44 protein-coding genes (2 of these 44 cut by a window edge) are annotated in these 57,671 nt (G+C 38.5%); 10 read left to right on the top strand and 34 right to left on the bottom strand.

The annotated features are described in order from the left end of the window. Positions 1–676: the 3' portion of a phosphoglycerate kinase gene (locus WC614_09330; GenBank protein ID MFA5033210.1), read on the top strand. The gene continues 497 nt to the left of window position 1, outside the view; the window shows 676 of its 1,173 coding nt (coding positions 498–1,173); its start codon lies beyond the left edge, outside the window; it ends in the stop codon at positions 674–676. Positions 677–1,910: 1,234 nt separating this feature from the next. Further along, a complete protein-coding gene (locus WC614_09325; protein MFA5033209.1) occupies positions 1,911–3,320 on the top strand; it encodes a T9SS type A sorting domain-containing protein in 1,410 nt (469 codons plus the stop codon). A 280-nt stretch (positions 3,321–3,600) separates the two neighbouring features. Here the strand turns inward: WC614_09325 and WC614_09320 are convergent, their stop codons facing one another. The 24 genes from WC614_09320 to WC614_09205 form a co-directional block, all read right to left on the bottom strand. After that, the gene (locus WC614_09320) at positions 3,601–4,377 is read right to left on the bottom strand and encodes a hypothetical protein (GenBank protein ID MFA5033208.1); all 777 of its coding nucleotides are present in this window, start codon (positions 4,375–4,377) and stop codon (positions 3,601–3,603) included. A 198-nt stretch (positions 4,378–4,575) separates the two neighbouring features. Further along, positions 4,576–5,223: a hypothetical protein gene (locus WC614_09315; GenBank protein MFA5033207.1), complete on the bottom strand. Its 648-nt coding sequence runs from the start codon at positions 5,221–5,223 to the stop codon at positions 4,576–4,578. Positions 5,224–5,727: 504 nt separating this feature from the next. Next, complete coding sequence (locus tag WC614_09310) at positions 5,728–6,987, bottom strand: PIN domain-containing protein (GenBank protein ID MFA5033206.1); 1,260 nt, start codon at positions 6,985–6,987, stop codon at positions 5,728–5,730. A gap of 37 nt (positions 6,988–7,024) precedes the next feature. Next, the gene (locus WC614_09305) at positions 7,025–8,614 is read right to left on the bottom strand and encodes a DUF262 domain-containing protein (protein ID MFA5033205.1); all 1,590 of its coding nucleotides are present in this window, start codon (positions 8,612–8,614) and stop codon (positions 7,025–7,027) included. A 16-nt stretch (positions 8,615–8,630) separates the two neighbouring features. Next, positions 8,631–10,883, bottom strand: a complete 2,253-nt coding sequence (locus WC614_09300) for an AAA family ATPase (protein MFA5033204.1) — start codon at positions 10,881–10,883, stop codon at positions 8,631–8,633. A 54-nt stretch (positions 10,884–10,937) separates the two neighbouring features. Further along, positions 10,938–11,489, bottom strand: coding sequence for a DUF6232 family protein (locus WC614_09295; GenBank protein MFA5033203.1), 552 nt, complete (start codon positions 11,487–11,489; stop codon positions 10,938–10,940). Between the two features lie 293 nt (positions 11,490–11,782). Beyond that, positions 11,783–12,742, bottom strand: a complete 960-nt coding sequence (locus tag WC614_09290; protein MFA5033202.1) for a peptidoglycan-binding domain-containing protein — start codon at positions 12,740–12,742, stop codon at positions 11,783–11,785. 32 nt (positions 12,743–12,774) lie between these two features. Then, positions 12,775–12,918, bottom strand: a complete 144-nt coding sequence (locus tag WC614_09285) for a hypothetical protein (GenBank protein MFA5033201.1) — start codon at positions 12,916–12,918, stop codon at positions 12,775–12,777. A gap of 302 nt (positions 12,919–13,220) precedes the next feature. Then, complete coding sequence (locus WC614_09280; GenBank protein ID MFA5033200.1) at positions 13,221–13,529, bottom strand: DUF3892 domain-containing protein; 309 nt, start codon at positions 13,527–13,529, stop codon at positions 13,221–13,223. 99 nt (positions 13,530–13,628) lie between these two features. Further along, complete coding sequence (locus WC614_09275) at positions 13,629–14,438, bottom strand: DNA-binding response regulator (protein MFA5033199.1); 810 nt, start codon at positions 14,436–14,438, stop codon at positions 13,629–13,631. 4 nt (positions 14,439–14,442) lie between these two features. Continuing rightward, complete coding sequence (locus WC614_09270) at positions 14,443–14,841, bottom strand: response regulator (GenBank protein ID MFA5033198.1); 399 nt, start codon at positions 14,839–14,841, stop codon at positions 14,443–14,445. 12 nt (positions 14,842–14,853) lie between these two features. Beyond that, positions 14,854–15,213 (bottom strand): response regulator, encoded by a 360-nt coding sequence (locus tag WC614_09265; GenBank protein ID MFA5033197.1) that lies wholly within the window; start codon positions 15,211–15,213, stop codon positions 14,854–14,856. 53 nt (positions 15,214–15,266) lie between these two features. After that, on the bottom strand, positions 15,267–15,389 hold the full coding sequence (locus WC614_09260; protein ID MFA5033196.1) for a hypothetical protein: 123 nt from the start codon (positions 15,387–15,389) through the stop codon (positions 15,267–15,269). Positions 15,390–15,980: 591 nt separating this feature from the next. Then, positions 15,981–17,579, bottom strand: a complete 1,599-nt coding sequence (locus tag WC614_09255) for a hypothetical protein (protein MFA5033195.1) — start codon at positions 17,577–17,579, stop codon at positions 15,981–15,983. 20 nt (positions 17,580–17,599) lie between these two features. Next, a complete protein-coding gene (locus tag WC614_09250; GenBank protein MFA5033194.1) occupies positions 17,600–18,127 on the bottom strand; it encodes a FlgD immunoglobulin-like domain containing protein in 528 nt (175 codons plus the stop codon). A gap of 215 nt (positions 18,128–18,342) precedes the next feature. Continuing rightward, positions 18,343–18,735, bottom strand: coding sequence for an AraC family transcriptional regulator (locus WC614_09245; protein MFA5033193.1), 393 nt, complete (start codon positions 18,733–18,735; stop codon positions 18,343–18,345). 21 nt (positions 18,736–18,756) lie between these two features. Next, entirely contained in the window at positions 18,757–18,879 is a 123-nt protein-coding gene (locus tag WC614_09240; GenBank protein MFA5033192.1) for a hypothetical protein, read from the bottom strand. A gap of 147 nt (positions 18,880–19,026) precedes the next feature. Further along, positions 19,027–21,117 carry a carboxypeptidase regulatory-like domain-containing protein gene (locus WC614_09235; protein ID MFA5033191.1) on the bottom strand — a complete coding sequence of 697 codons (2,091 nt, stop codon included), beginning with the start codon at positions 21,115–21,117 and terminating at the stop codon, positions 19,027–19,029. Continuing rightward, positions 21,000–21,353 carry a hypothetical protein gene (locus tag WC614_09230; protein ID MFA5033190.1) on the bottom strand — a complete coding sequence of 118 codons (354 nt, stop codon included), beginning with the start codon at positions 21,351–21,353 and terminating at the stop codon, positions 21,000–21,002. The genes WC614_09235 and WC614_09230 overlap by 118 nt, the downstream gene beginning before the upstream one ends. Before the next feature lie 217 nt (positions 21,354–21,570). Then, on the bottom strand, positions 21,571–26,673 hold the full coding sequence (locus tag WC614_09225; GenBank protein MFA5033189.1) for a sigma 54-interacting transcriptional regulator: 5,103 nt from the start codon (positions 26,671–26,673) through the stop codon (positions 21,571–21,573). A 247-nt stretch (positions 26,674–26,920) separates the two neighbouring features. Beyond that, positions 26,921–27,679: a FlgD immunoglobulin-like domain containing protein gene (locus WC614_09220; GenBank protein ID MFA5033188.1), complete on the bottom strand. Its 759-nt coding sequence runs from the start codon at positions 27,677–27,679 to the stop codon at positions 26,921–26,923. 51 nt (positions 27,680–27,730) lie between these two features. After that, positions 27,731–28,204, bottom strand: a complete 474-nt coding sequence (locus WC614_09215; protein ID MFA5033187.1) for an STAS/SEC14 domain-containing protein — start codon at positions 28,202–28,204, stop codon at positions 27,731–27,733. Between the two features lie 637 nt (positions 28,205–28,841). Next, complete coding sequence (locus WC614_09210; GenBank protein ID MFA5033186.1) at positions 28,842–29,663, bottom strand: hypothetical protein; 822 nt, start codon at positions 29,661–29,663, stop codon at positions 28,842–28,844. A gap of 213 nt (positions 29,664–29,876) precedes the next feature. After that, entirely contained in the window at positions 29,877–32,216 is a 2,340-nt protein-coding gene (locus tag WC614_09205) for a FlgD immunoglobulin-like domain containing protein (protein MFA5033185.1), read from the bottom strand. 1,056 nt (positions 32,217–33,272) lie between these two features. Between WC614_09205 and WC614_09200 the strand changes: the two genes are divergently transcribed. From WC614_09200 to WC614_09170, 7 genes are all read left to right on the top strand, one after another. Continuing rightward, the gene (locus WC614_09200; protein ID MFA5033184.1) at positions 33,273–33,890 is read left to right on the top strand and encodes a hypothetical protein; all 618 of its coding nucleotides are present in this window, start codon (positions 33,273–33,275) and stop codon (positions 33,888–33,890) included. 20 nt (positions 33,891–33,910) lie between these two features. Next, positions 33,911–34,546: a hypothetical protein gene (locus WC614_09195; protein MFA5033183.1), complete on the top strand. Its 636-nt coding sequence runs from the start codon at positions 33,911–33,913 to the stop codon at positions 34,544–34,546. 19 nt (positions 34,547–34,565) lie between these two features. Further along, the gene (locus WC614_09190) at positions 34,566–35,189 is read left to right on the top strand and encodes a hypothetical protein (protein ID MFA5033182.1); all 624 of its coding nucleotides are present in this window, start codon (positions 34,566–34,568) and stop codon (positions 35,187–35,189) included. A 175-nt stretch (positions 35,190–35,364) separates the two neighbouring features. Next, positions 35,365–36,024 carry a hypothetical protein gene (locus WC614_09185; protein ID MFA5033181.1) on the top strand — a complete coding sequence of 220 codons (660 nt, stop codon included), beginning with the start codon at positions 35,365–35,367 and terminating at the stop codon, positions 36,022–36,024. Positions 36,025–36,040: 16 nt separating this feature from the next. Beyond that, positions 36,041–36,697 carry a hypothetical protein gene (locus tag WC614_09180; GenBank protein ID MFA5033180.1) on the top strand — a complete coding sequence of 219 codons (657 nt, stop codon included), beginning with the start codon at positions 36,041–36,043 and terminating at the stop codon, positions 36,695–36,697. Positions 36,698–36,723: 26 nt separating this feature from the next. After that, complete coding sequence (locus WC614_09175; GenBank protein ID MFA5033179.1) at positions 36,724–37,356, top strand: hypothetical protein; 633 nt, start codon at positions 36,724–36,726, stop codon at positions 37,354–37,356. Continuing rightward, complete coding sequence (locus WC614_09170; GenBank protein MFA5033178.1) at positions 37,349–37,675, top strand: transcriptional regulator; 327 nt, start codon at positions 37,349–37,351, stop codon at positions 37,673–37,675. Before WC614_09175 ends, WC614_09170 begins: the two co-directional genes overlap by 8 nt. 46 nt (positions 37,676–37,721) lie before the next feature. Here the strand turns inward: WC614_09170 and WC614_09165 are convergent, their stop codons facing one another. From WC614_09165 to WC614_09150, 4 genes are all read right to left on the bottom strand, one after another. After that, the gene (locus WC614_09165) at positions 37,722–38,315 is read right to left on the bottom strand and encodes a hypothetical protein (protein ID MFA5033177.1); all 594 of its coding nucleotides are present in this window, start codon (positions 38,313–38,315) and stop codon (positions 37,722–37,724) included. Positions 38,316–38,612: 297 nt separating this feature from the next. After that, on the bottom strand, positions 38,613–39,437 hold the full coding sequence (locus WC614_09160) for a hypothetical protein (protein ID MFA5033176.1): 825 nt from the start codon (positions 39,435–39,437) through the stop codon (positions 38,613–38,615). A 254-nt stretch (positions 39,438–39,691) separates the two neighbouring features. Then, a complete protein-coding gene (locus WC614_09155; protein MFA5033175.1) occupies positions 39,692–42,070 on the bottom strand; it encodes a S8 family serine peptidase in 2,379 nt (792 codons plus the stop codon). 611 nt (positions 42,071–42,681) lie between these two features. Further along, complete coding sequence (locus WC614_09150; GenBank protein ID MFA5033174.1) at positions 42,682–44,184, bottom strand: SPOR domain-containing protein; 1,503 nt, start codon at positions 44,182–44,184, stop codon at positions 42,682–42,684. Between the two features lie 962 nt (positions 44,185–45,146). Between WC614_09150 and WC614_09145 the strand changes: the two genes are divergently transcribed. Further along, a complete protein-coding gene (locus tag WC614_09145) occupies positions 45,147–46,289 on the top strand; it encodes a DUF5723 family protein (GenBank protein MFA5033173.1) in 1,143 nt (380 codons plus the stop codon). A 495-nt stretch (positions 46,290–46,784) separates the two neighbouring features. Here WC614_09145 and WC614_09140 read toward each other — a convergent pair whose 3' ends face one another. The 6 genes from WC614_09140 to WC614_09115 all read right to left on the bottom strand — a co-directional run. Beyond that, positions 46,785–47,585: a hypothetical protein gene (locus tag WC614_09140; protein ID MFA5033172.1), complete on the bottom strand. Its 801-nt coding sequence runs from the start codon at positions 47,583–47,585 to the stop codon at positions 46,785–46,787. A 126-nt stretch (positions 47,586–47,711) separates the two neighbouring features. Next, positions 47,712–49,601: an ABC-F family ATP-binding cassette domain-containing protein gene (locus tag WC614_09135; GenBank protein ID MFA5033171.1), complete on the bottom strand. Its 1,890-nt coding sequence runs from the start codon at positions 49,599–49,601 to the stop codon at positions 47,712–47,714. A gap of 23 nt (positions 49,602–49,624) precedes the next feature. Then, complete coding sequence (locus tag WC614_09130) at positions 49,625–51,364, bottom strand: ABC transporter ATP-binding protein (GenBank protein ID MFA5033170.1); 1,740 nt, start codon at positions 51,362–51,364, stop codon at positions 49,625–49,627. Then, entirely contained in the window at positions 51,357–53,174 is a 1,818-nt protein-coding gene (locus WC614_09125; GenBank protein MFA5033169.1) for an ABC transporter ATP-binding protein, read from the bottom strand. The genes WC614_09130 and WC614_09125 overlap by 8 nt, the downstream gene beginning before the upstream one ends. Before the next feature lie 500 nt (positions 53,175–53,674). After that, positions 53,675–56,449 (bottom strand): T9SS type A sorting domain-containing protein, encoded by a 2,775-nt coding sequence (locus tag WC614_09120; GenBank protein MFA5033168.1) that lies wholly within the window; start codon positions 56,447–56,449, stop codon positions 53,675–53,677. Between the two features lie 44 nt (positions 56,450–56,493). After that, positions 56,494–57,671, bottom strand: partial view of a T9SS type A sorting domain-containing protein gene (locus tag WC614_09115; protein MFA5033167.1) — the 3' portion only. Its footprint extends 967 nt past the window's final position; 1,178 of the gene's 2,145 nt are visible here — the last part of the coding sequence; its start codon lies beyond the right edge, outside the window; its stop codon occupies positions 56,494–56,496.

The following is a 57,671-nucleotide window of genomic DNA, read 5'->3' as shown; positions in this document are numbered from 1 at the left end:
GGGTTTCCTTATGGAAAACGAAGTGAACTATCTCAGCAAATTAATCGAAAATCCCGAGAAACCTTTCGTTGCAATTCTCGGCGGCGCTAAAGTTTCCACAAAAATGGATATCATCGTTAACCTCCTGCCAAAAGTTGATAACATTCTTATCGGTGGCGGGATGGTATTTACTTTCTTCAAAGCTCTCGGGTACAAAATCGGCACGTCAATCGTTGAAGAAGACAAAATCCCGGTCGTGAAAGAACTCCTCGAAAAAGGCAAAAACAAAATCGTTCTTCCCGTTGACATAATCGCCGCGGACAAATTCGAGAACAACGCCCAACGAAGAATCACGACCGCCAACTTCATTCCCGAGGGATTTATGGGATTGGATGTCGGTCCCAAAACTACGGAAAACTTTAACACGATATTAATGCAAGCCAAGACTATCTTCTGGAATGGCCCCACAGGCGTATTCGAACTTGACAATTTTTCGTCAAGCACACGAGCCATTGCAAAACAGCTGGCTATGCAGACGCATCACGGAGTAACCGCGATAATCGGCGGTGGAGATACGGTTGCCGCAGTAAACAAATTCGGTTTGGCAGATTCTATGACTCATATTTCGACAGGTGGCGGCGCATCTTTAGAGTTTCTTTCCGGGCTGAAACTCCCCGGCGTCGAAGCATTAAGATAGGTAGTATTTAACTGCAATTAAAAGAACGGGCGAGGCTCTGCCTCGCCCGTTTTCTTTTCCCCGTTTTTCCGAATAACTATTATCCAACGAATCTTTCCATTTGGGTAGGTAGGGACATAGCGCGATATGTCCTTTTTGTTTTTATTATCCTGTTAATCCTGTCTGTCATTCTGAGCGTAGCGAAGAATCTCTCTGTTTTCTTTTCTGATGTTCCGATATACTTTCTGTTTTTCCGATTAACTATTCACTATTCCCCTATTAACGAATCCCCTACCTACTACCAACTTGCTTGTCCGCCGTAGGAGGAATACTTTGATAACCTGATATGCTCTCTGTTTTTTCCCGTTTTTCCGAATAACTATTATCCTATTAGAAACTCTTAGGCTTTAGCCTTTAGAGATTCTTATCCAGCTCAGCTGGGCTATCCTATTAACGAATCTTTCCATTTGGGTAGGTAGGGACATAGCGTGCTATGTTCTTTCTGGTATTTGTCATTCTGAGCCCGATTTATCGGGAGAAGAATCTCTCTGTTGTTTTTATGTTATACTCACCTCACTCACCTAACTTAACTTATAGTCAAGCCCTTAGAACTTTAGTTCTTAGGGATAGCTATCCAGCATCGCTGGACTCAACTATTCTATCCAGCTCTGCTGGGCTTTAATGCCCTACTTTCTCCTTTCTTTTTTCCCTCTGCGTTCTCTTCTTTTTCCTTTATGTTTCAAACTATCTGTTTTTTATTTTTTTCTTCTCTGCGTCCTCAGCGTCTCTTCGTTCTGTGAATATTTCTGTTTTCTGTTATTTTTTAACGTTCAAACTTGCAAACTTTTTAGTTAGAGTTTCCGCCTCAGGCGGAGCGGGGTGGTTCTCCGTTTTCTGTCGTTTTTTAACTCTATCCCTTTCTGTTCTAATCCCGTTAATCCTGTCTGAATTTTCCGTTCTCTGTTTTCTTCTTTGCGTTCGGAGTTTACCCCGAAATGGGCGGGGTGGTTAGACTTTCTGTTTAGTGTAATTTCGTGTCTTAGTGTTTTAGTGGCAAGTATTTTGTTTTTCTCTGTTAATCTGTTCAATCCCAAATCCAAATTCCCTGCCTACCGGCAGGCAGGCGCAATCCAAAATCTGTTAATCTGTTAATCTCCACAATCCGCAATCCGCACTCTAAAATCCCCCCTCCCCCACTTTTTTCTTGACTTTCCCCTCAACCCCAAGTATTTAGTAATTGACACTGGGAGGCGTTATGACTTATCTTTTACTTGTAATTTTTGGATCTCTAAATTTTGAAAGAATAAACATAGACACACAAATCTATCCCCACGGGATATGGGCAGCGGATATCAACGGGGACGGGGCAAAAAAAGTTGACATCATAGGACTATGGAGCACAGGCGCAGCCTGGTACGAACACACCGCAAACATCAACACCTGGATAGCTCACCCGATTGCCACGACTTCATCCAATTTCGGCGAAATATCCGCCGCAGATTTTGACAAAGACGGCGACAACGATCTCATCTTTACCGTTAGACCTTCCAACCAGATATGGGTATGTATAAACAACGGCGCAGGCTCTTTTACGACTTCCGCCATAACGACAGGTTTTTCCTCCCCGCGATACTGTTACCCGGCAGACGTAAATAATGATGGGAATATGGATTTCGTAGCAGGACACCAGACTTCATCCGCTACCGCGTTCTGGTTTAAAAATAACGGCTCCGCATCCTTTACTCCAATGCCCGTCGGGACCGAAATATTCTCAAGCGCCTGGAAAGTCTACCCCTTTGACGCAAACGCAGATAACCATTTCGAAGTGCTGGTCTCAGGCTATGCTAACAACTCGGTATTCTGGATGCAAAACAACGGCTCGGAATCCTTTACAAAAATACTGGTTTCCGGCGCTATCACTTACCCTGCAGGCATTGCCGCCGCCGACCTTGATAATGACGGTGATAAAGATGTCGTAGTCTCGGAAGCCTATACAGGCACTCGATTGCTCTGGTATGAAAACAACGGCGGCACGTTCATTGAACACTTGCTTCAAACGGGACTTGACTGGGACGGCGTGGATATCGGTGATATTGATTTGGACGGCGACATAGATATCGTCGCTTGCAACAAAAATGATGCAAACACGGGAAGCGTCAGGTTATACGAAAATATGGGTGGAAAAAATTTTCTCGAACAAATTATTGACCCTCTTGTTCCCGAAGCGGATATCCCTTATATAGTGGAAATAGACGATGACAGCTGCCCGGACATTGTAGTGTCCGATGCAGTAGATACCAATGGATATTTCATACTTTATCACCAGAACTGTGGAGGCGCCGTCGAAGAAAAAGAAACCCCGAACTCTTTCGTCTGCAAGGTTTATCCATCACCGGTATTCAGCAGTGCGCAGTTTGAAATAACCGTTTCACAACAGAGCATTGCCGCGCTAAAAATTTATAACACAACGGGCTCGTTAGTTTATGAAACATCAAAAGAACTCACCAACGGCGTCAACAAAATACCGTGGAACACACGGGATATGAGGGGAAAACTATTAAACTCGGGAGCATATTTCTATAAATTAGAACTCAAATCTTACGGTAAAACCTGCAACTGCCATCGCACAACAAAAACGTCCGGCAAACTCATCGTATTTAGGTAGTTCTTGAGTCAAAAAATGTAGGCACAACTTACCTGACGACAGTTTTCTTCTTTTCTCTTCCGACCTATATGACTTATTCGTCCTATTTGTCATTCCCGCGGAAGCGGGAATCCATTTAACGAATATCCTATTCACTATTATCCTATTAACGAATCTTTTCCCGGCTGTAGGGACATAGCACATCTTTTTTCTCTGTCCTATATGACTTATATGTCCTCTATGTCCTATTCTCTTCTCCGTTTTCCGTTACCATCTACACCATCTAAACTGCCTATACTAACTACACTATCTGTCCCCCGTCTCCCCTAAACGAATACGTCATCTCATTCGAAAAAAACAAAAACACACTCAAAAACCTCGGCTCAAGCCCCTCATCTATAAAGATACTCGTCTCCCCGCGTCCACGCATACTCCTCCCGTAGAATATTTTCAACTCGTAATCCCCGTCCGACAGGATAGAATTCCGTTTCTTCGTGAAGAAGGCGTTTTCCCCGCCGTACTTATCAACCTCATTTGAATAAAAGAGATTATCAAAAACTTTCATATCCTTATCTGAAGGTTTGCAGTAAAAAACTAATATGTGTGCAACATCTTCGGGAGTACCGTTTTTATAAACACGTGAGTCCCACTTCAGGGAAAGCTGGTTCCCTTCGTATTTCAGGTTTTTCGGAACATTGTGGGGTTCGTATATTTTACCTTCGTAAATAGGATTCATCGCGGAAAGGTCTACCCAGTTATCTTCCGAGATGGGAAGTTTTTTATTCGGAATGGAATCGTATAAGAAACCTATGTTTTGTCTTATAAAAGAATTATGTTCCAGCATTTGGTAGTTGTGTTTTTTCCAGTATTTACGGAATTCCGGTTGTAGAAGATGGTATATCCGCATTGTGAGTGCCAACAACGTGCTCATATTTTTAAACCCGACACTTTGTTCTTTGGGAAACAGGGTATAATCTCGTTTGAGGTAAACGATTTGTTTCCCTCGTACATAAGAGAACGTAACATTCCCGACAGAACCTCTTATTGTGCCAAAAGCACCACCCAAACATCTCGCCATTTAACCTCACTTGGACTCTGCGTCCTTTATTTTAAACTCTTTTCTATCTGTTATCTTTTAACCCTAGTCTTTCCGTTCTTTGCGCTCTCTTGTTTTTTCTTTATGTTTCGAACTATCTGTTTTTTCTTTTTCCCTTCTCTGCGAACGGAGTTTACCCCGCTTAGGCGGGGCGCCTTTTCGTTTTGTGAAAATCTGTCGTTATCGTATCGCTACATTAACCGCTACCGAATACTCTTTCCCCCTCCTATGATACGCAAACACCACCCCCTCCCCCGACTTCACCTTCAACGAAACAGCCCGTTCCCCGTACTTCACAGGAGCAAAAGTTTCCACTTCAAGCGTTTTTCTATCTATAGAAATAAATCCTAAATCATATCCCGGCTGGGGATTTTCCTGTTGAAAACTCATTACCGAGTTTTTGAATTCCAGCAAGTTTAGTTGTGGCGGGGTCAACTCGCCCATAGTGAAGATTAAGTTTTCCAGTCCGTACTTCAGTTGTCTGCGGTTTATGCTAAAAAACAGATGATAAGCGGAGAAGTGTTTTTCCTTGTATTTATCAACGAGAGGTGTCCACGCGGGGTAAATGATTGTTTTACGTATCTGCGGGCATATTTTATTAAGCATAGAAAATATTTCGGTATTAGTTTTAAAAGCAGCGGACTTTTCCGAGTGGTTATTGTATTTTTCCGGGTAATAGGGAACGATGTAGGTTTTATTATTTTGAAATCTAAAAGTAACGCCTTGCGCGTCAGGAGGCATATTGTAGTTGAACATTCGTTTCGCCTGTTCCGGCGACATCCCGCGGATTGTGCCTGTAAAATTAAACGGACTATTCCTTACTCGCATATTTTTTATCTGTTATTCTGTCATTCTGAACGTAGTGATTACAGACTCTTGGGCGATAGCCCTTAGAGACTGTTATCCAGAAGCGTAGCGTAGGAAGAATCTCTCTGTTTTTGTTCCTGATTTTCTGGTAATCTGATATTCTGCCTATACGAAGCCCTTTCCACCTCTGGCGGATTATAGTCAAGCTCTTTCCAGCTATGCTGGATTAGAGATTGCTATCCATAGCTTGTCTATGGGGGGATCCGTATCCAGCTCAGCTGGACTGATGTTCTAATTCTCTGGTATACTTTCTCTTACTTACTTAACTCACTCACCTAACTTACCTTACTCAACTCAAAGGCGTTTGTATAGCCTTACACGATTAGATGCAAAAAAGTCTAAAAAAGATTCAAAAAAAATTATTTTTTGGATTTTGGGACCTTTTTAGTCCGGCCATTTGTCCACCCTGTTTATCCTATTCTTGTCTATTTTGTTAGTACTGTAGTAGGAGGTAAATTTTACGAGCTAAACGGCAAGATATCTTCTAAAATTTTGGGTTAAATGTTCTAATCTATTAATATATTCTCTAAATCTAATAGATAATTCAGAAGGGATTTTTTCTGAATGAATTATTTTATCAAGAGTAAATAATATTTCTTTTGTATACCTATAAGACTTCTCCAAAGTCATTCTGTCTATTTCTCCATGTATAGTTCTACTTTTTAATTCTCTTATTCTATAAAATAAATGGGCTAATTCTTCTTTTTCTCTTGGATAAAATTCTGATTCATATGTTTTCAAATCTTCTACTATTTTAAATAATAAGTGTATGTTCTCCTCTATTGAATATCTTTCGAGTATGGCAGGATTTAATTCTCTCGCATTTTCCATCATTGACATTCTTCTAAACATCATTCTTTTTTCTTCTAATTCTCTAATCTTCCTAACTTCTTTAATCGTACTATCATCAATATCTTTCTTTCTTGTCTTATTTAATTCTAGGAATCTATCTGCTGTATAAATATGAAAATCAACCCCTGCCTTGTCTGATATTTCTTTTTTTAATTGTGGCAATGGCATAAGCCTTTTCCCATCTTTTTCTAACCACCAATCTTCCTTAACATCGCCTGAAATTAAAATTATTGGTTTTTTACATTTTTGGGCTTTATCAATTATTTGGCACCATAAAATAAAATCTCCATATTTTTTATCTTCGGGCTTTTTATCATCCTTGAAACCAGGGGGAATTTTCTTTTCGTATCTTTCTTTACCTTCTTTTTTTATCCTATCTAAATCTTTTTCATTATAATTATTCCCTACTGTTCCTTCAAATAATTGATTTAACTTTTCTAATACTTCATCCTTTTCTAACCATTTAGGATGATCATTTTTTGCTTGTTTAATTTTTGTTTCTACACCAGATAGCCCACTGTTCATTTCTTCCTTGATTTTACACAAATCTAAAAAGGGGTGGTCTTTATATTTAACCTCCATATCACTTTTGGCTTTTCCTAGGATTGATAAAATATCATCATATGATTTCTCATATTCAGAAATGACATCAATCCTATTTTCATAAAATTCATATCCAACCTGATATGGGATCCAAATCTGTTTTTTCTTTTTTAATTCATTTAGAACATTAAAATATGCATCAACTGTTGTTCTGCTATATCTATACATATTCAAAAGGGTATTTGTATCAAACACAAATAAACAGGTTTTCCATAATTGTTTAAACTCTTGTTCAGTAAACTGATGATATTCTTTAAAAATCTTTTTCATAATTCTCCTCATTAAAAATACTTTTTCTTATTTTTATTTATAAATACCCCTCAACTCCTAAAGATTTAAAATACGCATTTACTTGTTCTACTATAATTTTACGACGTTGCTCCAAAAAAGATTCATAATTTTCAATTATCCATAATTTTTTATGCAAAGGGACAAATTGTTTTTCAAGTTTTGCCGGATCAATTTTCTCTAAGTATATTTCCGGAGGAGTATTAGAAATTGTACGGTTAGCTTTTTCAGTCAAAAAAGCAATATTAGATGTATCGTCAATTAAAGAATATTCATAATCAGCGTTTTTTAAGAGTGAGCGTGGAATTATGTGATGTTCTTCATAGTCAGAGGTAGTAATTTTATGCCCTTTCCACCAATCTTCAGCTCCTTTACTCCGGGCAACAACATAAAGTAACAATTTAGAGTTTTTGCTTTTACCAGCAAATCTTTCTTCGTCTATTAAAAGACGCCCAACTTGGCTTTTTAATAAGTGAAAAAGTTGACTTAGGTTTTTATTTTCAGTGATTGATTTAATATCTTCATCTAATTTTGTTTCTGGGGAACCAGCATAGCGTCCCCAATAAGAGGCAAGTAAAAACCACAAAATAAATTCTTTGGAGTCCTTTTCAGAAAAAGCATCTTTCTTTTGAGAAATATAAAATGCTAATGGAATTAAAACATATTGAGAGGGAAAAATATACGAATTGTTAATACCTAAATTTTCTTCAAGAATCTTAAAACATTCTTCTAAAGATTTTTTAGTTATATTCCAATTGTTACGTAAATCTTCGTCAGAAATGCTTCGCGCTATGTTTCTAAAATAGGCAAGTCGTCCTTGTTTTACTGAAATTGCTACCAAAGACCGTATAACTACTCCCGCATCAATATACCAATCAGTATCTTCTAATTTCTCAATATAATTTCGAAAATCTTTACGAAACTCACCAGGTATTTTTAAGGCTAGCAGCGCTAACAGAAGTTCGGTTATTCTTATTCGTGTTCCTTTTGAGTTAATTTTGACAAAAATATCAGCGACTTCTTCATAGTCCATATCAGATGAAATTGTAAAAACCGGAATACTGTTTCTTGCTCCCACAAAAATATTCCTAACTTCTGCCAATTTTTGCAAACATTTATAGATCTTCTCCTCATTCCAACCAATTAATTTAAGTTCTTCCCTATTAACTACCGAATATTCTCCATCCTTAATAACTCGTGTAATATCAAACCAGTCAGGTTTATTCTTTAACGGAGGTATTTCTATTTCAAATTTTTCTTCAAAAGGGTTAAACAATAACTTTATAGTTCTTTCTTTAGCGCCTTTAAATATAACGCCTTTTTTAGCTAATAATAGTGAAGTTAACCTCTGTTGCCCATCTATTACCAATTCGGTATAATTACTAATTTCTTTTGTAGTGTCATCAATTGCAGTTATAGGGATATTATCATCTAAATTCGTTTGCCAAAGTAAAATCATACCGATTGGATGATTTTTATAAAGCGAATCAATAACGTCTCGGATTTGGGTATTTTCCCAAATAAATTCGCGTTGCATATCTGGCAAGGCTATTCTGCCACGTTCTATGTCTATTAATAGTTCACTAACAGTTTGATTCAGTAATGCCATATTATTTATCCCTCCTTTATATTAAACTACCAATACTTTTCAATAAAAAATCATAATGTTTTTTATCTTCTTTTTCTACAAGCTTCAATAGGTCGTCCACTATAGCAGGTGTCTCGCCTAAGATGGTCATATCAAAATCCTGAACACCACTTTCATATTTAGCATGTGAATATGTTGCAACAAAATTAATTATTCTTTCCTTCTTTTTGGAATCAAAATCTATATGCTTAAGTTTTTCATACGTATTGTCAAGATTTAGCGGAACTCTAAAAGCCAGAAAACTTTCGAGAAATTTTCTTGCTATATTAGGAATCGGGTACAACTCTTCTAATTTATATTGAGCTTCTTTAGAAAACTTATACAAGACACTAAATAGAAAGTGATATTCGGATTCGTAATCAATAAGTAGTTTATCCATCTTTAGAATATTAGATTTTCGTATATCCGATTTTACTGGACAAACTGTCATGAAATATTCTACTTCTTGTCCTTCCTTTTCTAGGTGTTGAAACCAATTTTTTATCTGTCTAAAAAAATCAAAATGATGAGTCAATATAAAAATCTGCCCGGCATCCTTAATAGCGGTCTTAATAAAACTAAAAGCCTGAAAAATTGCGTTTGAATCAAGACTTGATACTGGGTCATCAATAACAATTGTACTATTTTTCAAATTAAAGCCATCCTCATTTATTTTTGTGAGGAAATATACTATAGCAAGAGCCGTTCTTTCTCCTTCGCTTAAATTTTCTGCAATATTACCGTTACGAGTAATCTTATAACCTGCTTCGCCCGTTATCTCTTCTAATTGTATGTCATTGCGTCCCAAAAATTGTTCCAAATCCCTGTTAATTTCCTGAGCGGGAATAAGATAATTAAGTAAGTTTTTTTTAAGTTCTTTTATTCTTTCTTCTTGCCCCTCAATTTTTGGGAAAAAGGCTAAATAATCTTTTTGCGAAGAATCTAATTCTGTAAGTATTTTGTTATAGGCTTGCATAAATTCTGCAATGTAATGCAATTCTAAATCTTTTTTATCTGTATTAATTTTACTTTCAAAATTGTACGTTTTTTGATTGTGCTGTTCAATAATTTTATTGATTTTTAAAAATGGAGTAATATCTACTGGAACACTCTTATTTAAAGTTGACTGTAAAAAAAGGTTCTGTTCTTTTTGATTAAGGATAGAAATTAAGTAATCTAAAATTTTATTAAATTCTATAATAGCATTTTCTGCTTTTTTCCTTTCGGACACATATTCTGTTGCCAAATCACCGTAAAAACCTAAAGAGTCAGGGAAATCCAAACGTACCTTTCTAAAATTACATGTATTCTTTAAATCCTGAACGGTACTAAGCATTTTCTGATATTCATCATTAAAGTGATTTTCTAAATCATTAATCCGGTTGGGTGGTATTTTTTGGTTGCAAAAAGCACATATATCAAGATTTTTGGCATTATGAATTTCCAGTCCTTTTTCTACCCACTTATTAATTATTTCATCTTTTTTCAGTTCCTCTATAACTTTTGATATTACCGTTTTTGTGAGAATATCACTAATTTCCTTTTCGAGATTCAAGATATCAAAATTTGGTAATATAAGGTTATTGATTGGATCTTTACTTGTCTGAAGAATAGATTTTTTAATTTCTACAATACGTTCATATGATAATTTGAGACCTTCGGGGACTTTGAGCTTCTCTGAATTGTTTGCGATTGAATTTTCAAGTTTTAGTTTGTCATAATTTCCATAATTATCTTCCCTTGGAGTTGTTAGGGCATTTCTAATCTCTCTAGCTTTGTTAGTTAAAGCATCTCTTTTTTTATCCTCGACTTTATTGAACAGTTTTTTTTTCGTAGTACTATCTTTTTTAAAATCTTCTAAATCAATCTCGGCTTGTGTTATTTTCTCTTTATCTTCTTTGCTCTCTTTCCCCAGAAAGAAAATAAATTTTGGACTATTGTCACAAAAAACAGTATTATCTATAAAATCCTTATTAAAAACCCTTATATCTTTGAAATCAGATAAATTACTATGACTAATAGATGTTCCATTATGTAATTTAAATTCAAACTCTGCTGGTTTTTCTGGATTATCAAAAAAATTCTCGCCTAATTCAAATGATTTTAACACACGAGAAAAAGAAGTTTTTCCTGAGCCATTCCAGCCATAAAACAAATTATATTTCGAAAATCCTGGAAAGTCAGTTGCTGGCTTAAAATCAATAAATGATGGACAATTTTTAATCTTTACTATATTTTTAATAATACTCATTTAGACACGCTCTCTACTCTTTTTATTTCTTACTCTAAACATTCTCCCCTTTATTTATCTTCCTTTGAATTGTACAAATGCCTCATTTAAAGCACTTACTACACCATTAATATAGCTTTCGTCTTTTGACCGGATAGCATCGGCTTCTCCTGATGCACTCCCGATTTTAACTACATAAACTTGTTTAGAAAAAACCGCCATTAAAACCCCACATATAAGTATTAATATTCCAAGGAATGAAATGCTTTGCATGTTTGAATTAAGGGTCCATATAGTCAAAAGAAAAGCTAAAATAGCAATAAATATGCCCCATTGGCGTATAAGATTAGGCTCTTTTTTCTTGGAAACAGATGTTATGTTTGCCATCATATATGTTGTAGTTCCAATAATTGCCCTTGCGTTAGTAATTCGTACTCCCTTTTCATCCGAATAATAACTTACTTCTCCTCCCTTTTGTTTTTCTGTTGTTTCGGATCTTTCTATAACTATTCTGGCCGATTTTTCTTCATCCTTTTTTCCCTTAACTGTTTTATTAATATCTATACCGCAATGTTTACAAAATTTTGAGTCCTCTTCTATCGTTTTACCACATTCTCGACAAAACATTTTGTCTCCTCTTTCCCCGATTAACGATTATACTATTATACTAATAACAATCCCCCCACCCTACTTCCCTTTTTTTCCACTTTTTACTGCTCGGAGTTTACCCCGCTTAGGCGGGGCGTGCTCTCTTTTCTTCTCTGTATTCTTTATTTTTTTAATTTTTTACTCTTCGCTGCTTTTCTCTGCGTACTCAGCGACTCTTAGTTCTGTGAATCTTTCTTTCTGTCACAGTTCTTACAATTTTTTACCATCTATTACTATAAATTACTCCTTAGTTACAATGAGTTACTCCTTAATTACGCAAAAGCGCATAACCTAATTCCAAACTGCGCACTGAGCGAATAACTGATATTATGCACTACCCCTTCCCCGTTCGCACAACAAAGTTTCCTGCTCCGCACGTCCTCAACCCACTTCGAATTCGCCGCCTCTGCCCTCCGATTCGCAACTACCCGCATCTTTGCCACCTCTAATGCTTCCCCGCTTAGACCGCTAATCTTACTGAAATCATTTTGAATTATTGTCTTTACTGTCTTATTTATGCTCCCATTTTGCACTTTGATATCAAACATCAGCGCCACCGCTCGTTCCGATAAAAGATTATATTCCTTGCACAACCCTATCGCCCCCTGATAAATAACCGTCGAATACTTTGTCTCAATTTCCTGAAACTCTTCCGTCCTTCCCAAAGTCTTGAAATACCCGCACCACGGCTCATACAAAAAACACTTCACTGGATGCTGTATCGTCCCTACCCATTTCATTTGACTCGCATAATCTTTTCCCAAAATCTCCACCAGCGTTCCATACTCTTTATTAAATATATTTTTCAAAACGTCGCTATGCGCATTATTCATATCTATTAATAACGGCTGTAATGACTTCTGCCCGAAGTTCCATTGTAAAACGCCAAAACTCATTCCCTGCCCGTCAAAATTCCCCGATAACCCGGCAAAACAATCAGGCGCCATTTTCCCCGTCTCAAACGCCCCCGTTAACGCTAAACATCGGTGCAACAGTGACTCTTTTGTAACAACCGGTTTTATAATTTTTTCTTCAAATAAACTCGTCCACGTTTTTGGTCCTACTTGTCCGTCAACGGCCAACTTCGCCGATTGCTGGTATCCACGAACGGCGACTTCCGTTCCCCCACCAAAAGCCCCGTCAACAATCCCCTTATAAAACCCCAATTCTTTCAGCTTATTCTGAATCTTTGTTACTTCCGCCCCCGTAGACCCAACCTTATAAATAATCATTCTCTCCCCTCATTCTTCTTTTTCCATCCTCTTTATGTTTCTTTGCTGACCACTGCCAACCGTACACTGTCTGTTTTCTCCCCATCCCCGTATCTATCTTTACAATTTCCTACCTTACTATCCCCTTCCCCCAAGTCAACAAAAATTCCTTGTAAAATTCTTTGATTTCTTCCCATTTTTGGACACTTTTCCCTTTTCTCGTGTTAATCTTGTATTAATCCTGTCCTGGTTTTTCTTTTCCGTTTTCCTTTTTCTGCGTTAATCTTCATCTGTCTATCCCAATTATATTTGTTTTTTCTTTCATTTTTTAACTCTTAACTTTCTATTTTTTCTTTTTTATCCTATACATCTGCGCTAATCTGCGTCCAAACTTTTTGTTAGTCTTTTAATTTGTTCAATCCAAAATCTCTTTTTTTTCTGTTCAATCCCCAATCCCTGCCTACCGGCAGGCAGACAAAATCCACAATCCAAAATCTCCTCACACCTCCGGCAAATTCCCCCAGTTATCTTCCTCTATCTCGTTCTTATCCGTCCGTAAATACTTCACTCCGTTTATTTCAACAATGCCGATTTCTTCCCCTCGCTTCCAACAACCATTATTCTTGCCTTTATAAACCGTAATAACATTAAACCCTTTATTTATCTTTGAAATAATATCTTCCCGCAACCACGTCTCCCGCGAACCAATCTTATCCCCCTTATCTACGTGCACCCTCGCCTTCTCTATATGCCTCCGCGACTTTATGTATTCAACCCCCGACACACAATAATCCGCCCACTTATTCATTCCTCATTCTCTCCCATTCTCTGTGTTCTCTTGTTTTTCCTTTATGTTTCAAACTATCTATTTTTTATTTTTCCGATTAACTATTATACTAATATACTATTACACGCCTGTCCGCCGTAGGCGGAATTCCCCCCTCCCATACTTCCTCTCTCTATACCGTGTCGGCGCAAGCCCTGTCTTCGCCTTGAAAACCCTGCAGAAATACCCCGCGCTGAGCCCAACTTGCATCGCTATCTGAGATGCATAGCCGTTCGTCTTGATAAGTAATTTTTTTGCATTCGCTACCCTAACCCTATTTATAAATTCCTTAATGTTAGTTCTTTTTGATTTATTCCACATACTGGAAAAACTATTCGGATGCATACCCACAACCAACGCAATATCCCCCAAACACAAATCCGGATTCATATAGTTCTCCCCTATATACTCAATCGCCTTCCGAACCTTGCACGGCAAAAGCTTCCCCGTGTCTACCATACCCAACCTCGCCGATTCTTCCAAAATGCTCTGGAACGAACTCCCCCTCTGTTCCTCAATCAACTCATCGGTCTTTGTCAACAACTTCTCCACGTTGAACGGCTTTTCAAAATAATATGATGCCCCGTTGTTTAAGGCGCTCATAGTGTTTTCCTTTGTCGCATCCCCCGCCATCATTACTATCTTTATGCCGGGATGCGCTTTCTTAAAAATGGGAATTAACTTCGTCCCCTCTATATCAGGCAAGTTAACGTCAAGTAACGCAACATTGAACTTCCTCTTCTTAACCTTCTTTACCGCTTCCTTCCCCGTCGTCACATAACTTACTTCATACCACTTTTTCTCTAATAGCTTCTTTAACGTCTTGCAAATCTCCGGCTCCTCATCCACTACAAGAACACTCTTTCTTATGTCCAATCGCCTATGTTTCATACGCTTAATTATACTTTATATTATACAAAACACTCGACATTAAAAACGACTGAAGATGCTCGAAATTTATAGGCTGGGAAAGATATGCAAATGCTCCCGAATCCATAAACTTAATATCCGCTCTCGCATCTTTTAAACCGGATGTCATAATTACCGGCATCTCCGGGTGAGTCTTCTTTATATACTTTAAATATCTCATACCATCCGGTATCATTATGTTCAGTAAAACAATATCAATAGTCGTATTCTTCAACACCTCTAAAGCACTCCCCCCATCATTAACGACATATACCTTGCACCCCGCGTTGGTCAGGAATCGCTTAAACCGGTTACACGCTTTTTGATTGTCGTTTACGACTAAAACCTTTATTACTCCCCTGTCTTTCATAATAAGTTTCTCCATTTACTTTCAATTTTATGAAGAAAGAACGTTGTTTATTGTTAGCTCTATGCCTTCCATATTCAGCGGTTTTACAAGAAAACCCATAGCTCCTTTCTTAGTCGCAAGCTTAACGTTCGTATACGTCCCGTTCGCAGACATCATAATAACTTTCGCGTAAAACTTAATAGCCCTTATATAATCAAGAAGTAGTAACCCTCCCCTCTCAGGCAATTCTACCTCTAAAAGCACCAAATCCGGAGCAACCGTTTTAAACATCGAAAATCCATCTTTGTCATTATGCGCTACCAGTACTTCATAATTTTTCTTAGTCAGGAATTCCTTAAGCGTATTGCACACCTCTACCTCATCATCTACTATTAATATTTTCGACATATTCTCCCCTTTCATTTTTTATAACCCCCTTTACAAAAACCCTCTCCCCACACCTAACCAATTTCAAACCTTGTTCTGCTCCCTGAAAAAATAAAAAATATTGTTCCAAAAATCATTAAAGCAGGAATAAAAAATATAATCAGCATTGATAGTATTCCTCCAAACACTCTTCTCATTTTTTACCCCCTAAAATATATTCAAAATCACCCCCTAATGATATAGCAAATTTCGTGTCAAAATAAGTAGATTTTGAAATAAACTTTTTTATCCGGAGAAAAAAATTGAACTCCCCCTTAAAAGATAAAAATATGAATCTTTCGTATTTAAGTTGAATCTACTTTAGTGGCTCACTATTTCCTTTTACACTATTATCCTGTGTTTTAATGTTGTTATCTGTGATAATCTTTATTTTTGTTTTAATCTTTTTTCTTTAGTTCCGAGTCTTTTGCGGAGTTTATTCGTTCGTTTTTCTATATCCAAAGATTTCTTTCTGTTATTTTTTAATCCTAAACCTTTTATTATCTTGTAAATCTGCGTTAATCTGCGTGCAAATTTTTCTGTTTTTTGTTCGTGTGCCTGTCTGCCGCCATTAATACAGGTGTTCGTGAATACTACTTTGTCCTGTGGTTAATACTTTTTATCTTTATTTGTACTTATTCATATCATCAACTAAAACACAAAAGAACCAAAAATATTTCTACTCCCTTTCTATGTCGGGGCGGGTTTCCCACGCCCCGACAATCTTTACTCTTCCCTTTTATTGATTCTTACTTCGACTGTTCCTGTCGAATTCTGTAATCCCTTCCCTCTGTTTCTGAGTAACCATACGCTTTCGGATAAAGCAGTTCACCCTTTTTGCAAATCTTGCCTTCTCCCTTATCCTCTTCTACCGGCTTTTGTAATTCCTTCATCACCGGGTCATCCCTGTCCGCAAGAACTGTATAAAAAACCTCTCTGTCCGCCTCGCCATAAACGGTAAACTTTGTGTTGCCGGTTTGCCATTCACACCCTACCTGGAAAGGTTTCCCAACCGGAGTTAAATTTACCGTCGCTTCGTTTTCCTTTGTAAGCGATGCAAAATAACTTGGCATCTCTACCGTCCCTTCACCGTTGGCATTCAATCTCACTTTTCCCCTGTATAAACAAAGATTCTCGGGAGATTCAACAAAATTGTGCCTCAGCGTCTTATTCATCGGGTCAAGAGGATGGTCAATCAAAAATGAACCGCTCCCTTTGCTCAAACTTCCCGTAATATTCACATTGCCGGAAAAATATCCCGCATACTTGTTCCCACTACCGCCAACGCCTGAATATATTCCATATTTATCGCCTGTACCTGCACCCTCTGCGTAAAAATAACTTCCGGCTGCATAGCCAGACCCTGAATGAGAAGCGTAACCATAAACTCCTCTTGTAGAACCTGTGCCGTAACCGCCCGTATGAAAAGCTTCCCCCTCACTTCCTATTATGCTAGCGCTTGAAGTCGAAGTTGCTTTTCCCCATACTCCCCTTCTAGTGCCTGTTCCTGAACCGCCTGCTTCAAAATACCCTCCTGTTACATCGCCTGAACCTGAATGCGTGGAACTGCCATAAACCCCATATGCCGGATTGCTTGAACCTGAAGGTGCAGTTGCAATACTCTTTAAACCGTATTTAGTTCCTGTTCCCGAACCTTTTCCCTCGAAATAACCTCCGTATACAGCGCCTGTGCCCGTATTAGTTGCTTCATCATACTCACAATATATATCATCTGAAGTGTTTACGGTTAATGTTTTGACTAACCCTACACCCCCGGTAGTTGCAGGCCAACTTTGTCCCAGATGGTTATGATCACTATCGCTCAAAGTAGTATATTCCCCGTCATTAATAACGGTTCTCGCAAAATCGGCTGTATCACAACGTGTTGCTTTTTCTGCCTTTATTGCATAACCTACGCTCGCTAATTTTTTGCGCGGTGTAAGTATATCACTTCCTACCTGCGTTTCAAGCCACAGCGAAACACCCGTAAAAATATCGGCAGGTATAGGCTTAACGCTTCCAAGCACTGCATTGAATAATCCGTTATCCACTTCGACATTATTTTGCGTTTCACTCCATAATTCTTTTCCTCCCGTTGACTCACTATATAACCTGAAAACCATTTCCATTGTCCCTGTAATACCTGCTCCTGTCGTATCTTTCGCATCAGCTATCCACCCCTGGTAGTTAAGCTCGTGTAATCTTGTAAATACGGGATTCGTATTTCTTTTTGCCTCTTCTTCTACACGAATAGAATTGGCATTTGTTGCAGTGCGCGTTGCCTGCTTTGCCTGCAATGTTCCCAATAATAGAACACACATCACAATAGCGCTCAATGTTTTTCTCATTCCCCACCCCCGTAATCTTTTTATTTCATTAATATTAGTTTTTTCGTTGTTCGGAATTCGGAAGCCGACATACGAACAAAATAAATTCCCTGCGCCACTTTTTCTCCTTGCTTGTTAGTTCCGTCCCATAACATATTATACATTCCCGGTATTTGTTCCCCGGAAACCAACGTTTGTACAACACTGCCTGCAATGTTGTAAACCTTTATACTAACATTGCTTGTTTTCGGTATCCCATACCTAATCGTCACACTGCTATTTGTAATCGGATTTGGCCACGGATGTGCCATACTGAATACCTTCGGGATAATCGGGTTATCCGATACGCCGACCGTTGGATGCGTTAGACAGGTATAAAATCCTGCCTGCTCAATACGGTTAACTGCCCGGGACTGCCCGATAACGGATTGCCCTGCCGCATCTTTTATGGAATAGTTAGCCGAACTTGACTTCCCACCCGTAACTGAGAACGCGGACTTCACAAGCACATATTGGACTCCAAAAACCTGGGTAGCCCAAAAAAACACTGCGAGAGCGAAATACTTCATCCTTACCTCCTTTTCTCCTTACTTTACTCCCAAAAATACGTTTGGTATCACCTCCCTGCTGCCGAAAAACCCGTTCTTAACACATTATAACAAAAAGCCTTTGCAAATATCCATATTCTTTTGCAAATATCCGTATTCATTTGCAAATATCCGCATCAAAAACAAAAAAAAATCCTCTTGTAGCCTTATTGCAAGGAAAATTCCTTTGCAAATATCTATATGAAGAGTTTTTGAGAACGTGAATTTCTATACTGATTTGGGGATGTGCCTATTTTTACTTTAAAAACCCGGTTAAAATGATATGAGTTGTAACCCACTCTACGCGCTATTTCAAAACTATAATCCGTTGTCTTTATAAGCAATTTTTTTGCATTTCTTATCCTAAGCTCGTTTATGAAATCCGGTATACTTATCTCTACGTATTTATTCCATAAAAAAGAAAAGCTTTTCGGATGCATATGGACACTCTCTGCAATATCCTTTAAACATAAGTCGGGATCCATATAATTCTTTCCCGTATATTTAATTGCCTTCTGAAGCTTGAAGGGTAAATTTGGGGCAAGCGTAATGTCCTGTTTATCTGATTTTGTGATATTCCTTTTGTTCATATTATGCTTATTTCTTTTATATTAATTAATTTCAAACCTTGTCCTCCGGCCCGAAAATACAAAAAATACTGCTCCAAAAATCATTAACGTAGGAATAAAAAACATAACCGACATCGATACTATCTCTCCAATTATCTTTTTCACTTTTTACCTCCTAAAATATTTTATAAAACTTAATCTATATAGTACAGCAAATTTCGTGTCAAAATAAGTGATTTTGTGAAATAATATGAAAAGATTAAAATAAAAAAAAGGGGGCATTAAAAAATGCCCCCTTTTTTATTTAGTATTTTACCTGATGAAGATAATCTTCTTAACCGATTTCAATTCTCCCGCCTTTAGTTGACAGAAATACATTCCACTTGCCAGCTTCTTGCCGAAATTATCGTTCCCATTCCAATTAATAACATAAGAGTTGGCATTTTGTTGAGAGTTGACTAAAGTCCTGCGTAACCTGCCGTTATTATCGTATATCTCAAGAACGACTTGCGCTTTAAATGGAATATTATACGATATCGCAACCCTTCTGATTGCCGGATTACAAGATTTTATTATCAGATAGTTCTTTTCCGCTTTTGTTTTTTCCTCTATCCCTGTTTTCGGCATACTGATATTGATATTAGAAATCGTGTTATTGTGAACATTAACGGATTGAGAATAGTTTGAAGTATTGTGGAATGGAACAGATGTTTTAATGGTATAACTCCCTGCAGGCAGCTTATCTATGATATACCGCCCATTTGGAGATGTCCTCGTACACCCTACCTCATCTTCGCCTTTAGTCGTATTTATTGCATACACCATTACATTTTCAAGAGGATTCCCTTTATTGGACGTGATTTTACCGTTTATGCCCGCTTTGCCGTTTTTACTTGCAGGAGCAAGGGCAAAATCAATGTCGTCCGCAGTCGGCGTAACTTCTGTTGCCATTTCCCACGCAAGAGAAGTATCATAGAATTCACCGATATACCCGGGAGCCCACGCATAAATAGAATACTTTACGCTGTCAAGTCCATTAATGGTATATTTACCGTTGATATCTGTAGTCCCCACACAAGACTCCGAATCATTTTTGAAAGCAAACACCATACAAGAAATCGGCCCCCCCGTGCTGCTCACAACTGTTCCCGTAATATGCTGTTTTGCAATACTTGTATCCGTCGGGGAAAGAATAAAATTTATATTAGAAGTAGTCTGCTTATTTACAACACTCAAAAACATAGCATCTTTTAACTCGGCAACATTATTATAGAATTCATGAGTATAACCGGTTGCTATAACTTCTACATAATAATGCCCGGCTGTGATATCAGTTATTGTATAACTCCCATTAGAATCCGTGCAAGCATACCCTTCCGAACCGGAATCCCCAAAAGCATGAACATAGGCATTCGGAATCGGATAACTATTATCATTCCATACATTGCCGGAAATATGCCCCGTCTCCGGCTTCTCCTGACCTAATCTTATGAGATAAATATCGGAATAACCACCCGCCCCGAAAGAATATGTATACCCTAAAACAATAAACCCGCCGTCTTCAGTTTGTTGAACCGAAGACCCATAATCGGCGATAGTCCCTCCGAAAGTTCTTGCCCATAAACTATCTCCCGAAGAATTTGTCTTAATCAGATATACATCATAATTTCCTGCCCCAAAAGAATTTGTCACCCCTGCAACAATGAACCCCTCATCAAAAGTTTGTTGAACGGAATATCCTTTCTCGTAATCAGCCCCGCCAAAAGCTCTAATCCACAACGTATTACCGGAAGAATCCGTCCTGATTAAATACATATTTGAAAAACTACCTACACCAAAAGACCACGTCCATCCCGTAACGATAAACCCGCCGTCAAAAGTCTGTTGAACCGAATATCCATTGTCATTATTAGCTCCCCCGAAAGTTCTTGTCCATAAAGTATCTCCCAAAGAATTTGTTTTAATCAGATAGCCATCGGCAGATGCCCCATCACCTTTAGTTCCCGCAAAAATAAAACCGCCGTCAAAAGTCTGTTGAGCCGACTTGCCCAAATATACATCATTCCAGTTAGTTCCGCTATAGGTTTTCGTCCACAGAGTATCTCCCGAAGAATTCGTTTTAATCAGATAAATATAACCATTGGGCACCATTTTTTCTCGTATCCTTTCCGCAATAATAAATCCGCTATCGGCACACTGAACAAGCGAATAACTACTGTCTATGTCAAAGCTATCTCTCCCGAAAGTTCTTGTCCATAAAGTATCTCCCGAAGAATTTGTTTTAATTATATAGGCTTCATAGTTTTTCGCATATCTATGCCCTCCAATGATAAACCCGCCGTCAAAAGTCTGCTGAACCGAATATCCATTATCATCGTTAGCCCCCCGAAAGTTCTTGTCCATAAAGTATCTCCCGAAGAATTTACCCTGACAAGATAGACATCCACCAAACCTGCCCCGAAAGAGTATGTACTCCCCGCAATGATAAACCCAGTGTCGGATCCTCCTGAAGCGGACTGAACCGAATACCCAAATTCATTGTTAGCCCCGCCAAAAGTCTTAGTCCACAAAGTATCGGGCGCAGCCGCAATTACGTTTGTTGCTATTAATATTCCTAAAAGTAATGTAAATTTTTTCACGCTTCCCCCTTAATTCTTATATACCATAATATAGCAACTTTTATGCCAACTAACAAAAACCCACAAATCACACCACCAAAAGACAATCCATAACCCACCCCAACAATCCCATTTTTAACATATTTATGTCAACTTTGTTGACACGTTCCCCATTACGCCCCATCAAACAACAAATCACAGACAATGTCAACTTTGTTGACAAGACAACTTTGTTGACTTACTCTATTTTATATCTTTCAACCTTTTTTTGAAGCCCGAAGCGGGAGAGTCCGAGGGCTTTTGCTGCGTCTTTCTTCTGTTTATGTTTTTGTAATGCTTTTATTATCATTTGTTTCTCTATGTCTTCGGTAACGGATTTTAACGTCCCTTCCCTTAATTCAATAAACGGTGACGCTTTCCCCCGCCCTATGGAAAAAAGGTCTTCTGAAATTCGATTCTCCGTTGATAGGGTTACGGCTCTTTCAATTTGATGTTCGAGTTCTCTTACGTTGCCATGCCAATCATAATCTAACAATATTCTCATCGCGTTTTCGGTAATTCCTTCGATTTTTCTTCCTAATTTTTCAGAGTATTTGTCTAAAAAATGATGCACAAGTAAAGGGATATCTTCTTTTCGCTTTCTTAAAGGCGGAATTACTATCCTGATTACATTTAAACGATAATATAAATCGGAACGGAATCTACCCGCTTCCGTTTCTTTTTTTAAATCTTTATTGGTAGCCGCTATGATTCTTACGTCTATCTTTCGCTGCTTTTCCTCGCCCAGTCTTCTTATCTCTCCTTCCTGGAGAACCCTGAGAAGTTTTGATTGTAACTCCAAAGGAATGTTAGATACCTCGTCCAGAAATATTGTTCCCTCGTCTGCTTCTATAAATAAACCCTTCTTGTCGCCCGTTGCTCCCGTAAATGCTCCTTTCAGGTATCCAAAAAGTTCGCTCTCAAACAGCGTATTCGGTATGGAAGCGCAGTCTACAGGGATAAATTTCTTGTCTTTCCTGGGACCGCTGTAATGTATGGTTCGGGCAATAACTTCTTTCCCTGTCCCGGTTTCCCCGTCAAGCAAAACACTCGTCGAATTATCTATAACTTTTTCCATTAATTTATAAAGCTTTCGCATTTCTTTGCTCTTGCCGACTATTTTTTCAAACTGGTATTTTTCCTCTGCTTCTTGCTTAAGGTATATGTTTTCTTTCTGAAGTTCCATATGAAGTCTTGCATTTTCAATAGCAACGGCCGCAAGGTTGGAAAAAGTAGTCAAAAATGAAATGTCTTCCGAAGCAAAAAGGTCGGTAACCCTTCGGTGGTCAAGATAAATAGCGCCAATGGTTCTTTCTTTTATTTTTAAAGGCACACAAAGAACGGATGTAATATGATAGTTTGTAATACTTTTTTTATCCCGAAATCTGATATCTGAACCCGCATCATTGACTATTAACGGAGTTCCTTTCAATGCTACATCCCTGACTATGGATTCACTGATTAAAGTTGTGCCTTCAATGTCGTTTTTTTCTACTCCGCGAAATGCTTCTATCCTTAAATCGCCCGCTTCTTCCCCGGTCAAAATAAGAACACCCCTTTCCGCATCCAGTGTCTCAATGGCTATATCCATTATTTTATTCAACAACTGCTTAATATCCAATATCGAATTAATAATACTGCTAACCTGGTATATACCGATAAGGTCTTTACTAACGGGTCCCTTTAATAGATTTTTTATTTCTTTCAAATTTTCCTCCATCCCTAATTTTTCAAATATCTCCTTTGCCTTTTCAAGATACGATACCCCATCTTTAGTTTCACCGGTTGTTCTTTTTAACTCTCCCATCTTAAAATAACTTTTCGCAAGCTCGACTTCAATATCTATCTCTTCTAAAGTTTTTATACTTTTTAGAAGATATTCCTCGGATTTTACATTGTCTTTTTTAAGTTGGTACGTCTCAAATAATTTTCGGTATATTATTCCTTGTTCCGCCTTGCTTCCAAGCGCAACCGCAAAATCCAATGCATCCGAATTATATTTTATGGATTCTTCAATGTCTTTTTTATTCAAATATAATTGCCCTAAAGCCTGGTATACTCCTAATAATACCCTCTTATTCCCGAGCTCGTTGCCAATTGCTTTTGCTCTTTCAAGATAGTTAAAAGCTTCGCCGGGCTTATTTTGATTTATATGTATAGTCCCTAAATTTATTAAAGAGTTTGCCGCTCCTAAATAATCCTTTATTTTTTCCTTTAGAGAAAGACTTTTTTGATAACATTTTGACGCTTCGTCCCAATTATTCTGGGAATTATATACTGAACCTAAATTATTATAACATCCTGCTATCCCTTGAATATCACCGATTTTTTCTTTTATTTTCAAACTGCGGGTAAAAAAGTCAATTGCTTCCTGCCATTTCTTTTGTTGGATATAAATAAGACCTATGTTATTATAGGAAGCGGCAAGACTAATATCATCCCCCATTCTTTCTTCTATTTCAAAGGCTTTACTATAATGTTCCTGAGCTTTTGTCAGGTTGCCTTGCCTGTAATAAATAGTTCCTATATTTTTATACCCTCTTGCCATACCTATCGGGTTTTTTATTTTTTCGCTTATGTCAAGCGCCTCTTTGTAATGTTGAAAAGCTTTATTAAAATCCCCCGTAGTAGAATACACAACCCCAAGATTATTATTGGAGGCGGCTTCTCCCTGTAAATCTTTTACCTTTCTTTTTATTTCAAGACTCTTTTTGAAATATTCCGCAGACTCTTCGAGTTTGCTTTTCCTTAAATAAATAGTTCCCATATTATGATATATTCTCTCTGTCTCCTGTAAATCGCCATATTGTTCCGCAATTATTAATCCTTTGTTTGCGCAATCCAGAGCCTTATCATAATCCGCTTTAGTTTGATACGTCCAGCTCATCTCCTGGTATATGCGAGCTTTTACTTTTTGATTGCCCTTGTCCTGCAGACTGGAGATAGCTTTTTCATAAGACTGAATCGCGGCATCGGATTCCCCTTTTTTGCGATAACCGACTCCGATATCACAATAGATATCCGCAACTTCTTCAGGATTGCCGGTTAATACTTCTTTGTATTTGTTAATTGCCTCATCATAGTTCCCTTCCAATATATATATATCCCCGAATTCTTTTGAAAGCCTGTAATCAGTGTTCTTCCTCCCCTCAACCACGCCAAGCGCCTGTTTGAAATATTTTATCGCCTCTTTGTAGGCATAAAGAGATTTGGCTTTCTGACCGGCTTTGAGCGAAAAGTTAAATGCTTTTTCTTTATTTATTCCTCTTGCAAAATGATAAGACAATTCCTCTACTACCAAATCAAGCTTGTCTGCAAATCGCTTTTCTATAATTTCCCCTATTGCCTGGTGAAACTTTTTACGATTTTCTTCCTTTAATTCTTCGTAAAGCATTTCCCTCAGTTGCAGACTTACAAAATAATATCCGTCAGTATGCTCTATTAAAAAGTCTTTTTGAAGTAATTCGTTTACCGCATCCAGAAGTTCTTCCTCAGGACAGTTAATTATTTCTTTTATTATATTTAATTCAAATTTTTTGCTGAATACGGAACATATTTTTAGTGTCTCGTATGTCCCGCTATTTAGTGTTTTTAAGTGTTCCTTAAATGTTTCCTTTATGGTTTTTGAGAGTTTCAGCTTTTCAAAATCTACTTCTTCAATTATCCACTTCCCCTTTTGAAACAAAAGAGTTTTACCTGACATAGACTTAAGAAGTTCCTGGATGAATAGCGGATTCCCTTGAGTTTCTTTAAAGATTTTCTGCATTGGAGAAGAAGCAAGTTTATGTCCTCCCAACATTGAAGTAATTAACGTATCCGTCTCGTTCTGATTGAGTCCTTTTAAATTTATATTCTCTGCTTTATCGACAAGTATATTCTTCTTGTCCGTTTTCTCTTCACAAAAAGCAAAACATAAAATAATGTTACTCTTCTCTATGTTTTTTATAAGATAATGAAAAAATTCTATGGTTTCTTCGCTTGCTTGTTCTATGTTATCAATAAATAACACATAGGGCTCTATGTGTGACGCCTTAATTAAAAACTGGACGACAGAATCAAAAAACTGTATCTTTTCATACGTAACTTTAGAAAAGACCGGCAGGGAAAGTTTTTTTCTTAATTCCGGAATAAACCGGGCAAGCATTTCTTTATATTCTTCAATTAGGTTTATATGGCTGGATTCTATTGCGCGGATAAGTCCGTTTAATATTTCCACAATTGGACCGTAAACCATTTTTTCTTCTTGCCGACATATGCTTTTCCAAAAACCCCGCCCTTTTAATTGAGCCTGTATCCGAAATTCTTCCATTAACCGCGTTTTCCCGATTCCTGCGTCCCCGCTTATGGATACCACAACTCCTTTCCCCTTAGCTAAAAGGTCATTCAGCCGGACAATCTCTTTTTCTCTGTCAACAAAACAACCGTTTAAAAGCCACCCCTTCTGTGGCTCATCACGACCTTTGTCGCGGAGCGGTTCTTTCTCGCCTGCTAACAAGCTTATATCCGAAATGACTTCTCTTGCTGATTGATATCTGTTGTACGGATATTTGCTTAATAGTTTAAGAATAATCTGATTTAACTTTTCCGGAATATCTTTTGCGTATTCGGAGAGAGAAACCGGAGTTTTCTCAAGGTGTTGTTTTAACACTGATAAAGGCGTTTCACCTTCAAAAGGAAGTCTGTGTGTAACTGCTTCATAGAACAACACGCCCAGAGAATATAAATCCGTTCTAAGATCTGTTTGATTCCCCTTAATCATCTCCGGGGACATATATTCTATCGTTCCTTTCATACCTTTATGAGTAGAAATATCAACCGGTTCCGTCATTCCAAAATCAAGTAACTTAGCCGTTTTATTCTTTGTTATAATAATGTTAGATGGTTTAATATCGCAATGCACCAACCCACGGGAGTGTATAAATTCAAGTGTTCGGCATATTTGAATTATTAAGGAATAAAGGTTAGAGTATTTATCCTCTTTCCCGCCGGTCTTTTGTATAGATAAACTTCCCGTGGCTTTTACAAAATCATCCCCCGCAACATATTCCATCGTAAAATAAGAATTATTTTCTTTGTTCAATACAAAATCATATACTTCTACAATGTTGGGATGATTTAGTTTTGTCATAACGAGGAATTCTCTTTTTAAGTGCAAAAGATTTTCCTCTGTTTGCGACGGAAGTAAAAGCTTAAGCGCTAATTCTCTGTTCCTAACCTTGTCATAAACATGATAGACTTCCCCTGTCCCGCCTCTGCCAAGTTTTTTAAGAATTTCGTATCTATTATCAATCAGTTCAGGCATAATTATTACTTTTTTTCTATAAAAACTCTAAACTTGCCTAACGGAAGTTAGACAATCATATTATGCTTTGGATATACTTTCTATTCTCATTTTTGCAACTTATTTTTTTAGAACGAACATAATAAAAATTGCGGTTTCCCAATCTATGTCTAAATTTCCGGGAAGAAGTTAATTTGAAATATATACATAGTATACCTACAAAGCCCTCCTAATACTCCGGAGGGCTTTGTTCTAATGTACTTGAACTCTATCCTAACACCGTAAGTTTTTGTGTCGTCTTGAAACTTCCTGCTCCCATACGATAAAAATAAGTTCCGTTTGAAACTTTTTGTCCGTTGTTATCCTGCCCGTCCCAATAGACTTTGTGGAAACCGGGTTCCTGGTTACCTGCCGTCAAATTGCGAACAAGTTCCCCGTTCACATCATAAATATCCAGCGAGACCATTGTATTTTCAGGCAACGTATATTCAATGTAAGTGCCGGAAGTTATGGGATTCGGGTAATTCCGGAAAAGCTTAAAAACAAAAGGCATCTTGTTTACCGGCTCTTCAACAACAGCAGCAGGATATATCGTAAAGCAATTATAATTCCTGCCACAAATAGAAGTGTCTTTTGAACTTGATATTTTAATATTATAGAGATTGCTGGAAGTTTGATTGGAAGGAATATTCCATTCATATGAACCATCATTAATAGTGCTTAATATTCTGTACTTAACATTACTTATCCAGTACTCTATTATCACATTTCCGCTTATATTCTGACTCGTCCAGGTTATGTTATGGCTGGTGCCGACTTGCCAATGTTCACCGCCGGAAGGATATGTTACGGCAATCCATTTTGTCCAGGTTAGATTAGAACCGATTCCTGCTTGCCGGGTCTCACCGTCATTTGGTTTAATTCCCTTGGTAGATTGCCCATAAAGCAGGTTGTAATTCACTAGAATTCCTGCCGCGATAAACACGCCTATTGTATTGAATATCAAAAGTTTCTGCAAATATTTCATCTTTTCACCTTCTCTGTACTAATAACAGCTGTTATCAGACCGTATTCTGGATTAGCAGCAACTATGGGAATTCTTAACATTATCTTCCTCTTGTAAGATACAACTCCTCTGGATTTGTCTATCGTCTTTAAGCCATTCAATCGCTCTCTCCTTTTTACTGAAAAATTTCACATCTTTCTTTTTGCAACTTCCCATAAAAAAAGCCGCAATTACTTTCGCAACCGGATTAACTCCAAAATGGGCAACTTTTCCGATTTTTTCATTCTTATGAATTTCTACGGTAAGCTTTCTCGCCTTAATAGAAGGCTTCCCGGCTTTATCCAGATTTACGAATACGTTTACCTTCCCATTAACCATATTCAGAAGCTTCATAATTGCTTCAATCGGTATGCTTGTTTTTTTGCCGTCAATTTCTCCGACAATAGTTATATACAATATGTTATCCTTATCAAGATGGAAAGTATGTTTTCCTGCTGATATTTTTCTTTCTTCTTTTTTCATTGATCCGGATACCGCTTTTTTCATTTCCAACCTCCCAATACTTAATTTGAATTATTATTATATATAGCAGCAACTTCCGTGCCAAAGCGCGTAAATTCTTTGGGGAAACCTATTGTTATATACATAAATAAATTACAAAAATGTATTAAAAAATGTGAAATTATAAAACAGAGACTAAATGGGATGAGTTTGCTTTTTAAAAATTAGAAGCTTTATATGTTTGTTCGGTAGCTTTATTTTGTAGGACGAAAAATTATCTTTTATCTGTTTCTTCTTTTCGTGCAGAGTTTACCCCGAAGAAGTCGTATACCCCGCTGTGCGCCTATCCGCCTTTGTAGGGACAACCCGCTGGGGAACCCGTTTTCTTTGGGTGCCCTACTTTCTGTTCTTTGCTGTAGGGACATAGCGTGCTATGTCCGTCTTACTTTTTCCGATTATCCTATTAACACACTATTAGAAGCTCTTAGGCTTTAGCATTTAGAGCTTCTTATCAGTGTTCCTGCATTAGAAACTCTTAGGCTTTAGCCTTTAGAGCTTCTTATCAGTGTTCCTGGATTAGAAGCTCTTAGGCTTCAGCCTTTATCCGCCTCCTTGTGCGCCAGTCTTTTTGGTGCAAGGCGGATTATCCAGCATAGCTGGGCTATACTATTAACGAATTTTCCTACTCAACAACCGTATTTATCCCCAAATCACGCAGATAAGTATTTATAATGTCTTTGCGCGATGGCATTGCAAACTTCTCCTTAACAATTCCCTTCGTCGGAGTTCCGACATAGAAATATACGTGGCTAGGATACCCCTGCGCCGACAAAAATCCATTAATCGTGCCCGTCATATTTGCCGTCTGCCCGGCTTCAGGTTTTGCTCCGGAACAAGGAATCACTTCTAAAGCAACTGAATAACAAATAGCCCCGGGAACATTAAAATAAGATGCGGGTATTGTTATCCCATTCGCAGTAGGATACAATTGTTTCGACGGACACTCAACATAGTCGGAATCAGTATACGCATATCCGCTATACTGCACAATGTAATATTGAGCCCCTGCTGAAGCGACCCAACTGCAAGTAACTGCCTGTCCAAGAGGCAAATTGGTATCTCCATATTCAGGCGCGATAATTGACGTAGTTTCCGGCAAAATAGCGCTTCCGCTCGAGTTCCCCACATCAGACGTAACCTCGATTTTATAGCTCGTCCCGGGAACCGGCATAACGGTATCAATAAACATTAAATATCCCGGCGCTACACCTTCTATAGGAAAAACTCTACTGTTTATTTTTGCCTGCGAATGCGCCGTGTCCGCAACCGGATTAGAAACAAGTATAACTTCTGACATATCCTCATATAAAAAAGCAAGAACTACTGCAGCAGGATTTACCGTTACCTCAGACCCCGTTGTAGTCTTTTTCTTGCACCCCGAAAAAACCGTAACCCCAACCAAAAAAAACATAACTGCCAAAATTTTCAACTTTCTCCCATTCATCTCTCCCCCTCTACGGCATCTTTTTCCTATATAAATCAACCAATCCTATTTGTCAAGATTTTAGAACTCTATCCGTTTTCTTGTGTAAATCTTGTATTAATCCTGTCCTGGTTTTTTCTTTTCTTTTGTTTTTTGTTCTCCTGTTAATCTTGTGGTTCCATTTTGTTCATTTTTGATATTTAATTTTTGATTTTTGATTTATTCTCAACTACCCTACTTCATCAACAGCATCTTTGAATTCACGTTCTTCCCGCTTACGTTAAGCCTTACAAAATAAACCCCCGCCGCTACCTTATTACCGGAATTATTTTTCCCCGACCATTTAACACTATGTTTCCCCGGCATACAGGAATTGTTTACGAGCGTAGAAACTTCCCGCCCGCCCGCATCATATACCTTTAACGATACGTCCGTCTTGCCGCTGCCGTTCACATAATAACAAATACTCGTTTCCTTATTGAACGGATTCGGGAAACTCTCAATCGAAAGCGCTTCTTTTACATTCCCCTTTTCTTCGCTTATACCCGGGAAAGACGACTGGAATATGTAAACTCCGCAATCACTGTTCGCAACGTATATATAATCTCCCGAAACGTATATATCACTCGCAGGGAAAAAGAAAACCCCTAAATTTGCCAGGAAAGGCATCATATCTATATAATAATACCCAGCCTCTTGTGGTGCAGTAGGGTCGGATACGTCTACTGCCGTTACACCTGCCGTATAATCGGTAGTATACGCATATTTTCCGGAAACACATACATCCGTGTTCCACGCCCCCGATGGACAATAATGCCCTACTTCTTCCAAAGAAATCGCCCTTAATATGTCTACTATTCGTAACCCGCTGTCGGGAGTCACGATATACGCATATTGCCCGGATATTGCCATATTAAGCAAATAATCCTTGACCGTAGCCCATACTCCTACTGACTCCGGAGCCGACGGATTTGAAACGTTTATCGCATACAGTTTCTTGCCTACGTAATCGGTTACATACACATAATTACTGTCTATACAAAGAAAAGTAGTAATATACGGAAAATTATATGAACCGACTTTATTCAGGGAATCATTCATAATATCAATGGTTTTATTATAATTATACGCATAAACATAATTGTTCGCTGCGGCTATCCATCTGTAATATACAGTATCTGTAGCGCCCGGGTTAACCCATACGTCCTTATCAACCGGAGCTAACGGGTTACTTATGTCTTTTATTACAATCCCGGAATCTCCCGTAGAATCGGCATACAAACTTGCATACAAATAATTTCCCGCCACGTTTATGTCCAGTAAAATATTCATAGGCATTTCCCCTACCCTCTGGGGATTCTGTGGACTACTGATATCCAATACTTTTACACCCCTTGCATAATTATATGCATACCCATAATCATTGGAGATTTCTATCTTCGCTATGTTTTCATAAGTGTTATAATTACCGATAACCACCGGAGAATCGGCAACAGATACGTTTATTATCTCCAATCCCTCCGCACTGCAGGCTCCGTAAATGTGGTCATTAAAATAAGATATCCCGTAAGTCCCATATACCATATTAGAATCAACTCCAACTACCTTAGCCGACTCCGGAACCGATACATCTATTATTTCAAGCCTGCCATATCGAAACGCACTGCCCCTGTAATCTATAACTTCGCCCGCATAAACATAATTATTGTTAACGCATATATCATAGGCATACGCATAAGTATTACAACTCTTAACAAGTTTCGGAATAGTATCCGCTATGTTTAATATTTTAACCGTAGCTCCCGCCGCTACGTATGCAAAAGTATCTTTAACACAAATTCCCGAAGGATACCCGGTAACGTTTATACTTCCTGTTTTCCTTATGGCAGCCGGATTAGTAATATCAAGAGTAATGAAACAACTTGTCGTCCCCATCCCCCTGTCCGTGATATACGCATAATTTCCCGAAACGTAAATCTCCCCGAATAATTGACTCCCCCCGTATGTCCCAACCAACAAGATATTCGCAGGATTCTGGATATCCAATACCTGCAGTTGCCCCATCCAAAAATCTATAACGTATGCATAATTTCCCGAAACGCAGGAAGACCAAGCTTCAAGCGAGTCCGAGTAATGCCCCGCTTCGACAGGGTTTGCAGGATTACTAATGTCTATTATTACGAGACCCGCTTCCCTGTTTGAAAGATACACATAATTTCCCGAAACGTAAATGTTGTTTATCAAAGAAGGACTGCTGAACTCGCTTACAAGTGTGGGATTTGCAGGGTTCGAAGTATTCAGTATAATAAGTTCCCCGCCTTCCGAGTAATATGTAAAAGTATCTTTTACGAACACGCAATACCCTAATCCGTGAAGCGTTCTCGCAACAAAATGAATGTTGCTTGAATCCGATTTGCTGCCTTTTTTACTGCCAAAAAATCTGGACTTCAATGCGGAAATATCGTTTTCACTGTTACATACTGCAACCTTCTTTCCGAATTTCCCCATATCTACGGGTATCATATTTGTTTGCCCCGCGCCTACGAGATACAACAAACTTATTAAAGTTATCATCTTCTCCCCCTCTTTTTTCGTTCTCTGTTACTCACTAAACTAACTATACTAACTCAACTATCGCATCCAGTTACATTATTTACACCACTTATATAAATGAATTAATCTCCTTTGTCAAGATTTTTAGACTCCCCCTCTTTATTACACATAGTGGACAGCCCCATCAACTTATAAAAAGCCCTTGAGTCTGTCTCCTTGTGCGCCAGTCTTCTTGGTGTAAGGCGGAGAACTTGTCCGCCAGCCTGCATACCAGCTTGCCCCCCAATCTTTTTGGCATGTCCGTTTGGAGGAGAATCTCCCCGTTATCTGTTTTTTTATTTTTTCTCTTAAAGTCTCTTTCAATCCCTGTTTAATTCTTTCCGTTCTCTGCCTGCCCGCCGGTCTTCTTGGCGGGTTTTCCGTATTCTGCGAAAATCATAATCTGTTAATCCTGTCTAAATTTTCTGTATTTTTTTATCTGTTTTCAGGTTATTCCTTAGCTTTCTTTTTATCTGCGAAAATCTGCGTCCTTACTTAGCCTTTGTTCCGCAGGGACATTATAGGAAGCCCTTGAGCTTTAGCGATTAGGGATTCTTATTCTGAGGAAGTCTAAGTTATCCGGCTTTGCTGGAAAAAATTTCTGTTTAGTGTGTTCCATGCTCATTCGCGCCTGTTTACCTGCCGATAGGCACGGCCCGCCGTAGGCATGGGATAACTCTTTTTATTTGTTATTTGTTTTTCGTGCTTTTTTCTTCTTTTCATACTTTCGTGGTTCTTTATTTTCTTTCTTTGCTGTCTACCGGTCACTCACCACTATTTTCCATTTTCCCTTTTCCGCGTTTATTTGCGTGTATCTGCGGTTACAGTTTTTGTTCTTTGCGCCCTCTGCCCCCCGTGCCCTCTCATCTGTATTCTGTTGGTTCCTTCTCTTTGCTCTCTGATTTTTTCCTCTGTGAACGGAGCTTACCCCGCATATTTATTGTGCGGGGTGGCTAATCTCCCCATTTTTTTCTTGACAAATCCCCCAACTTAAAATAAGTTATAAACCAGTTTGTAATATAAACCACAGGAGGGGCAATGGAAAAACAGGATTTGGACAATCTTCAGCAGACAACAAAAGATTATGCGGAATCGGTAGGATGGTTCGATGGCGTAGTACTGGGAGTTATCTCTGTAATTTACGGGCTTATGACGTATTTTAAAATTGGTAATTGGGGCATTATAAGTTTGTTGATTCTTTTAATGATAAGCTGGTGTTTTGTTTCAATACGTTTAAAACGTACTATAATGCACAAAGGATTAGGTTATGTGAGACAAAAACAAATTACCCCATGGGAATTTTTCCGGGAACGGCCCATCACGATGCTGCTCTGTCTTGGTCTTGGTTTTTTTATTCCACTGCTTACAAAATACTGGGGTACTGGAACTGCTTACCTTATTTTGTTCTTAGGAATCGGTGGTGTTGCAATAATTATCGGATTAATGAATCGCAAAAAAGCGACTTTTTACAGCGGAGTATGTTGTATTATCTATATTCTTATATGGATATTTCCCATGAAACACATCTTCTATGCTCACGAAAATGCTCCGCAAGGAATTGTTTTTACATCTCTTGGACTTTTGTGGATAGCGGGCGGCATTATCAACCATTTTGAATATAAAAACATCATCCAAAAAGTGAAAGGAACAAACTAATGAAACCACAGGAGGAACCTATGGAAAAACAGAATTTGGATAATCTTCAACGGACAACAAAAGAGTATTCGGTGTCGGGAAGGTGGGTAGGTGTTATAATGGGGGGAAGTGTTTTTATGGTTTTGGGGCTTATGATGTTTTTCGGAATTGGCAGATGGGACATTCTAATACTGCTGTTTTTTGTTTTAACAATCTGCGTTAGTCTTGGCTCAAAGTATTTAAATCGTGCTGTAATGCGCAAGGGATTGGGTTATGTGAAACAAAAAAAAGAAGCCGACTCGCAGAAACAGAAATTTTCATGGAAACAATTTTTAGTTATTTTGTTAATACCTTTTATTTTTATTGTTATATCTTGGGCTAAGAACTTAAATGGGCATTTGCCTTTTGTTGCGCTATTAGGAGTCGGGATTATTACAATGATTGTCGGATTAATAAATTGGGAAAAAACAGATTCTAACATAATTTTCTACGGCGGAGTATATTTTGTTGTCTGTGCTATTATGGGAATGTCTCCTATAAGACATATCCTTCATGCTCATGAAATGTCTTCAATGGGAATTATGATGATGACATTTGGGTTTGGACTTATACTATCCGGCATCATTCGTTATTTTCAATACAAAAAAATCGTCCAGAAAGTGAAAGAAACAAACTAACAAATCACAGGAGGAACCTATGGAAAAACAGGATTTGGACAATCTTCAGCAAACAACAAAAGATTATACGAATTCAGCCACTTGGTTAAGCGGTATAATGCTTGGAGCTATCTTTCTTATCCACGGCATTATGATGTATTTCAATTTTGGAAATTATTTCATTTTAAGTTTGTTATTTTTAGGAGGTTGGTTTTACTGGGTTTCTGCTTCAAGAAAATTAAACCGTTCTATAATGAATAAGGGATTAGGTTATGTCAAACAAAAGGAAGCGTTCATCTCATTGAAGCAGAAACTTTCCCGGAAACAAATTTTATTTTTAATACTATTTTCTCTAATCTTAGGTTCATCAGTTATAATAAAAAACTGGAAAAACTGGGATGATAGAACTTTTTATACCGGTATGTTCTTAGTATGCGGGATTATTTCAACGATTTTCGGATTGCTAAATCGGAAAAAAATCTTTTCTCTCTATGTCGGAATATATTTTATTGGCTGTGGTCTTATATTATACATATTCTACGCTCACAAAATGATTCCGGAAGGAATTACGGATATATTCATTGGACTTGGTCTTATATTATCCGGCATTATCAATTATTTTCAATATAAGAAAATCGTCCAAAAAGTGAAAGGAACAAATTAATGAATAAAAAAGATTTTTGCAAAATTAGTATTAGATATATTATAAATTGTTTATTTATGCGAGAATTGATTTTGATATGGAGTGCAACAACGGTGTTGTTGCACGCAAAATCATCTCTACCTTCGGCAGACAGGGATTTTGCACTCCAAAAATGGATAATAATCAGGAGGAACATATGGAAAAACAGGATTTGGACAATCTTCAGCGAACAACAAGAGATTATTCGACATCGGCAGAGTGGGTTGATGATATAATAAACGGGATTATTTTTATAACTTTTGGTCTTTTGACATATTTTAAAGTTTTTAATTCAAACATTTTGCTTCTGTTGTTTTTCGTTTCTACGGTAGCCTGGGATTTTACTAAAAAGCATCTAAAACGTAATATGATGCGTAAAGGATTAGGCTATGTAAAACAAGTATGGGACACTCCACCATTAAAAAAGAAAAGTTTTTGGAAAGGAGTTTTAATTGGAATCCCTTTAGGCTTAATAATAGCGCTATGTGCCTTACTGGGCTTTGACCTTAACATAAAAAGCTGGAATGTCGGGATTATTTATCCTCTTGCGTTTTTGTGTTTTGGATTTATTATAATAATTTTATTATTAAAAAACCGAAAAGGAATGTTTTTTCATAGTACTTTCTACCTGGGAGTATATTTTATTATCTGTGCTCTTATCTTGATGTTCCCTATGAGACATCTTTTCTATGCTCACGAAACGGCGGCTCGTTGGGGAATTATGATGACATTATTTGGACTTGGAGGTATGTTGTCCGGCATTATCAATTATTTTAGATATAAAAATATCATCCAAAAAGTAAAAGAAACAAACTAATAATCAGGAGGAAGCTATGGAAAAGCAAAATTTGGACAATCTTCAGCATATAACAGAAGGCTATTCAGGGGCAGCGTGGTGGTTAAGCAATCTAATATTGGGAATTATTTGTGTACTTACGGGAATTATGATGTATTTCAAAATAATTAATTCATTCGTAATGTTTTTGATAATTATGTTTTCATTTTTTACTTTCCCTTTTATTTCAAGATACTTAAATCGTGTTGTAATGCGTAAAGGATTAGGATATGTAATACAAAAGGGAGAAACTACTTCTTTAAAACAGGGGATTCCCCGGGAACAAATTCTTCCCGCGATAATAATACTCTGTCTTATTATCATTATGTCGCTTATACTAATTTGGAATTCCAGAATTGCTTGGGCTATTATATTCTTAGGAACTGGTTTTTATGCAATGATTTTTGGATTAACAAACCGGAAAAAAGTATTTTTTTATAACTCTTTCTATGTTTTTTATGTTGGACTATACTTTATTATATTGGGTATCGTGTGGATACTGCCTATAATGAAAAATATCCTTTATGCTAACAGAGATATTGCTTCAGAGATTATACTCATATTCATGGGGTTTGGAATGATATTTTTCAGCATTATCAATTATTTTAGATATAAAAATATCATCCAAAGAGTAAGAAAGATAAATCAAAACTAATGAATAAAAAACCACAGGAGAAACCTATGGAAAAACAGGATTTAGACAATCTTCAACAAACAACAAAAAATTATTCGGATTCAGCCACCTGGGTAAGCAGTATAATGCTTGGAGCTATTCTTACTATCCACGGCATTATGATGTATTTCAAAATTGATAACTCGGTTATTTTTCTGCTGTTTTTTGTTTTAATGGTAAGTTATTTCCCTGTTTCAAAACGTCTAAAACGCACTATAATGAATAAAGGATTAGGTTATGTGGGGCAGAAGGAAGGATTCACCTCATTAAAACAGGAGCTTTCTCATAAACAAATTTTATTTTTAATACTATTCTGTATAGTCATAGCTTTGTCGGTTGTAATAAAAGACTGGAAAAACTGGGATGATAGAACTTTTTATACCGGCATGTTCTTATTCTTCGGTCTTATTGGAACAATTATCGGATTAATGAATCGAAAAAAAATCGTTTCTCTCTATGCCGGAATATATTGTATTGCCTGTGGCCTTATATTATACATATTCTATGCTCACAAAATGATTCCGGAAGGAATTACGGATATCTTTCTTGGATTTGGATTTATAGTATTGGGTGTTGTCTATTATTTTCAATACAAAAAAATCGTGCGAGAAGTAAAGAATAAGACGCAAACTAATGGCTAAAAAACCTGAACGTGAAATCGTAACATCGGAAATTGACAAAATCATTCACGAACCTGTGCGATTATCAATTATGAGCGTACTATGCAGTTGCGAAGAAGCGGATTTCAATTATCTTCTCAACCTGTTAAAACTAACTAAAGGCAATCTTTCCGTTCATATCACCAAACTTGAAGATGCGGGATACGTCAAAGTAACTAAAAAATTTGTGGATAAGATTCCCAACACCACTTACTCCGTAACCAACTTCGGCATAAAACAATACGAAAAATATCTTAAAGACTGGAAAAATATGGTCTCCATCTCCCACCGCAAAATCTAATACGAAGCCCTTGCCTGCCCACTGTTCAACTGCGCCCAACTTCCAATTAAAAAAAGCAGGAAGGTCTTGTCTTCATTGTTATCGACCAATTGTAATATGCTACTCCTCCGACAACACAAAGTCCCCCAACTACCCACTTGTTAGGCGCTGTTGCATATGCATTCGACCCTACTCCAACAATTATACCGGTTAATAATACCCCTATAGACGCTCCACAAAAAGTAAGTAATGCCAACCCTTTTTGATGAAACAACTTCCCCGCCGTTATCGTTCCAATAGTTGTTCCCAAAGGCACACCAAAAGAAAATATAGGATTCTTAAAGACATCCTCATATTCCATAACAGTCTTATAATTTTTAGTTAATAATAACACTGTCCCTGCTCCTATAGCACCACCCAAAATCTCAGATACTACTGCTAAATTACGATTACTATTTTCTACAAAATCTTCTACGAAATCATCCTCTTCCGGGGTTTTATTATAATCATTATTACTTGAAAATATATTATTATACGATATTAAATTCTCTGTTTGTAATGCGAATTTCTCATCAACCTTGATCCCGATAATATCCTGCGCTCCCCCCCCAATAGGCAACAATGTTATTCCGGAAAATAAAATTAGAAAAACTGTTCTCATTATATTTTCCCCTTTGTGTTCTTTCGTAATTGGTCCGCCTCAGGCGGATTACCCCACAAAATGTGGGGTGGTAAATTATTTTCCCTTCTCTGTCTTTTCCTCTGCGCTAATCTTAATCAGTTTATCCTCTTTATATCTTTTTCTTTTTTTAGCTCTTTCATTTTTGTTAATTTTTTATCCTGTCTATCCTGTAAATCCCTGCCCGCCGATATTTTTGGAGGGTGCGTCCAAATTATTCCGTTCCCTGTCTTTTTATCCCCAATCCCTGCCTACCGGCAGGCAGGCAAAATCCAAAATCTATTTTACCCCTAAACTACGAAGATACGCGTTTATACGGTCTTTTCGGGACGGTCTTCTATCGGAAAAACTTCCCTTAGACGTTCCTTTTACGGGCGTGCCGACATAAAAAGACAGCTCACAACAATCGCTTTCTCCTACAAGAAAACCTTTAATCGTCCCTGTCATATTTCCCGCCTGCCCAATCTGGGGTATTACCCCGGAATAAGGAATTACCTCTAAATAAACTTTATAATAAGTAACTCCCGGGATATTAATAAAATAAGACACGGGTATCGTTATTCCGTTGGTAGTAAAATATGCTTGCCGGGTCGGGAGATAACCGACATCATTCCCCGTGCTGTCATATAACTGCGCATAATACCGGACATCATAATACTGGGCGCCCTGCGCAGCCGTCCAACTGCAAGTTACTGCCTGCCCGACAGCTAAAGTGTCCCACTCCAGAGGAGCAGTAATTATGGTAGATTCCGGAAAAGTAATGCTTCCTGTGGAGCTGTCAAGACCAGACGTGACCTCAATTATATAGTTCGTTGCAGGGATTGCCGGCATAGTATCCATAAATGCCAAATATCCCGGCAATATTGCTTCCCAGGGAAATACTCTGCTGTTTATTTTTGCCTGCGACTGTGCCGTATCTGCTATCGGGTCTGAAATAAGTATAACTTCCGGGCTCTCACCTGCACTAAAAAAACCAAGAATCATAGCCGAAGTATTCGTTGTATCGTCACCGTTTCCCGTTGTAGTTGTTTTCTTACACCCGGAAAAAACCGTAACCGCAGCCAAAAATATAACCCCCAAGAATTTCAACTTTTTATTATTCACATTTCCCCCTTTTTTATCTAAATCTTTCCGTTCCCTTTTCTGCGTTTATCTGTATTTATCGGCGGTTAAAAAATTGTTCTTTGTTTTTCGTGTCTTTCTATATTTTCGTACTTTCGTGGTAAACGTTTTTTTGTTGTCTATTATTTGTTATTTTTTAACTCTATACCTTTCTGTATTCCGTTTTTTAATCCTCTTAATCCTGTCAAAATTTTTTCTGTCTTTTTTCTACCTACTCTCTACTACCTGCTATTTCATCATTTTATAAATATCATTTTCCTGCTCAATGAACCATTATCCGTAGAAAGTTTCACAAAGTATATCCCACTCCTCTTTATCTCCGGCGTAAACGTATAATTTCCCTTGCTCAATGCGCCTTCGTATACATTGCTTTGAAGTCTTCCACATAAGTCATAAATAGTTATTCGTATATTAGTGTAATAGTTATTAGGAATATCCAGATAAATCTTATCTTTTTTAATTCCAAATTCCGAAATCCGCATTCCAAAATCCGAATTGTCTTCTACCCCTACATCCCCAACTTTCAAAGTAATCGGAACCGGAAGAGGATTATTATCAGGGTCGTTCGAAGCTACCCATAAAGTATCATAATAATAACCTTTGCTGAGTTTCGCTTTGACAATTACCGTAACACCTTGTGAAGAGCCGGGTGGCAAAGTAAAAGCGGTAAGGTCTACCGATTTTATCCAGCTTGCCGCATAAGTAATGTTCGTAACGTACAAATTTCCCGCAGCAGAACTTCCATTGTAAACCGTTATAATTCCGGTATCTGCAGGTGTCGGTTTGGCATCCAACGCCGAATCCATCGCCAGATCAAGATTGATTTTCCCGTATCCCGTGTATTTATCCCAACCCGCCGGACTTATATCCCTCGCGGTATTAAACAATATATCCCTTATTTCCGCATTCGTTAATAAAGGTTTTGCCGCCCACATAAGAGCTGCGCTTCCAGCCGCCTGCGGACATGCCATAGAAGTCCCGTTCATTGCAGTGTAAGCGCTCCCCGGAATGGTGCTGGTAATATTAGCTCCCGGCGCAACAAGCTTAACGTGATTCCCGTAATTGCTGTACTGCCAACGACTACCGGATTGTTGTATCGCGCCTATAGCTATCACGGAAGAATATCCCGCAGGATACATCACGGTATCTGCCCCACTGTTCCCGGTTGCCGCAAATAAAATGGCTCCCCCATTCCATCCGGTCTGGCATTTTAACTCCGCAGCGCTTGAATAACCGCCTTCCGTGCTCATAGACCAAACCTTAATCCCGTTATCTATACACCATTGCGCTGCTTCACAAAAATCAACGGTAGTCCCGCTGCCTGTCTCGCTCATATATTTTAACGAAAAAAGACGGGCGTTTGCTACTCCCGCAATTCCCACGCCGTTATTAATCGTCGCTGCCGCAATCCCCGAACAATGTGTTGCATGACTTTCCGTGCCAACGTCGTTTATCGGATCACTGTCGTTATTCCTCGTGTCATATCCTTTGACCGAACCATACCTCGCTACTAAATCAGGATGATTGTAATCCGCTCCTTCATCAATTACGCCGATGCTGATTGTCGTATCTCCATACCCATGATCCCAAGCATCCGGAGCATAAATGCTGTCTTTATCCCATTGAAGCGACCAGTACGGGTCGTTCGGAACTCCAGCAATTCTCCATATTCTGTTCGGCTCTATAAATTTTACGTTTGATTTCACTTTCATACTCTTGATAAAAGATTTCCCGTCTCCTTCTACTTTAACCGCTATAAGATTATCTCCAAGTTTCTTCGTAATTAAACTTATCCCTTTTTCTGAGATACCAAGCGTTTTCAAAGATGCTTTTTCCGCATTAACGGTATTGTTGTAACAAATTATAAATTCCCCCGGCACTACGTCTTTCCAATATGATGCCTCATCTTCATTCATTACGGGAGGCAAAGATACAGGCATAAATGATAATGATTTTGCCGTACACGTATCTATACTTAGTATAAGCTCCGTCGGCAGTACGCTTATCTCAGGATCCCCGTTTTGCTGGTACTTTACGATGGCTGCCTGCATATACTCTTTTACATCCTCATTCCACGATGTGCCGTTTGATGAATATTTACTTTTATATGACATCGTCCCGTCGAGAGACGTTGACGGCAAAAGCGTATCCCACTCAAAATTACCAACCCAGAAAGTATCAGCCACATATATCGGGGGATTTATGTTATACCAATTAATATCAGTCGTAAGAGCAGTTCCGACAGAAGCAGTAACTCTCGCCTTATATAAAACCGTCCCGGGTGACCCGTTTACGTTGCTCCATACAAAAACACTGCACTGTTTCGTGCTTATTTGATAAGCTCCGACAGCATGTGCTATGGAGATAACGGAACACGGCGCGGAAGGTGTAAGTTGTATTGCTTCATATCCAATACGATACGAAGCTTTCCAGCACAACGAAAAAGGACCTTCCCAGGGAGGAACTAAAGTGTCTATTACTCCCTTTCCTTTACCGGACTCTATCTTACTCACCTTCCCGGAAAAAGGAATTCCTTCTCTCAACGCTATTACTGATGCGCTGCAAATTAATCCCACCATCACTACCAACCCTATCCCAAATATTTTTTTCCGCATATTGCCCCCTTAGTTAGCGTTTGTTCCGCCAGGAACATTACGCTAACTTATCAGTGTTCCTCTGACTTAGTTGGACTTTGTTCCGTCAGGAAGATTATAGTCAAGCTCTTAGGAGTTTTACTCCTTACTTACACTCCCTTATGACAATTAGAGAGTGTTGTCCGGAATCTTTCACCGGAGAGATTGCTATCCCGCCTAGCGGGAGTCCAACTTATCAGTGTCCCTGACATTGGATTTCATCTTTTTGTTTTATATAAATATTATATCCTCCAAAATTGATTATTTGTCAATAGAGAATTTCTACCCATTAAAAAAAGTGGTAAAATTATTAATCTTTCTACTCCTTTCTGTCTTTGTCATTCTTAGAATCTCTCCGTCTTCTGTATTCATTTGCGTTCATTCGCGTTAATTTGCGGTTACCCCTTTTTTCTATTTTTTTATCTATTTCAATCTTGTGGTTAAAATTCTCTTTTGTTGTCTGTTTTTTGTTCTCTTTTAACCCTGAATCTTATTTGTTTTCTGTTCTCCGTGTTTATCCGTGGCTATACTACTTCGTGCTCTTTTTTCGTGGTTTTGTGCTTTAGGGGCGAATCTCTTATTATTTCTGTTCCCTACTCAAATATCAACAGCGTCTTCCCGTACCCCGATTTCTGTAACATAAACACCATTTCCATCGCCTCATCTACGTTCCTAAAATCCGTGAACACTACTTTATAATACGGTTTAAAATATTTTACAACTGCTTTTTTATTTGTGAATTCCTGCTGTAATTTTTTTTGCGCCTGGTCTGCCATTCCTTTTTCCCTGAACACGTCAACCTCTACATAAAAATGCTCCGACACTTTTCCGGATACGTCGGGCTTGATTTGCGGGACTTCTTTCTCCTGAGTTTTGAAAGATGTTGGCGCAGCCAATACTTCCTTTGGTTTTTCCTGTGTTGACCTTTCCTCTTTTACCGGCTTTTGCTCTACTGCAGGTTTTTCCACTACTACCGGCTTCTGTACCGTTACCTGCTTTGGCTCTGTTGTTGGTTTCTGCTCTACTGTCGATTTTTGTTCCAATACTGGTTTCTGCACAACAGGTTTCACTTCTACCACCGGTTTTTGTTCTACCGTTGGTTTTGTTTCCGTCTCCGGTTTTTCCGTTACTTCTTTAAATACCTGGACTACCTGGGGTTTGGTTATAAACGCATCCGGGTAATCCTTTTTTAAAACGGTTAATAATTTTTTTGCATCCTCTTTTGTTTTAAAGTCCCCTGCTATTACTTTATTATAAGGAGCAAGCGGAATCGTATTCGCCCCGTATTTTTCTTCATACTTATTTACCGAATGAACCGCCCTGTTCCTGTCTACAAAAGCATATATCTGAATCCCATAACCTTTGGATTCTTTCACAGGCACAAAAGATGCTGTTTTTTCTGCCGGGACAGTATCTTTTTCCGGTGCGGAAGTAACGGATTTTTCTGTCACAGTAACAGAGGTATTAGCAACAGGCGCCGTAACAACAAGTTTTTCTGCCATAGGAACAGACGTCTTTGTTTTAGAGACAGGTCTTTCTGCTATAGGAAAAATAGACCTGCTCGAAACGGAACGCGCAACCGAACGCCGCTCAATCTTTTTTTCTTCTATAAACCCCTTATATCCGCCCCTTTTCTGCAAATTTATTTGTTCTGCTCTTGCAGATTCCGGGGAGAAAAAAGAACCAACTTCTATTTTATAATAATTTATATCTTTGATTATATTTACCGTCTCATCCGTTGATTCCAGTGTTTTCTTTTTTACAAGTTCGGCTTCACCCGAATTCAAACAAAAACCTACAACAATGGTATATTGTTTGTCATAATCGAAATCATCTATGATAGAATAATCGGGTGGATCGAGCTGCCTCTTTACTATGAATTGAGTATTCCCTATTTTTTTCTGCAAGTGTGTCTGCACGGCTTTGGCAGATTCCGGGGAAGAGAAAAAACCAACCTTTACCTTATAAGAAGATGAATCTTTCATTACGTATACCGGTTCGGCAGTCGCTTCCGATGTTTTCGCCTGTATAAACCTGGCTTGTGTCAAATCCGAACATATCGCCACAAGAACGGTATATCGCTCACCGTAGATCACACTCGAAAAACATAAAAACAATATGACGAAAAATTTTCTAATCTCTTCTCCTGACCTTACTTGTCTCAACAAATAAGATATACGTGCCAAATCTCTATACAATTCAAGCCTTTCAGAACACAAGGCTACAAATAACACCCCTTGTATTTTTGCTAATATTCAACTTTTTGTTATAGAGCAGCAAGTTCCGTGTCATTTGTTAAAAACATCCCTCTTTGCCTTATAATATCAACATTTTGAATTTTTATCACGATTACAGAAACACGTTCTATGGGGAAAAATTATCCTACCTGATAGGCAAAGAAATAGTTATTTTTTTATAAAAATTTCCGTTTGGATAGATGGAAGCCCTCGCTCCCATCTCTTTATTATGATTTTTTTGCAGGGTTTTTATGCCCTACAATTTTTGGGTGACTTGGTAGCCACAAGCTTTAGCTTGCGCATCTGCCCTATCCGAACCAACCGTAACATTGTATTTTGTGGGAAAGGTCTCCTGACCTTGATACATTCTCTATTTCCCTTTTCTCGGTTAACTAATATGAGACATCCCGCCTTGGCGACGACAATTTTTCTTTCCATTGGGTAGGGCTGGGCAAAACTGCCCTATCTGATAAAGATAATTTGGTAGCCGCAAGCTTTAGCTTGCGTATCTTTTGCGCTTGGCAGCTTGCGCATCCGCCCCATCTCTTTCTGTTCTTTCGTACTTTCGTGGTTTTAGTCTTTCGTGGTAGGCTTTTTCTTCTCCATTATCTGTTTTTCCATTATCTCTTAAAGTCTCTTACCTGCCTACCGCAGGCAGGCAATCCCTGTTGAATTTCCTGTTTTTCTTTTAATCTCCCCTTCTCCGTGTCCCCGCGTCTATCTTCTCTGCGTTATCTGCGTCCAAAATTATTTCTGTTGTTTAAAATAATTTGACTTTTCAACAGGACTTCATAAAATAAAAAAACAGTTTTAAACGACTAATGCATTTAATATTTTTTGCGATTATCCAATCTTATAATTGGTGGGTAATACGGGGACTCCCCGAAAATTATGAAGGTTTTGGTAAAGCATATATTCATTCCATTTCCAAAAATGATATACAATCCGTTTCATGGAATCCGGCGAATTATTATTTAAACCCAAAAAATGGAACATCTTTAGAACTATTCTCTGTTCAAACCAATTTCGTAAACGAACAATTGTTGGGCAAAACAGGATATAATTATTATATTGATGACGAAGCAAAAGATAAATTCTTCGCTTCTATTAAAGGAGATTACTATACTTATAAAAATATTTCTGAAAAAACGGTTATTTCGGTTGCCTATAAGAACTATGCATTTACCTATAAAAGCAGAGTATACTGGGATTTAAAAACTCCTAAAGACTTCTATACTCTACTCCTTATTGGGGGACCCTTTCCTGATACAAATTATAACCTCGACGGCGGAAAAGGCACAGCTCAAATTGTTGACGAATACGGTTTGAATATAAGCCTTCCTCCTATAAAAGGAATTTTCTCAGGAGTACGGTTAAAATACTTACAAGGGAAATCTTGTTCCGCCTTAGACAGCAGTAACGGTCTTATTGAAACCACATGGGACTCAATAATAAATACATCCGAATTTTTCTTTTCCTCTGCAGAAGGAGGAAACGGCTTCGGAATAGATTTTGGCATCGCCGGTAAATGGAAAAAGTTTTATACCGGACTTTGTATTGAAAATCTTTACAGCATTATAAACTGGACTGACAGCACCCTTCACGAAGACCAACTGGATACTACTTTAATCTACGAAGTTCCTTCATTTAAATCGCATCTTCCGGTTTCTCTAAGAATGGCATCGTCTTATGATTTAGGTGTTACAAGATTTATTTTTGCCACTTCATTCGAGAAATACTGGGCTTTTTCAGTAGCTGCAAGTTCGGAGTTATGGAAACATATTCTGGCAACGGGTGGGTTTGTTTACTCTTTTTCTTCAATATCGCCCATAATTCAAATAGGATTTTCCCCTACCAAAAAAATAAAACTCATGATAGGATATCATACAGAAGAAGGCCCTGGGCCTCTAGTTCCAAACTTTAAGTCCTCCGCTTACTCTTTCTCTTCTTCAATAACGTTCTGAAAATTAAAATGTGGGTAGTCAGGGCTTTTATGCCCTGAATAAAAGATATCTATTCTTTTCCCTCTGCGCCCTCTGTTCTTTCTATCTCTTATGTTATCTTGAAATCCCTGTTAAACCTCTCTTTTTTTCGTGCTTTTTTCTTTTTTCGTACTTTAGTGGTAAATCTTCTTTTTCTCCGCGTCCTCATCGATAAGAAGCTCTTTCTGCCTCTGGCAGATTACTTACAATCCCTTATGTTAATTAGGGAATAGATTGTGGAGCATAGCGACATCCCGCCTTGGCGGGATTGTCCGGAATCTTTTGCCGGAGAGATCCCTATCCTGCTCCGCTGGACTTTTTGTTCTGTGAAAATTTATTTTTGTTTTTCTCTTTCGTGCTTTAGTGGCAAAAATTCTTTCTGTTATCTCTTATTCTCTTGGTTTTTCTCTGCGGTGAAAGGCTTTTTCTGTTAATCTTATACTGTTCACTGATCACTGTCTACTGATCAGTATTTGCCTACTTAACAACCTTCTTTATCCCTAAGTCATTCAGATAAGCGTTTATACGATCTTTACGGGGTGGAGTTCTGTCAACAAATTCCTCTTTAGTAGCCCCTTTCGTAGGAGGCGTACCGACATAAAACTCTACAGAACTACAATTTCCTTCAGCCATCATAAAACCTTTAATCGCGCCTGTCATATTTTCCGTTTGACCGGCTTGAGGTATTGTTCCGGAACAAGGAGTAACGCTTAAATAGACGTCATAATAAGTAGTTCCCGGGACATTAAAATAAGATACGGGTATTGTTATTGCATTGGAAGTAGGATAAAATTGTTGCTCCGGGCAACTGTTATATCCGGAATCATTATATGCGTAAGCATAACACCGTACATTATAATATCCGGCACCTTGTGCGGATGTCCAGTTAAAATTTACCGGCTCCCCAAGAGGTAAAGTATCTTTAGCTTGAGGGGCAGTGATTGCAGTAGATTCCGGCAAAGTAATACTTCCTATAGAATTGCCGAGATTAGAATTAAGCTCAATTGTATAGCTTATTAAAGGAGTTGGGGAGATAGTATCCGTAAACACTAAATATCCCCGGGATATTTCTTTCATAGAAAATACTCTACTGTTTTCACTCCATTTAATTTTTACCTGTGACTTTGCCGTGTCTGCAATTGGTTTAGAAATAAGTATAACCTGTGTATTGTCCGTAGATAAAAAGCTAAGGACTACGGTGATAGCATTCGTATCGCTCCCTCCCGAACTCTTATTTTTGCTTCCGAAGACAGTAGTAACTGCAACAACAAAAAGCATAACTACCGAAAGTTTAAAGTTTTTATTAATTTTATCCCCCTCTTTTCTTTACAGTGAAATTTTTTGTCCGTTCAATTCCAAATCCGCATTCCCTGCCTACCGGCAGGCAGGCAAAATCTAAAATCCTCACTCGCCCCCTTCCCACTCCGCATACAACTTCTCAATCTCTTCCTTCAACGCATCATATTCTGTTTTAAGAGGATTTAGTTTATATGCATTAGAATATATTCCCGGTTCCAAAAATAACTTCTCAATCGCGGCTATTCTTTTCTCTTTTACATCTACTACCTTCTCTATTCTGGCTCTTCTCTGGGGTAAACTTTCCGGCTTTCTCCACTTCTCCGGTTCGGGTTTCGTATTCGTAGGCAACTGCAACCGTCCGTCACCCGCCTTTTTCCCTTTCTTTTCCGTAATCCCGAATTTCTCCGCTATATAATCATTATAATTTCCGATATGCGTTTTTATTACTCCATCCGCTACTTCTATGACTTTATTCGCAATACAATTAATCACCGCCCTGTCGTGCGTAACAAGAACAATCGTCCCGTCATACAGTCGTAACGCCTCTTCTAAAACTTCTCTCCCGGTTATATCGAGATGGTTTGTCGGCTCGTCCAGGATAAGAAAATTGACCGGGCTTATCAATATTTTCGCCATTGCCAATCTTGTTTTCTCACCACCGGATAACACTTTTACAAGCTTAAAAACGTCGTCTCCCGAAAACAAAAACGACCCTAAAAAAGTTCTGAGTCTCCCCTCTTGCGCCATTGGAGCCGCAGTTTGAAGTTCCTCGAGTACCGTATTTTTCGGATTCAACAAATCAAGAGTCTTCTGCGCGAAATACCCGATATGCACGTTTGCACCTACTTTCCTTTCTCCTGCCGTCGGTTCAAGCGCCCCCGCAATAACCTTTGCCAGCGTTGTTTTCCCTGCCCCGTTCACTCCCACAACCGCAATCTTCTCTCCCCTCGTTATCAGAAAATTCAGATTTTCAAATACTTTCTTTGTGCCGTAAGCCAACCCCATTCCCTTCAATTCCATAACTTTATCCCCTGCTCGTGCAGACGGGTAAAACACGAATTTGACTTTCTTGGCGCTCGTTGGAACGACAATCTCATCCATCTTTTCAAGCATTCTTTCTCTTGATTTTACCAGTTTCGCCTTGCTGGCGTTTGCCCTGAACTTTGCAATGAACAATTCGATTCTTTCTACCTCTGCCTGTCTTTCTTCGTAAGCTTTCAAAATTAATTCTCTTCTTTTTTCCTTTTCTTTAATACATCCCGAGTAATTCGTAGAGTAACTATTTAGTTGCCCAAACTCAATTTCAACGACTTTCTTCACCAGCTTATCCATAAAATACCTGTCGTGTGAAACGCAAATTATGCTTCCTGTAAAGTTTTTTAAGTGATTTTCAAGCCATATTATCGAATCAAGGTCTAAGAAGTTAGTCGGCTCGTCAAGCAGCAGGTAATTTGGATTTTGCAGAATTAATTTGCCAAGCGCAATCCTCATTTCCCAGCCTCCGCTGAAAGTCTCGGTTTGTTTGTCCCAATCTTTTTTATCAAAACCTAATCCGCTGAGTACTTTTTCAACTCTATGTTCCAGCGTATACCCGCCTATTTTATCCATTTTTTCTTCTATTTCACCGTACTCTTTGAGCAGTCTTATGGACTCTTCGGAACCGGCTTCGAGTTTGCTAAACTTTGTTGCTATTGCTTCTTTTGTGTCAATAAGTGTTTGCACCGATTCGAACACGCTCATCATTTCGTTGTGAAGCGTTCGTCCGGAAAAGGTTATGCTTTCCTGCGGTAAATATCCTATACTGCAGTCTTTACTTTTAATGATATCGCCTTCATCCGGGTTTACGTGTCCTGCGATAATGCGTAACAGGGTAGTTTTTCCTGTCCCGTTAGCCCCGATTAACCCGACTCTATCCTCATCTCCGATGTTCCAGGATATATCCTTAAAGAGTTTCCTTCCCCCAAACTCAACTCCTATATTTTGAAGTGCTATCATTTGTTTGATATCCTATAGTATAATTATACCTTTGTCAATTCTTCCTCTATTAACTGATGCCGATAAAGTTTCCAATACAAATTTTGTTTGTCTAAAAGTTCACTATGCGTACCCGTTTCCACAATTTTTCCCTTATCCAATACGTAAACAATATCGCATATACTTAAAGTGCTGAGCCTGTGAGACACGATAATTAATGTCATATCCTTCGTATGCGTAAATAACTCTTTAATTAATCGCTGTTCGGTTTCCACGTCAAGGCTTGAAGTAGCATCATCCAGTATAAGGATTTTCGGCCTTCCTATTAACGCGCGGGCAATTGCAACCCTTTGCTTCTCGCCACCGGAAAGCTTTAAGCCCCATTCTCCTATCTTTTCTTCCAGTCCTTTCGGAAATTCTTTGAACCCCAATTGCGCAATTTCTGCCATCCGCTCAACGGATTCCTTTGACTCTACTTCCCTTCCCAGAACAATATTATTATAAATCGTATCGGAGAAAAGATTCAATTCCTGCGGAACATACCCGAATAACGCTCGCAGTTTGTCAAGGTTAACTTCTCTAATATCTACACCGTTAATTTTGATTTTTCCTTCGCCCGGATTCATAATTCGCAATAACGTTTCTATAAGCGTGCTCTTCCCCGACCCCACCGTTCCGGCAATTCCTATTTTTGAGCCGGGTGTGATTTTCATATTTATACCCTGCAAAACATCCACAGCTTTTTCGCCCTCTTTATATGAAAAGCTTACGTTAGATAAAGTTATATCTTTCCAATTGAAAATCTCCGAATTTTCGGCAACGGGTCTTTCATCCGTTTTATGTTCACATATTTCGCGGATTCGTTTTGCTCCTCCTTGAGCTCTTTTCCCAAGAACAAAGAAATCACCGATATCAATTACCGGGCCGATAAGCATCAAAATATAACTATTAAATGCAACAAATTCTCCTAAGGTCAATGCGTGTTTTATAACTAATATTCCGCCAACCCATAAAACGATAAGGGTGCCAAACTCGGAAAGCCCGCTATAAAAAATGCCTATTTTTGCCTCCACTTTAACCACAGAAATCGCCTGAATTATTCGTTCATCCAAAATTTGTCGCAGTCTCTTTACGCTCTGTTCTTCCGTAGTATAGGATTTTATAAGTTTTATCCCGGAAAATGACGCCGACAAATGATTATGAGTCTCGGAGATTTTTTCCCTCCATTTGAGATATCGTTTATATATCGTAGAGCCAAATTTCAACCAGACAAAAATTATACTCGCCACCGGCACAAATGAAACCATAGTCAAAAAAGGATTAATCTTAATCAAAATTATTAACGCTGCAACGATTATAAAAATCGCTTCCACAGGCCGGAAAATACCCGAACATGCAAACCACGATAAATCGGTTAAATCCTGGTCAACTCTCGCGATAACGTCGCCGGGGGGGAAACGCTGCGTAGCATTATGGTCACGCACAAGCAATCGTTTAAAAATATTATTTCGCGTACGCCATGCAAATAATTCGTTAGTCAGCCCACGGCAAAACGGTAGGCACATAGAAACTGCCGATCTCAAAGCCCCCAAACCTAAAAGAAGTAATGCGTATTTAAGTATTTTCCCGGGCGCAAGATGGGCAGTGATCCCATCAATCAGAAGCTTTAAAATATAAGGAAAAGACAGTGAAATTCCTGTTCCTAATGCAGTAAAAAGAATCAGGAAAATAAATCTACCTTTTCTTTGCTTCCAAAAATCTATAATAAATTGTATATTAAACATTTTTTGAACCACTCCCTGCCCCCGAAAGATACTGAAGTTTATGTAGTTTATAATAATATCCTTTTTGTCTTAAAAGTTCGATATGCGTTCCCTGCTCAAGAATTGTGCCGGAATGAATAACGATAATTTTGTCCACTTTACGGGTCGTTATCAACCTGTGCGCAATAATAATTGCCGTTTTGTCTTTCAAAAGTTCTTTTAATCCTTCCTGTATTAATCTTTCCGTATGCGGGTCAATGGAAGAAGTTGCTTCGTCAAGAATCAGAATTTCAGGCGAAAATACCAGCGCTCTGGCAAAAGATAAAAGCTGACGCTCCCCAATGGAAAGGTTTATCCCGCGCTCAAGCAAGTCGGTCTCATAACCTTGCGGGAAATTAAGTATTATATTATGGATTTGCACTTTTTGAGTCGCAGATATAACTTGTTCCATAGTAATTTTTTCGTTGAATAATCTCAGGTTATCAAATACCGACCCCGGGAAAAGCACGACATCCTGGGGCACAAACCCAATCCGGTGACGCAAAACACGGGTATCAATTTCCTCCAGTTTCCTGTTCTGAAGTAAAATCTCCCCTGATTGCGGGATATAAAACTTCAACAATAAACTGATAATCGAAGTCTTTCCTCCACCGGTTTCGCCTACAAATGCAATCTTTTCACCCTTCTTAATACTCAAAGATATGTCTTTCAAAACCCAATCCCTGCCTTCATACGCAAAATTTACTTTCTTGAATTCAATAATCGGAGATTCTAACTCCGGAGACGGAAGAAAGAAAGACTTTTGAACTTCGGGTTCCGGAGGAACATCCATAATTGCAAAGATTCTTTCTGACGAAGCAAACGCCCTCTGAATAACATTTAATTGTTCTGACAAACCTCTTACGGGCATAAAAAGTCTTGAAATATAATTTATAAAAAGAACAAGCGTTCCGATGGTAATCCATCCTTTTAATGCCCAGAGTCCTCCTATGCTTAGAACGATTACAAGTCCCAAAACTTCACCAAGGTCAACGGAAAACCAGAGTCTAGACCATAGTTTACTTGTCTCATATTCTCGCTTATATTTTTCGGAACTTAATTTATCCATCCTCGTTGCGAAATATCCCTGGCGATTAAATATTTGCACTACAACCAAATCCTGAAGTGTTTCTTTAATAAAATTGTTTATTTCGCTTACTACCTTACGGGTCTGACGATAAACGGGTCTTATTTTTTTCTGGAAACGTTGGAACATATAAAATAAAAACGGCAATAAAATAAAAATCGCTAAATATAGTTTAACGTTAATTATTATCATTACGACTGACATTCCCACAAGCATAACTAAATCCTGAGTAAGCGTAACCGTGCTGCTGGTAAACAAACTTTTCAGAACCTCAGTATCGGATTCAACGCGACTTAAAAGTTTACCTGCGGGATTTTTATCAAAAAACGACATTGGCAGTTTCAGAATATATTTATAGAGATTCTCCTTTAATAACATCACCGTTTTTTCACCAACTGCCGCAAGCGAAATACGCATAAAATATCCGATAACGACAATCATAACCTGCAGGATGAGATAAATTAAGGACGTGCGAACCAACCCCGGAATATTACTTGTTTTGATATCCACATCAATTGCCTGCCTTAGCAAAAGAGGCCCGAGCAGCGTTAAAACGCTCGAGAATAGCAACAGTAAAGTAGCCGTAATAATCTGGATGCGGTACTTAGCAAAATATGGCAGAAGTCCGCCAAGTAGCTTTTTAAGCGACCCCTGGTTCTTTACTTCGTCCTCTTCCGAGGAAAATATGTTTTCGTCGTCCCACATAGTTTTAATCCCTTATTGCTTCTGTTTTTTCTTTTCTGCTATTTTCTACCATTCACACTTTCTGTACTTTTTGCTTTCTGTTTTCTCTGCTCTTTTCCTCTGTGCTCTCTATTTCTATTCTGTTCTCTGTTCTTTTTTTAACCCTCCGACTTTCCGTTCTCAGTGTCCGGAGTTTACCCCGTCCGCCTGAGGAGGAGCGGGGTGGTTAATCTTTTTGTTTACCATTAGCATTTTGGCAAAAAAAAAGCCACCCTGCACTCCTGAAGAGTGCCGGATGGCTAATAGAAATCAATTAACGTCTATTTACCCATATACACTCTCCCTCACAGGAAGTTTATATTTTCTCATAGTTTATTTTTCCATTTCTTTTTACAAAATATTTATTAGGGTGTTACATTATTCATTCTCAATATTTTGTCAAGAAAATAATTTATAAACACTTGTTTTTTTCGTGCTTTAGTGTCTTTGTGGCAAAGGAGTTCTTTCTGTCTTTTGTTTTATTATCTTATAACCGTAATCTTCTTTGTCGCTTTGAATGTGCCGGCATCCAGTCTCACAAAATACACTCCTGTTTTTAATTCTTTTGCATTCAGACTAATACTATAACTTCCCGCCTCTTTTTCCCCATCAACTAATGTCTTTACGCATCGCCCCGTTAAATCGTAAATCGTTAATCGTGTATTCGTTAATCGAGATCTGAAATTCGCAGGTATCTTATAACTTATAATTGTCGACCTAATAAATGGGTTTTGTCCTATTTTCAAATCTGCACTCCGCAACCCAAAATCCGAATTCGATGTTTCTTCCACTCCAATGAACGGGGAAAGTTTTCCCCACACTCGAATTGTATTATATGGCGCCGGTGTCCAGCCCGAATATGTAGTAAGTAATTGAGCGCCCGGTCCTTTTGTTAATGTTGGAAAAAGTTGGTAGCCTGTTTGGTTGGTTACCAGAAAACGATTAACTACCTTTCCGGACGTGTCCATCGAGCATCCATATATATCAGAATTATTCATTCCGTTTCTGAAATCTTCCCACACGATAACAAAATTAGTCCCGTCAAAACATGCAGAGCAATATCTCTCATCCCATGAATTGCCAGTGATAAAAATCGGGGTTGTATCTAACACCACTCCTCCGGAAGTTACCCGAATTCCATAAATATCGGAATTTTCACCCATCCCGGTAATATCAAGCATTCCTAATATAAGATAGTTTTTGCCATCAAAAGCCAGAGAATAAGGAGAAAGGGAAGGAGAGACAAAAATCTTATTTAAGACCGTTCCTGTCGTATCTATTATTGATGCACAAACTCCATATTCATAATAAGAAGAATCTTCTAATACTCCGGCATAAGAAACAAAATAATTAGTCCCATCGAACCCAATAGAAGCATATTGCCCATAATTATCAATAGTTATTCCCTGCGGGTCCAATACGGTTCCCGAAGGAGTAATTCTTGCACCCCTAAGTCTGGGAATTGAGTCGCTATACCATACCGCAAAATAGTTGTTCCCGCCAAACGCAACCGAGGGCATTGCTTTCCAACCCGGCAAAGTCGAAATCGGGAATTCTCCCAAAGTATTTCCTGCCGGACTCACCCGGACACCGTAAATATCACTATTATCTTCTCCGTTTCTATCATCGCTCCATACTGTCAAATAATTTGTCCCGTCAAAAGCTACGGCCGGTTTTGCAAAAGGATAATAATAATCCGTTGTTGTAGACGAAATAAGAATTCCTGTAGGGTCTAAAACATTACCCGAAGAATCCAATCTTGTGGCATAAACACTTCCATTGTTCCGCGAATCATAATACACCGATAAATAATTTGTCCCGCCAAAAGCCGTAGAGGAAAGCCATTGAGAATATGCCGCGGTTGAGACAATAATTCCCGAAGTATCCAAAGCTTTACCCGAAGTGTCTATACGGGTACCACAAACATCATATTCATAGTTGATTTCATTTTCCCACACCAAAAAATAATTTGCATCTCCAAAAGCAATGGAGGAAGGACTTCCCCATTTGGTTGCGTTTGGAGGTGACAATATGATTCCCTGGGTATCAAGAACGACGCCGGATTTATTTATTCTTGTGCCGTAAACCTCGCCATTACCACGGCTATCGCCCCATACTACGAGATAATTCGTGCCGTCAAAAGCAATGGAAGAAAAAAACTGGTCGTCTATTGTAGTTGAAATAGGAATTGCCGAAGTATCTAAAATTACACCTGACTTGTTTACCCTTGAACCATAAATATTATAGTTATAGGCTTTCAAGTCCGTCCATGTTACAAGATAATTTATCCCGTCAAAAGCTACGGAAGGAGCAACTGCATCATATATTTTGCTTGAAATTTGGATTCCTGAAGTATTTAAGACGGTTCCTGTTTTGCTTATTCTTGTCCCATAAATTACAGGCGTATCATTCTGGTTGCTTCGCCATACCAGAAAATAATTTGTTCCGTCAAATGCTCCGGAAATACCCGATTTATTTCCTGATACGTTTGATATTGGAATTCCTCCCGGGTTAAGGATTGTTCCATCCGGACTAACTCGTGTACCCAAAATGTGATACCCGTAACTTCCCCAAAATTCCATCCATGTTACAAAATAATCATCGCTTCCCCAGATTACGCATGGCGTATCTTCTGCATAACCTGAAGTTGAAATAGCTATGCCTGTCGGATCAAGCACTGTCCCGGATTTAGAAACACGAGTCCCATAAATATCCTTGTAATAAGAGTCATTGCGTTCATCTATCCAAACTACGAGATAATTTGTGCCATCAAAAGCTATGGAAGGATAGGCTTGTCCGCCTCCTGCAGTCGAAATGGGAAATCCTGCCGGATCTAAAACCGTCCCGTCCTGGCTTATCCGTGTTCCCCATATATCGGAAGAATCGGGGTCCGAACGGTATTCTTCCCAGACTACGAGATAATTTGTGCCGTCAAAAGCAATGGAATTCGATCGTGTAAGCACTTGGTCGAAAAAAGCGGGCCCATACGCAACATTAGTATCAAGTAAAAATTCACCCGTAGAAGGCAAAACAAAATTACAAGCAGAAAAATCCTGTCCCGGGTTTTTATATATTTTATATGTTGTCTTTTTTTCATTTAAAGGGTGTCCCAAAGTCCATATGTTTTCGCGGGGTTGTCTCATATATCCCGGATGCTTATCAATAATATTTCTCGGGATTTCTATCCCTCTTTGTATCCCGAAAGGTGTTGTTTTCCCCATCGAGATAATAATGGTTATAATTAAAAAACTTATCATATTTAATCCTCCTCCTTTTTTTTATCTTATAACCATTATCTTCGTTATTTCATCAAAATCAATTTCTTTGTCATAGTTATTATATTAGATTCTTCTCCGCCTGAGGCGGATCCAGAATGACAAACTGCATCCAGTCTCACAAAATATATTCCCGTTTTCAATTCTTTTGCATTCAGTTTAATACTATAACTCCCCGCCTCTTTTTCCCCATCAACTAATGTTTTCACTGTTCTCCCTGAAATATCGTAAACCGTTAATTCCACTTTACCTTTAGCAGGTATGGAGTAACTGATAACAGTTGATTGAAAAAACGGATTCCGTCTTATTTTCAAATCCGCATTCCGCAATCCAAAATCCGAAATTGATGGTTCTTCTACCCCTGTCGTATTATATACCGCAAGACCTCCATAGCCATCCGTGCCAATCCAAATTTTGCTTCCTTCTATCGCAAGAGCATAAACATCGTCATCCGGCAACCCGGAATTTAATTTATTGAATACCATCCAGTTCGTCCCGTCAAACTTTGCGAGACCACCGTTATCAGTGCCAATCCATTTATTATTTCCTTGTATCGCAATAACATTGACTTCATCATTAGGCAAGCCTGAATTTGAAGTATCATACACCGTCCAATTAGCACCGTCAAACTTTGTAAGCCCTGTACAATTGGCTCCTATCCAGACATTATTTCCTTCTATGCCAAGAGCACCTACATAATTAAACGGCAATCCTGAATTTGAGGTGTCATACACTGTCCAATTCGTTCCGTCAAACTTTGCAAGTCCACCACCCTCAGTGCCGATCCATTTATCGCCGGTCGTTCCCTGTATTGCAATAATATAAACGGTATCGCAAGGCAACCCGGAATTCAATTTATTATATACAGTCCAATTCGTCCCGTTAAATTTCGCAATACCACCGCCGTAAGTTCCAATCCATACATTGTTCCCTTCTATCTCAATAGTAGTGACAAAGTTATCCGTTAAAACGGAATTAGAGGTGTCGTAAACTGTCCAGTTTGTCGCGTCAAATTTAGCAAGACCACCGTAAGTGCCAATCCATTTATTATTTCCCTCTATCCCAAGAGCCCAGACATAGTTAGAAGGCAACCCGGAATTTGCGTGATTGAATGCCGTCCAGTTCGTTCCATCAAACTTCGCAAGTCCACCACCATTAGTACCAATCCATTTATTATTTCCTTCTACTGCAATAGCCCTGATAA

Source organism: bacterium, assembly GCA_041649255.1.
In the GTDB taxonomy this organism is placed as follows: domain Bacteria; phylum Hydrothermota; class UBA3073; order JACQXS01; family JAQTXJ01; genus JAQTXJ01.
Note: the sequence above shows the minus strand (reverse complement) of the source record. Positions and strands in the feature narration are given on the sequence as shown.

Excerpts from the sequence above, each read along its gene's own strand:
- WC614_09145 (MFA5033173.1), top strand. The coding sequence starts at position 45,147 with ATGCATTTAATATTTTTTGCGATTATCCAATCTTATAATTGGTGGGTA.
- WC614_09220 (MFA5033188.1), bottom strand. The coding sequence starts at position 27,679 with ATGAAATATTTGCAGAAACTTTTGATATTCAATACAATAGGCGTGTTT.
- WC614_09180 (MFA5033180.1), top strand. The coding sequence starts at position 36,041 with ATGGAAAAGCAAAATTTGGACAATCTTCAGCATATAACAGAAGGCTAT.
- WC614_09170 (MFA5033178.1), top strand. The coding sequence starts at position 37,349 with ATGGCTAAAAAACCTGAACGTGAAATCGTAACATCGGAAATTGACAAA.
- WC614_09125 (MFA5033169.1), bottom strand. The coding sequence starts at position 53,174 with ATGTGGGACGACGAAAACATATTTTCCTCGGAAGAGGACGAAGTAAAG.
- WC614_09200 (MFA5033184.1), top strand. The coding sequence starts at position 33,273 with ATGGAAAAACAGGATTTGGACAATCTTCAGCAGACAACAAAAGATTAT.
- WC614_09130 (MFA5033170.1), bottom strand. The coding sequence starts at position 51,364 with ATGTTTAATATACAATTTATTATAGATTTTTGGAAGCAAAGAAAAGGT.
- WC614_09275 (MFA5033199.1), bottom strand. The coding sequence starts at position 14,438 with ATGAAACATAGGCGATTGGACATAAGAAAGAGTGTTCTTGTAGTGGAT.
- WC614_09205 (MFA5033185.1), bottom strand. The coding sequence starts at position 32,216 with ATGATAACTTTAATAAGTTTGTTGTATCTCGTAGGCGCGGGGCAAACA.
- WC614_09120 (MFA5033168.1), bottom strand. The coding sequence starts at position 56,449 with ATGATAAGTTTTTTAATTATAACCATTATTATCTCGATGGGGAAAACA.
- WC614_09175 (MFA5033179.1), top strand. The coding sequence starts at position 36,724 with ATGGAAAAACAGGATTTAGACAATCTTCAACAAACAACAAAAAATTAT.
- WC614_09215 (MFA5033187.1), bottom strand. The coding sequence starts at position 28,204 with ATGAAAAAAGCGGTATCCGGATCAATGAAAAAAGAAGAAAGAAAAATA.
- WC614_09260 (MFA5033196.1), bottom strand. The coding sequence starts at position 15,389 with ATGAGAAGAGTGTTTGGAGGAATACTATCAATGCTGATTATATTTTTT.
- WC614_09290 (MFA5033202.1), bottom strand. The coding sequence starts at position 12,742 with ATGATTATTTATAAGGTTGGGTCTACGGGGGCGGAAGTAACAAAGATT.
- WC614_09165 (MFA5033177.1), bottom strand. The coding sequence starts at position 38,315 with ATGAGAACAGTTTTTCTAATTTTATTTTCCGGAATAACATTGTTGCCT.
- WC614_09255 (MFA5033195.1), bottom strand. The coding sequence starts at position 17,579 with ATGAGAAAAACATTGAGCGCTATTGTGATGTGTGTTCTATTATTGGGA.
- WC614_09325 (MFA5033209.1), top strand. The coding sequence starts at position 1,911 with ATGACTTATCTTTTACTTGTAATTTTTGGATCTCTAAATTTTGAAAGA.
- WC614_09305 (MFA5033205.1), bottom strand. The coding sequence starts at position 8,614 with ATGGCATTACTGAATCAAACTGTTAGTGAACTATTAATAGACATAGAA.
- WC614_09285 (MFA5033201.1), bottom strand. The coding sequence starts at position 12,918 with ATGGGAAGAAATCAAAGAATTTTACAAGGAATTTTTGTTGACTTGGGG.
- WC614_09225 (MFA5033189.1), bottom strand. The coding sequence starts at position 26,673 with ATGCCTGAACTGATTGATAATAGATACGAAATTCTTAAAAAACTTGGC.
- WC614_09300 (MFA5033204.1), bottom strand. The coding sequence starts at position 10,883 with ATGAGTATTATTAAAAATATAGTAAAGATTAAAAATTGTCCATCATTT.
- WC614_09190 (MFA5033182.1), top strand. The coding sequence starts at position 34,566 with ATGGAAAAACAGGATTTGGACAATCTTCAGCAAACAACAAAAGATTAT.
- WC614_09235 (MFA5033191.1), bottom strand. The coding sequence starts at position 21,117 with ATGGACAAGAACTTTCGGGGGGCTAACGATGATAATGGATATTCGGTT.
- WC614_09245 (MFA5033193.1), bottom strand. The coding sequence starts at position 18,735 with ATGAACAAAAGGAATATCACAAAATCAGATAAACAGGACATTACGCTT.
- WC614_09210 (MFA5033186.1), bottom strand. The coding sequence starts at position 29,663 with ATGAATGGGAGAAAGTTGAAAATTTTGGCAGTTATGTTTTTTTTGGTT.
- WC614_09270 (MFA5033198.1), bottom strand. The coding sequence starts at position 14,841 with ATGGAGAAACTTATTATGAAAGACAGGGGAGTAATAAAGGTTTTAGTC.
- WC614_09265 (MFA5033197.1), bottom strand. The coding sequence starts at position 15,213 with ATGTCGAAAATATTAATAGTAGATGATGAGGTAGAGGTGTGCAATACG.
- WC614_09185 (MFA5033181.1), top strand. The coding sequence starts at position 35,365 with ATGGAAAAACAGGATTTGGACAATCTTCAGCGAACAACAAGAGATTAT.
- WC614_09280 (MFA5033200.1), bottom strand. The coding sequence starts at position 13,529 with ATGAATAAGTGGGCGGATTATTGTGTGTCGGGGGTTGAATACATAAAG.
- WC614_09320 (MFA5033208.1), bottom strand. The coding sequence starts at position 4,377 with ATGGCGAGATGTTTGGGTGGTGCTTTTGGCACAATAAGAGGTTCTGTC.
- WC614_09195 (MFA5033183.1), top strand. The coding sequence starts at position 33,911 with ATGGAAAAACAGAATTTGGATAATCTTCAACGGACAACAAAAGAGTAT.
- WC614_09310 (MFA5033206.1), bottom strand. The coding sequence starts at position 6,987 with ATGAAAAAGATTTTTAAAGAATATCATCAGTTTACTGAACAAGAGTTT.
- WC614_09140 (MFA5033172.1), bottom strand. The coding sequence starts at position 47,585 with ATGCTTTTTGTTGTTGCAGTTACTACTGTCTTCGGAAGCAAAAATAAG.
- WC614_09155 (MFA5033175.1), bottom strand. The coding sequence starts at position 42,070 with ATGCGGAAAAAAATATTTGGGATAGGGTTGGTAGTGATGGTGGGATTA.
- WC614_09295 (MFA5033203.1), bottom strand. The coding sequence starts at position 11,489 with ATGTTTTGTCGAGAATGTGGTAAAACGATAGAAGAGGACTCAAAATTT.
- WC614_09315 (MFA5033207.1), bottom strand. The coding sequence starts at position 5,223 with ATGCGAGTAAGGAATAGTCCGTTTAATTTTACAGGCACAATCCGCGGG.
- WC614_09250 (MFA5033194.1), bottom strand. The coding sequence starts at position 18,127 with ATGAAGTATTTCGCTCTCGCAGTGTTTTTTTGGGCTACCCAGGTTTTT.
- WC614_09135 (MFA5033171.1), bottom strand. The coding sequence starts at position 49,601 with ATGATAGCACTTCAAAATATAGGAGTTGAGTTTGGGGGAAGGAAACTC.